This is a genomic window from Bacillus sp. TE8-1, assembly GCF_008368855.1.
In the GTDB taxonomy this organism is placed as follows: Bacteria; Bacillota; Bacilli; order Bacillales; family Bacillaceae_G; genus Bacillus_A; species Bacillus_A cereus.
Map to the genome: position 1 here is coordinate 115,344 of NZ_QPET01000011.1, position 57,671 is coordinate 173,014.

Consider the following 57,671-nt stretch of genomic DNA (forward strand, 5'->3'; position numbering starts at 1 on the left):
AAGTATATCGGTATTGCTTAATAACTCTTATACATAAAAAAGGTTACCATTTGAAAATTTGGTAACCTTTTTTATATTTCATATTCTCTTTTCTTGTCTCTCCTATACTGTAGTGGTACTCTAATAATAAGGGGGAGAAATTATGAACACACTTACAATTGAATTACCAAAAGAAACGGCTGAAAAACTTGATTTATTAAAACAAGCTTATGAAAAGAAAACAGGTGCTTCTATCTCTGAGAGCACTCTCGTTCAAACACTTATCTCAAAAGAATTTATCCAGGCGATAACTCCTTTTGATTTACAACAATTCGTCAACGGAAAAGAACAGCATTAATGCTGTTCTTTTTTTATCTCTATTTAAAATATACAAAGTTTTTTATATATTTTTAGAAAAACTATTGACAATGATAATGATAACCATTATCATTTATTATGAAGCCAACAATTGATGAATCAACCAAACGCTCAGTAACATTGTTACCCCTCTTTTTCATATAGAAAGGCACTGTACATTCCCCCTGTTTGTACAGTGCCTTTCTTGTTTATTATCATTCAAAAAAATTTAATTGCTCCGGCTTCGGCTCACCATATGTAATGTTCATCATTTTCATAAGCTGTTTCGCATTATCTGCTGCATCGCCGCCCGAATTATTGTTAAATAGTACGTATATGTCCTTTGTCTTCTTTTTTAATTGTTCTAGTCTTTCTACCCATTCTTCTAATTCTTTATTGTTGTAGCGATATAAGCAACGCACCGCTCTCCAATTTTCCCCTTTATCAAGCCAGCCATGAACATTCCGGCCATGAAAACGTATTAACACCATCTCTGCATTCGTTACTTCTAATACAAGCGGTACTGAACCCATCCCTGCCTGTGGCTCATCACAAATTGTATGAATCCATTTCTCCAGCTCTAGGAACTGTAACGTCTTATCTCTCATTTTTGGATAAAACCATGTTTGATTTCGAAATTCTATCGCACACGGCAAACCTTCCATTTTTTCTTTTGTATATCGGAGAAAATCTACATTTTTCTTTTTACAATCAAACCATGGTGGATATTGAAATAAAATCGTTTTTAATTTACCAGCTTCAATTAAAGGAAGAATAGATTGTTTATATACATCAAACATCTCATCGAACGTAGAAAAAGGAATTTCACCTTTCATATGTCCTGTCATTCCTTGATATGCTTTTACGATAAAAGAAAAATCTTTCGGTGTTTCCATTGCCCATTTTGTATAGTTTCGTGCAGGTTGCATCGCATAAAATGAGCTATCCACTTCTACTATAGGAAAATACTCGCTGTATGTTCGTAATTTATTTCTATTTTCATAGGGATTTATGTATAAAGAATCATGATCTCCCCATCCTGTCACTCCAATAAACAGCACATATACCCCTCCCTTTTTAACTTCATCTTCTATTCACTTTCCAAACACTTTGCATCATGTAGCCTTTTCTTTAAGAGTATCCTTATAAAAATATGATATACTATATGGAAGAATTTTTAAAATGAGGGGTTATTTATTTATGCTTCCAAACGATGCTACTGTATCTCATGAAAAACGAATTGAAGAACTAGAAAATAAAGTACGTTTTTATGAAGAACTTGTGAATCAATTACCACATCATTTCACATACAAAAATCCACATATTGGTTTACGAATAAAGAAAACTAGAACAACCCATTCCATTCAAGAAATACCAAAAGAGAATAAAGAGGCTCATTTTCAACTTACTTGTGATTCATTATTTTTATTTGAACAACTCGAAAAACACTTTGTACATATTTTTGATGCCTTTTCACATCATGTAACCTTTGTCGATAGTAAAGGGAATATTACTTTATGTAATCAAGTTGCTGCAGATGATTTCGGTGTAATACGAAATGATATTATCGGAAAACCGATTCAACAATTACTAAACTTGCCGGAAGAAAAAATTAAAGCGATTGAAACATTAAAAACGGGAACAGAAATATATAATGAAGAAGTTTTAGACAAAAACTATGGCATTATAAATAACCGAATTATTCGCGATTATAACGGGGAGATTTTTAGGGTTATTAGTGTCTTTCATTATTTAAATACAGAACGTGATGCAGAGAAGTTTTCGTTAGCAGGGCGAATCGCAGCTGGAATTGCACACGAAGTACGAAATCCTCTTACAACAGTACGAGGATACTTACAATTTTTACAAGAAAGCGTTTCTCCATCAAATAAAGAGTTATTTAAAAATTTGCTTATCCCTGAATTAGATCGTGCAAATAATATTATTACAAAATTTTTAGCCATTTCAAAAACACGGGAATTTACAAGAGAACCGTTTCCCATTAATACATTTTTACGTGACTATATTCAACAGTTACTAGTTAGTGAAGTTTCCTTGCATAATATTTCAATTGATTATAACTTCTCTAATGAATTAGATGATATTTTAGTCAATATTGATCGACATGAACTTGTTCAAGTGTTTTTAAATCTATTTCAAAATGCCGTCGATGCTCAAGGCGACAAACCTCTTTCTATTCAAATTACTAGTTATCGCCTTGATAACTTCGTTCGGATTACTTTCACAGATAATGGAATTGGTATTCCTCCAGCTATTCAAGAATATATCTTTGATCCATTCTTCTCAACGAAGGATTCGGGAACAGGACTAGGCTTGTCAGTAACAAAAAAAATCATCCAAAATCATAACGGCACGCTCAAAATGACTAGTGCTTCAAACGGTACAACTTTCACTATTTCTATTCCAATCTTACCTAAAACAACCCTTGAAAAATTAAATCAATGTAAATAAAGGACTAATGCACGAACTACATGCCAATTGTTAAACACTCCCAACAATTAGCATGTAGTTTTTTATGTTGCACTTTTCTTCTTTACATTATATAAACCTTTCTCTATATCTTACTTATTTCTTTCTAGGTGGGCCAATTTCTTATTTTTTTAGAAATGGTAGTTTGTCCATCACGAATTTAGTATAAATTTCATTTTAATATATAGTAATGACTAATGATTCTATGAAAGAAAAGAATGAAAAGATGAACAATAAAAATAAAGGAAAAGTATTTTATGGTAATGATTGTTGCGAAGTAAGAGCATGTAGCCATATTAACATCCCTAAGTCAGAACTCACAGAATTTGTTAGACTTCTTCAAACTCTTGGTCAAGCTATTCTAGTTCAATATGGATCTGGTTGCCTAGGCGGAGGAACTACGGGGACTACTGGTGCTCAAGGGGCTCAACAAGGACCTGCGGGCGATACAACTGCGACACTATCTGTCTTCCGAATTTACTAACCACAATTTCCGAAAATATTTTGGGAGGACTAAGCACATTTATAAGTAATAGATGTGATTTTGATTGACTATTAAATCTCTCTTTTAATAAAAAGGAGCACTTGTTTGGGAGGATAAGTGCTCCTTCTTTACGTTTCTTTACCTCAAATTTACTCTATCTTAATCCTCATTTTGTATGATAAATAATGAAGTCAAAGATATGAAAGAGGGATGAAAAATGAGAGTTATGTCACCGATACGCATTTGGATTGCTCTTATGATATGCATTATTTTATGTGTAGGATTTTTTTTAACTCTAAAATATTCCACTATTTCAAAAGCAGAGAGAAAAACAGTTCCATACACACTTTTGTATACGAAACAAAACAACATCCTTTATTCCAATTCCACAAATAATGAAAAAAAAGTTATAAAAGGAATGCTTATTACGGAAGCTCCTAGTTACGAAACTCTACTTCAAATTGCTGAAACGATTAAAAATCAATATACAAATAAAGGAATTGATGAAATCACGCTGTCTATCCATAATGAAAATAATGGTAGTTATGAAGAAGAATTACTATACGAACCGATTAGTAAAGGAACAATAATCATCACATACGATTCCCAATCCTTTGGCAGTACGAACATTACTCTTAATGAATAGTAGCATTTACCTCACAAATTATGAGCAAACTTTATTTTTCACATGAGAAAGAGGCGAATAACGAAATTCGCCTCTTTTTTTACCATAATGATGGAATCCACTCTTTCACTTTATTAAACCACTCTTGCTGTTCTTTTTTCCTTTGTTGTTCTTCTTCTTGCCTTTTCTTTTCTTCTTCTTTTCTTCGCTTTTCTTCTTCAATTGTTTGCAATTGTTTTTTATAGTCCGCTTCAGATATTAACGACAATTGGAACGCTTTTTGGGCTGGGTTTGCATTTGCTTTTTTCATGATATCCCGGAACATCGTCGTTGTAATTTGACTACCACCTGGAACATAATGCTCGCTATCTGTTTTGTCATATCCTACCCAAATCGCACCTACTAAATCTGGTGTGTATCCTACAAACCACGAGTCCTTTGCCCCTACGCTCGGACCATTTACAAGTTGAGTAGTCCCTGTCTTTCCTGCTGTATCAACATTAGTAACTTTCGCTTTTCCACCTGTTCCCTTTTCTACAACACCTTTTAATAAATACGTCATCTTTTGAGCAATTTTCTCACTCGTCACTCGTGTCTCTTTCTTATACCATTTCCCTATTATTTCTCCTTCAGCATTTTGAACTTCTCTAATTGCATGAGCCTCTACTTGAACCCCATCATTAGCAAATGTACTATATGCTTGGGCCATTACAAATGGTGATGTCCCTACATGCATCCCACCTAAAGCAATTGGATACGTACGGTCTTCTGGTACTAATGGAATACCAAATCGCTCTAAAGATTTCAATCCTTTATCTAATCCTATTTGTTCTAATAGCCACACAGCGGAAACATTATACGACTTTGCTACCGCTTCATACATTGTCACATTACCATGAAAAGCCTGATCACTATTTTTCGGTTCATATTCTTTAATATGAAATGGTTCATCCTTTAATATATCGTATACTTCATACCCTTGTTCTAAAGCGGGTACATATACAGCTAGAGGCTTTAACGTTGAACCTGGTTGTCTTTTTAATTGCGTAGCATGATTAAATTGTAAAAACTGATATGGTCCTCTACCACCAACTAAAGCTGGAACACCGCCTGTTTTGGGATTTATAAGGACTACACCCGTTTGCATAAGTTGATCTGAGCCACTATCTTTGAAATAACTATCATTATTCACAACATCTTCTACAGCTTGTTGTTTTTTCGGGTCAAGCTCTGTATAAATACGATAACCACCCGCTAAAATTTCATTTTGTGTTAATTCGTACTTTTCCATCGCTTCTCTAACAATATAGTCTACATATTGAGAGTATTTTCCCTTGTATTTATCATCAACGCCACGTTTTAACACAAGTCCGCTCTCTTTTTCTTTATTATACTGTTCGTCAGAAATATACCCTTGCTCTTTCATTAAACTTAATACGACATTACGTCTTTCAATTGACTTGTTAAAGTTTTTATAAGGTGAATACGCAGATGGTGCTTTAATCAAGCCCGCAATCGTTGCAGCTTCTGAAATTGTTAAATCTTTTACATCTTTATCAAAATAAGATTTAGCTGCCCTTTTTATACCCCAAGCACCTTCACCAAAATAAATTTGGTTCATATACATTTCAATGATTTCATCTTTCGTATACGTGCGCTCTATTTTTTTCGTTAAAAAATATTCCTTTATTTTTCGGGAGTATGTGCGGTCTTGTGTCAGAAATACATTTTTCGCAAGTTGTTGTGTTATTGTACTTCCCCCTGCTACAACTTCTCCTGCTGTAATATTTTTAAAAACCGCACTTATAATTCCACTATAATAAATACCATGATGGTTAAAAAATTCCTTATCTTCTACTGCAACAATTGCCTGAACCATAATATCAGGAATATCTTTTCTTTTAACGCCTTCTGTTTTCGAAGAAGCTAATTTAGTTGCGACCTCATTATTTGCATCATAAATTAAAGTCGGTTGTGGAACAGCTTGTTTTAATTCAGATATGTCTTGAATGGAAATTATTATATTTACAGCAATAAATAGAGTAACGAATACACTTCCCAATACAATTAATGAATTACGAAGTTTCTTCCTCTTATTGAACCACTCAAGCATTTTTTTAAAATGAGTGTTCTTCAATTTCATTCGTTCACTTCCTTCATTTATTTACACTCTTCTTTTTAAAAGGAAGAATATACCGCCTTTTAAATTTATTATAATAACGTAGTCATTCCTATAGTGTAAAGCTTTTCTTTTGCATTCATACTTTTTGCAAGAAAAGGACATTCTACAAGTAAGATATTCACTATTGGATATTAATATTATTAATAGAACAACGAGAGTTATGTTAAGTTTTTGTAAACTTTTCGATAAAATGTTTTAAAAAACGACAGTTTTTTGTTAGAATTGATTAGCCAATATATTTTACATATATTACTTTTGTGGGGGTAACAATAATGGTCTTTAAATCAAAAAAAGATAAATTTTCTGAAATGCTAATGAATGTTTCCGAAAATTTAAAAGAAGGCGCGCAGTTTTTCGTGGAGTATAAAATTAAAAATGCTAGCGATTTAAAAGAGTTTTCTATGCGCATGAAAGAGTATGAGTCAAAAGGTGACTCATTTATTCACGAAATCATTATGGAGTTAAACAAAGCGTTTATCACTCCGATTGAGCGTGAGGACATCCTACAACTTGCAATGAGTATGGATGATGTATTAGACGGATTAGATCACAGTGCTGGTCTGTTCGAAATGTATTCTATTACAGAAGCTGATGAATACATGATTAAATTCGTAGAAGCAATTAATCAATGTGCGATTGAGATTGCAAACTCTGTTGAATTAATGTCTAACAAAAAATTAGTCGACATTCGTACAAATGCGATTAAAATTAAGGATTATGAATCACAGTGTGATGATATTCGCCGTCATGCGATTAAGAACTTATTCTCTCGTGAAAAAGATCCGATTAAGATTATTCAATTTAAAGAGATTTACGAAGAGCTTGAAGAAGTAGCTGATAGCTGTCAAAGCGTTGCAAACGTATTAGAAACAATTATTATGAAGAACGCGTAAGGAGTTTGATCATGGATACACTCTTGATACTGACCGTTTTAGTAGTCATTTGCGCTTTAGCTTTTGACTTTATCAATGGATTTCACGATACAGCAAACGCTATTGCAACGGCTGTTTCAACGAAAGCTCTAAAGCCTAGACATGCCATTATTATGGCGGCTATTATGAACTTTTTGGGCGCAATGACATTTACAGGTGTAGCAAAAACGATTACAAAAGATATCGTTGATCCATTCGCCTTACAAAATGGTTCTCTTGTAATTTTAGCTGCTTTGCTTGCGGCAATAGCTTGGAACTTAATTACTTGGTACTACGGTATTCCAAGTAGTTCTTCGCATGCAATTATCGGCTCAATCGCAGGTGCAGCAATTGCGGCCGCTGGGATTAGCTCGCTAAATCTTAAAGGATTTATTAAAATTATTGAAGCTTTAATCATTTCACCGATTATCGCTTTCGTTATTGGTTATACCGTATACAGTATTTTTAAAGTAGTATTTAAAAACTTTAACTTAACAAAAACGAATAAGAACTTCCGTATATTCCAGATTTTCACTGCAGCATTACAAGCCTACACACACGGTACGAATGATGCACAAAAAGCAATGGGAATCATTACGATGGCTCTTATGGCTAATAACTATCATACTTCTAGCGATATCCCGTTCTGGGTACAATTATCTTGTGCTATCGCAATGGGGCTTGGTACTTCTGTCGGCGGATGGAAAATTATTAAAACTGTCGGTGGACAAATTATGAAAATTCGTCCTGTAAATGGTGTAGCTGCCGATTTATCATCATCACTTGTTATTTTCGGTGCAACATTCATTCACTTACCGGTTAGTACGACGCACGTTATCTCTTCTTCTATTTTAGGGGTTGGTGCTTCTCACCGTGTGAAAGGGGTAAAATGGGGAACTGCAAAACGCATGTTAATTACATGGGTTATTACACTTCCTATTTCAGCTTCTTTAGCTGCTCTGTTTTACTACCTATTACATTTTGTTTTCTAATCAAAAGTCGTCTTCCTTATTTTTCTAGGAAGACGACTTTTTTGTGAACAAGCCTATTTCTCATTAAAAAGCGTGTATAATAATTGGTGGATAAGTTATTTAGAGGAGTTGGCAATTTTGGAATACATCATGTTACTTTTCATCGGACTAATCGCCGGAACAGTCGGCAGCCTAGTTGGGCTTGGAGGCGGAATTATTATTGTTCCGTTATTAATTGGATTACACAGTTTATCACCACAACTTGCAGTAGGGACTTCTATGGTAACAGTCGTTTTCACAGGACTATCTTCCACCCTTACTTACATGAAGCATAAGCGAGTAGATTATAAAAGTGGACTTATTTTATTTATCGGAAGCGGCCCTGGTGGTATTATCGGATCATGGGCAAATAAATTTTTAAACCAAGACACATTTTCTTTATACTTTGGGATTTTCCTTATATTCGTCTCAATTCTACTTATGCTTCGAGACAAATTAAAACCTCTTTCCCTCTCAAATACGTCTGTAATTAAGCGTTCTTTTACAGATAATGATGGAAATACTGTACACTACCAATTCCCACCGTTTCTTGCTATCTTTATCGCCTTTATAGTTGGGTTTATATCTGGATTATTTGGAATTGGTGGCGGTGCCTTACTTGTTCCAGCAATGATGCTTCTTTTTGCATTCCCAGCACATATTGCAGTAGCAACTTCAATGTTCATCGTATTTCTATCAGCAATTGTAAGTTCTGCAACTCACATCTCACTTGGAAATGTCAGCTGGATTTATGCATTAATCCTGATTCCGGGTGCATGGATTGGCGGAAAAATCGGGGCTTACATTAATACAAAACTAAGTGGTAACGCCGTAATTAATTTATTACGTATTACGTTGATTATTCTTGGAACTAGATTAATCATTATTTCCCTTTTATAACGTATTCTTTTTAGAATGCGTTTTTCTTATACACATGAATATAAAAATCCTCCGAGGAGAACAAATAAAATTAAACAAACACATAATAACATATAATTTGAAATATGTACTTTCTTCAAGTTGACCACTCCTATAACTGCGACTGTTATCTTTATGATAGCGAAAAAATAGTTCACTTGCAGTTACAGAGTGCTAACAATGCAAAATCAATTATTACAAATTTTATCCTTATATTTCATTTCTTTGTATATTCTATCGATTTAATAAAAAAAGATGTCATATTGACATCTTTTTTAATGAAGAAGTGACCACCCCATGAAGTCTTCATGTACTTGGCACGCCCTCTTATCGTTTCGATCATATAATTCAGCATAGCTATCTGTTTCTTCATCATAAGCCATCGTATAAATAATTTGGCCGTCTACTTCAACGGATAAAACGACTCCACCTTTCATCTCTTCTACATGAATGATAGCATTCGCCGGAATTCTCATATCCGTCATTCTCATCGCATCTAACAATATACTAAACCCCCTACAGCGTATTCATTGCTAGTACTATTACACACTAAATAGTATACTACTGTAATAGCATACATTTCGTCAATGAAATTGCTGTTGAAATAGCATATTGTCTATATACATATACGCTAAAATAGAAGAAATAGAAACATATTAATGGGGGGCTAACATTGATTCTACACAAAGGAGATGTACTATTCCGTCAAGGCGAGGACGGTCCTTTATACTTTATAAAAACAGGCTTATTAAAAGTAGTTCGGCTAGAAGAAGACGGAACACCATTTTTATTCAACATTATCGTTCCAGGTGAAACGATACCTCATCATTCTTTAATTTCACCGAAAGAATATCACGGTACAGCTATCGCTTTAATAAAAACAGAAGTGGAACCGATCACTAGTAGTGAATGGTACGAGAGACTTCAAGCAAATCCCGAATCGTATGCTAACATCGCTATGCAATTGCAATCTAAATTAAGAATGATGCAACAACGAATTGATCAATTGACAACCGTCTCTCCGAAAGAACGTCTTCATCGTTTACAAGAATGGTTCACCCTATATTTAGGTGACATTCCTATATATGAAATATTAACACAAACCGAAATTGGTCAACTGATAGGTATACGTCGTGAAACAGTAAACCGTTTATTACGAGAACAAATAAAAAACGAGGTAAAATAAATACCTCGTTTTTTTGCTTATTGTAAGCTTGTTGCTGGGCCGAAAAATTCATAATGAATATGCTCTTGTTTCACACTTAAATCAGTTAGTGCAGCATTTATATGCTTCATAAATGCTACTGGACCACAGAAATAAAACTCTGCTTCAGTTGTCGGAATAATAGTTTTTAACCATTCACTTTCAATGAAACCTTCTTTATCAAAGTTCTTCATTTCTAAATCTTTTTCAGTCGGTGCAGAATAACAAGTATATGCTTTAACTTGTTCATATTCATTTTCTACTGTCTTAACGTGTTCTTTCATTGCATGTGTATTACTATTTATTGCTGCATGAACAAAATATACATTACGTTTTGAATCTTGTTCAATTAACGTATTTAACATACTCATCATCGGTGTAATCCCTACTCCACCACTAATTAGTACAACTGGTAATGTTGAATCCATATTTAACACGAAATCTCCCGCTGGTGCACTTACTGGTAAAACATCTCCTTCTTTTACATGTTCATGTAAGTAATTAGACACTTTACCGTCTGGTGTATCTACACCTTTTTCTTTTTTTACACTAATACGATAATATTCTTTCCCAGGAGCATCGGATAAACTATATTGACGATTATGTGTATATGTCTCACCTTCAATATTGATTTGAATCGTTACATATTGACCTGGGATGAATGAAGAAACTTTCCCTCCATCTTCAGGTTTCAAATAAAATGACGTAATAACATCGCTTTCCTTCACTTTTTTAACAATCACAAAGTTGCGGAAGTCTTTCCATCCACCTTCTTTATGTGCAGCTTCTTTATACATCTCTGCTTCAATGCTAATGAATGCATCAGCAATGACACCATATGCTTCTCCCCATGCATTTAAAACTTCATCAGGTGCACCTGCGATCTCTTTAATGGCACGTAGTAAACATGTACCTACAATCGGGTAATGCTCTGCTTTAATACCTAAACTTCTATGCTTATGACCAATTTGTTTTACAACTGGAATAATAGCTTCTAAATTATCAATGTACGTTGCAGCTGCATAAACAGCATTCGCTAACGCTTGTTGTTGTCTTCCCTTTTTCTGATTTGTATGGTTGAAAATATTCAATAACTCCGGATGTTCCGAAAATAAAATTTCATAAAATCTCGTTGTAATTTCAACGCCTTTTTCTTGTAATAATGGTACTGTTGACTTTACGATTTCAATTGTTTTTGCACTTAACATTGTATCCCACTCCTCTATTTCCTTAACTGTTTTTAGTTTAACTGAATCTTATAATGCAGATTGTGATTTTAATCACTATTAACACGGTGTTTTTGTGAATAATATATGAACATTGCATTTACAAAAGAAAATAAGCTAACTAGAATTCTAGCTAGCTTATTATTTTGTTTGTATAGCTTGTTCGATTACTTTTATATCTTTCCCATCGCCAAACTCCGTATACCCCCAGATATTCGTTTCACCTCTATATTTATTTACGATAATATCCAAGTCATGATATACACGGTGAGCATACACTACATACTCAATATTTTGAAGTTCCACACCTTTTTTTACAATTTCATAGCTTCTATTTACATCGCGTTTTATTTTTTCATTCTTTATTTCCGTATGTATATTTTTTAAAGATTGTTCTTGTTGTTGAAACCATTGCTTAAATTGATTCCAATCCCCATCTGTATAATTCTCTGCTTTACCATAATTTAAGAAATTATTATAGCTTTCATGTGTCATTCGAATAAAATCTAGCACTTTTGTCTCTTCTTGCACATCTTCTATTTGAGCTATTGTATTTACCTCAGCAGGCTTATTTGCATAATGTAACAGCACTTTCATAAGACTATAACTCGCAATGATCATCACGATAATAATACCTAATACATTTAACAATTTCTTCATACACAGAACTCCTTCTCTACTAAAAATATTACAACGTATGACTATACTTGTAACATTCTCTCGTAGAAATATAATTCCTGTATTAATTCTTCCTATCATTTCGACAATATTTTTCTATACATTTCTCGTTGGCAAATGTTCTTGTAAAACAATATATCCTTCATAAGCTGTGTAACCGAGTATAACCATTAATCCGATATAACAAGCAAATACTGTCCATTTCGTTTTCGCATCCACTTTATAATAGTTTTCTTGTTGTTCCTTTTCTGTTTTCCATTCATTTAATTTTCTTTCTGACGCTTCAAATGCTTCCCTTATGTAAATTGTATACTCATCTTTTTCATCTTCATATGGAACATAATCTAACGGTTCGAACTTCGGTAAAAGATACTCTAACACTTCCATTTTTTGAAGTTCACCTATTTGTAACTCTTTTTCCCGTTCTCTTTGTCTTAATGCATTCATCTCATGATGCATCACGTATATAGTCCGATGTACAGCACCCGTTTCTTTTAATTCCTCTTCAAGCCTAGTAACATATTCTTTCATCCCATCAATTTTATGCCCTAATTCCTTAATCGGCTCATCTCTCTTTATTACTCTATATAACTCCATACAACCGATAATAACAATAAATCCTCCCAAAATACTTTTAAAGTAAATTGAATAGCCAAGTAATAAAATAAGGCCTGCTCCCCAAATTTTAGTACTGACAACTGAAATAATTCGCCCACCATCTAGCGGTGAAACGGGAATTAAATTAAAGAAATTAATCATACTTCCAAGCAAAATAACAAGCGCCCAAAATGGCTCTTTCGTCATTATATAAAGCGGTATCGCCGGTAAAAATGACAGAAGTCCGAAAAGCGGACCCATATAGGCAATGTAAGCTTCCTCTTTCGCATTTTTCGGCATCTCTTTCATTCCAATAAGAGCCCCCATAAATGGAATAAAGATTGCTGGCGATGTTGGGATCCCCTTTCTTTTCGCAGCCCATAAATGGCCCATTTCATGAACAAACAACAAATAAATGAGCGCTACTCCAAATTTCCAACCATATAGAACTGCGTATGCGCCAAGCGATAGAAACATACTAAATACCGTTGAAAACTTTGCTAATTTAAAAATTGCAAATACCCACTTTAACTTAGACAGTAAAAATAGACCTATCGCAACAATAATTCCCCATAATCCTTTTTTATTATTTTTCATATTCCTCTCCTTTATCTCTCATTAATGAATCATATCATTCATCAAAGCTTGTTCTTTTCTCTATTATGACATATTTTTTTCTATTGTTAGAAATAATGTTTATATAATCCATTTTCAGCCAAAAATATAAATAAAAGGAGGTGTACACAAATGAATTTACAATCTCTTATAATAGGTGCTCTATCGTTTTTAGCTTCAACTCTTATTTTTTATACCGTTAGTTACGTATTATTATTAGATTTGTTGCCCAATCACGTATTTATTGCCCTTGTCATCCTTTCCGCTCTTATGATTTCTTTTCTTATTACACGAAAATCAATGAATGAGCCATCTACAAAAGCAAAGTAATAGAGAGGGGTGCTTTCCCCTCTCTATTATCATTTCCTAGGAAAGGTCATATAGATTTGACGAGTTTACATTCATTCCAATCCGTAAGGGCTAATTAAAGTCTCACTTTATCTTTGAAAATTCATTTTTTCACCATAATCTTTAACAATCTGAATTATATTTTGAAACACACCTATTTTTTCTTTTTCACTGTTTAATATTTTCAAATCATAATTTTCGTAATATGTTTCTAATGATTTTAATTGTGATTCTGAAGCGCTTTTTATCGGAACAGTAGCATGCAATTCATATTGCTTATACCCTTCCTTTACTTTTTCACCTAAAATTATTTCACTCTCTTTTGCTCCAATTAATTTTTGAACTTTTTCTGGAAAATTGAGTTGCAAATAATATTCTTGCTCCTTCACTAACTTATTGTATAGTGATTGTGAAATCGTATACCGTACCGTATAATTCACGTTTTGATCGCCTGTTTTAATATGAAACGCGGTAATCTGCAAATCTTTTTTTGTTACTTCCGTTAAAGGGCTTACCTGCATCTCATCTTCTTTTTGTTCTGAGACATTTGGAAATATATCCAAAAGCTTTTCCGTATCTTTTTCATTCAACATATACATAGCTTTCTTATATTGCACCCATCCTCGTCTATCTTCTCCCCTTAACCATGCATAATAAGTTTCTTTTTTCCCATCTCTACTAATTTGTATTTCATATTCAGGTTCACCGAAGCTTCCTGTTATTTCTTGTTTCTCAGCTTTATTCAAAATGTCTATTACTAACTTCGCTTCTGATTCCTGCAACTTTTTCTCTTTATGTTTTTTTTGTATAACGGTTACCCCTATTGTTTCTTTCACTTCATTCACCGTCTCTTCTACTTTTTTTGTTTCTTTTTTCGGTTCAACTTGACCACAAGCTGCTAGTAACATAACAAACAACAACACCAATACATATTTCCCTTTCAAATTAATCCTCCTCTTACGATAAGAAATCCTTATAATCTTCATACATAAAACAAAAACGTGACATCCTATTAAATACGCTATACTAATCATTGAAAGGAGGTCTTTATCATGTCCATTAATTTTCATGATGAAAATAATAAGTACACATATGCAACAAGAAACGCTCATATTTCTTGGGCTGAAATGGTAAAAAACATTACAGAAATACAAAACAAGCAAATAATTGATATCGGCTGTGGTGGTGGGATTTATACGAAAGAACTCGCTCTTATGGGAGCCAATAATGTTGTGGGACTTGATTTTTCAAAAGAAATATTACAAGCTGCAAAAGAAAATTGTAACAACTTTTCAAACATTTCATTCATCCACGGTGATGCACATAATATCCCATACCCTAATGAAACATTCGACATAGTTATTTCGCGTGCAGTTATTCATCATTTACAAGACATTCCTACATTTTTACGTGAAGCTTCTCGTATATTAAATAAAAACGGTGTACTTATTTTACAAGATCGAACAATTGAAGATTGTACAATTCCAGGAAGTCCCGAACACATTCGCGGATATTTTTTCTCTCTATTTCCAAAACTTATTGAAATAGAGTCAAAAAGACGTCCAAAAACCAACACTATACAGACAGAATTACAAAAACATTCTCTTCATGTACTTCCCACACAAACACAATGGGAAATACGAAAAATACATGATTCTGTAGAAGCATTATTGCAAGATTTATCTCCTCGAACAGGTCGATCTATTCTATATGAGTTAACAGATGATGAACTTTCTCAACTTCTACAACATATACAGACCGCATTACAAAACGTCTCTCCTATTATTGAAAGAGATCGATGGACAATTTGGAGCGCCATGAAGTTGTAAGGAAGGAAGCCTCACAAAATAATGTGAGGCTTCCTTTCTTTCATAATCTAATTTTGCAACACTCTTGATATCCTCCACTTCTGGCCTGTGCACTTCCACACTTCGGACATACTAAATATCTAGACTGATTTGTCAATAAACTACCTTTTTGAAAGAGTAAAACTTCTGCTTGTTTAAACGAACGCGAATAATATAACCACATAAAACCAATTATAGCAATAATGCCAAATAATACTCCCATCGCAAGCATTTCAGTCACCTCTTTTGGTTTGTTCTTTCCAGCAAGTGGATTGTTGTATTATTCTCTGTAAATTCAAACAATCCCTTCTTTACTCTTATAAATATCAACTTTCTCTATAAATTTTACAATTCTCCGCAAATTTTCACTCCCATTTTACAATTCATCATTTCCTTTACAACAACGAATATCACTTTCGATATTTCCGTATATAAATATATCTTTCAAAAAACATATTGACTTTCTAAAAAAAACATGCAACAATACTGTCAGAATACTTGAATAAAAATTCATTGACGAGAACGAATACGTTATAGAACTGTTCCCCAGAGAGTTGGCGATTTGCTGAAAGCCAACGTTCAGCGCGTAACCGAAAATCATCTCCGAGAAGTAGAACCGAATGTTACAGTAAGTTCTTACCGGCCGTCCCCCGTTACAAGGAACACGTATCATGTTGTACGTTGCAAAGCCGTATACATATAGATTTATTTCTACATGTGTAAATTAGGGTGGTATCGCGGGTAAATATAACTCGTCCCTTTCTTTAGGGACGAGTTTTTTGTGTTCTTACAAATGAATTTTAAAAAGGAGGAAAAACAATGAACACTGTATCAAAAAAACATATTTTTTTCACGGGTCTTATGCTATTTTCTTTATTTTTTGGGGCAGGTAATTTAATTTTCCCTCCCATGCTTGGCCAAAATGCAGGTGAAAACTTTTGGCCAGCAATGATTGGATTTTTACTAACAGGAGTTGGCTTACCACTACTAACTGTTATCGCAATTTCTCTATCTGGAAATGGAATGCAGCAACTTGCAAGTCATGTTCATCCATTATTTGGAATTTTCTTTACAGTAATTGTATACATTGCTATCGGTCCATCTATGGGCATCCCACGTGTTGCAAATGTCGCTTATGAAATGGGTGTTAGTTCTTTCTTACCAGAAACAATCCGCTCTAGCAGCCTAGTGCTATTTGTATATACAATCATCTTCTTTACTATCGTATTTTGGCTCAGTTTGAATCCATCTAAACTTGTTGATCGTATTGGAAATGTATTAACACCTATTTTATTACTCTCTATTTTCTTATTGTTTGTTAAAAGTGTATTTACACCACTTGGGCAATCAGGACCAGCAATGCAAGAGTATCAAACTTCTCCAATCTTCAAAGGCTTTATGGAAGGCTACTTAACAATGGACACTATTTCAGCACTTGCATTCGGAATTATCGTTGTAAATGCAATTCGCTCTAAAGGTGTGAATGATCGTAAGTCCATTGCCATCGCCACAGCAAAAGCAGGGCTTATTGCCGCTACAGGGCTCGTACTTGTATACGGTGCACTCGGCTGGCTTGGGGCAACTAGCGTCTCGCTCGGATATGCAAAAAATGGCGGACAGCTACTTACTGTTATCGTACAACAATTATTCGGTCCATACGGTTTGCTCCTATTATCTCTTATCGTTACACTCGCTTGTTTAACGACATGCGTTGGACTCGTATCTGCGTGCAGCCAATATTTTTCAACATTATTGACTACATTTTCATACAAAACGTTCGCGAGTATCATTTGCGCATTAGGATTACTAGTTGCCAACTTAGGTTTAACGAAAATTATCGCAATCTCTGTTCCAATTCTACTTGTTGTGTATCCAATTGCGATTGTACTCGTACTACTATCATTACTTCATAAATACTTCGGTGGATATCGCTCTGTTTATGTAGGTGCTTTAATTGGAGCAGCTGTAGTGAGCGTATTTGATGGATTAAAACAAGGTGGTATTTCAGTTTCATTTATCACACCATATTTTGAATTTATCCCTTTATATAATGAAGGAATCGGCTGGCTAATACCAGCATTAGTAGGAGGTCTTATTGGTCTTGCAATGGCTAAGTTAAGCGGTACGAAAAAAGTTCCATTAGTAACCGAATCTCACGAAGTAAAAGCCTCCTAAAAAAACTCCCAAAAGGGAGTTTTTTTACATTTGATACGCAGCATGATTAAAACTGCTTATTTTATAAGCCTTCGTATAATATTCAATATTCGTATCAACTGTTTCTACCTTGACAACATCATAGCGCTCTTCTTGCTTTACTAAAAATAAATAGTATTCCTCTGTTGCCTCAATAATCGCAATTTTATCTGTTTCAACATTATATTGTTCACAAAGCGCTTGTAATGCGTTCACATAATCCCCTAATTTTTTAGACTTATCCATTCCGAATATAGTTTGAACTAACATATACATTCTCCCCTTTATATGTACTGTTAACACCTCAATGATAACGCTTACATTATTTGTCGTCAATAAAAACATTCAATTGTTTTAACGCCAAATCTATATTGTATCGAGCCAATAATCAGCGAGGAATTCCCCGCCAATTAAAGTTTTACTTTATCCCGCATTAACTGCCCGTAAAAGTCCGATTGGTGAGGGCTGATAATCAGTGGGAGAGGAACAACCTCCCCACTGATTAAAGTTTCACTTTATCACTTCGTTAATTGATGCCTAAATGCATAAATAACCGCCTGAGTACGGTCACTTACATTCAATTTATTTAATATATTACTCACATGTGTCTTTACCGTTTTCAGTGCAATAAATAACTCGTCCGCAATCTCTTGATTACTTTTTCCCTCTGCAATTAATAACAAAATCTCAAACTCTCTTTCCGTTAAATCATCATGCAAAGGTTGCTCTTTCTTTTGACGCATACGGGACATCATTTTCCCGGTAACTTTCGGCTCTAATACTGTTTCTCCATCATAAGTAGCTCGTACAGCATCAGCAATATCACTTGCTCTTGATGTTTTTAATAAGTAACTGGTCGCCCCAGCCTCAATAACAGGATACAATTTTTCGTCATCTAAAAAGCTTGTTACAACTACAATTTTTGCTTCTGGCCATTCTTGAATAATAGCACGTGTTGCGTCGACACCATCCATCTCATCCATAACAAGGTCCATTAAAATAATATCCGGCCTTAATTGCAATGCTAATTCTGATCCTTTTCTTCCATTCTCAGCTTCCCCTACTACTTCAATATCTGGCTGTGTCGATAAATATGCCGATACACCCATACGAACCATTTCATGATCATCGACAAGCAATACTTTTATCATACTTCTCCCCCTCTCTCAATCATAATCGGTACTTTTACTTCTATTTGTGTACCTTTGGCCGGGAAACTAAGTACCTTAAGTGTCCCACCAATTTCATGAACACGCTCTTGCATCGATCTTAGGCCATATGAACCAGCCTTATTAACCCCTACTTCAAACCCAACGCCGTCATCAATGATTTTTAAAATCGCATATTGATCAATTTTTCGAAGGCGCACTTCTGTTTTCTTTGCCTTCGCGTGTCGCAACGTGTTTGATAGCGCTTCTTGCACAATACGGAATAAATGATCTTCTACACCTTTTTTTAATTCTATTGGCTCAATAAGCCATTCAATTTTCATATGTTGTTTTCGCGATAATTCCGTTAATAATTCCTCTATACCTTCTGTCAGTTTCTTACCTTCCAATTGTACAGGACGTAAATGAAGGAGCAATGCTCTCATTTCTGATTGAGCATTTACAACCATATTTTCAACAAGTTGCAATTGTTTTTTTGTCACATCTGGAAATTCAGTTATTTGTTCATTAATCGCTGACATCATCATCGACATTGCGAAAAGCTGCTGACTTACTGAATCATGCAACTCCCTTGCTAAACGATGCCTTTCTTGAGAAATCGCTTCTTGTCTCATCTCTTCATTCCAATGAGCTCGTTCATTCGTTACTTTTTGAAAGAGTCCAGCTTGCTCCTCTAATCGACGAGCCAGAACGATTACTTTTCGTTCCACTTCATGAAATTCATCATCTGCAGTAAACGAAACATCGCTCGGAAAATTCCCTCGCTCTACTTCAAATAGAAAAGTATTTAATCCTTGTATACGCTGCTCTATATAATAACCGATTGCATATCCTACAATTCCCCCGATAAGTAAACTTGTAGTCATAATAAACAAGCCAATTGGAACAGAAGCGATGGATTCCTTCCATAATAAATCATACACTTGTTGCTCGCTTTTCCATACATATACAATTGTACAAATGAGTGCGATACTAACAGAGGACAACATAGAATAACGAATATACATCCACGAAATATTTTTTTGTTTCTTCATTATACTTTCCTCACTTCCGTGTCGCCTACGACAAGCGAAGAAATAATTTTAATACGTCGAGGAGCCTCTTTATACTGCTCTGTTCTAAATGTAACATTGCGGTTAAACCCTGTCTCTTCATGACCTGGCAAGAGCACACGTCCGACAATAACAGAATGATTTAAAGAAAGTTCAATATCATACGGCACATATAAACGAATATTACCAACGACACCCCGAATAACAATTACCGTTTCCCCTTCTGGAATCATAGCAGTTGTTAAATCTATTTCCACATCACAAGCACCATATTGAACATTAATATCCTCAAGTTCATAAATATGATCCATCATTCGCACATTGCCTACAAACATATTTTTCAAATATGTTTCTGTACGATATATTTGCTTCTCTTCGTCTATAATCCCTTTTTCTTTAATTTCAACCTTCATTGCTTTTTGCTGATGCCCTTGTTGAATCAATTGATAACCAATTAAAGCTAAACAAGCAAATACGACAAGAACAAATGCTGCTGATGAAAATAAGAAAAATAAAAATACGATACCACCAACAAATAAAAATACATTTCCCCGTACATAACGATTCTTTTTACGATAATGCCTTCCAAACATAAGCATAATAAATGCAAAAATGAGACCACCTGGTTCAAAATGTCCAAGTATCATATCAAGAAAAAGACCGAATCCAAATATGATGAGGAGCATCCCCATTAATTGTGTCTTTGAAAAATGTTTCTTCATTTCAGCTCCCCCCTTCTTGTCACATATACATAGAAGAAAAGGCATTGCTTTCCAACACCTTTTCTCCTATCACTATATCATAAGCCTGTTTTATAATATACTACTATTATTTTGTTAACTCTTTCGTTAACGATACATCATTCTTTTCTTTCATTTCACGCTCAAGTTTTGCAATTTTCATATCAAATGTATCACGCTCATGCTCTTCATTCATACGAGTTTCTAAGTCACGAATGTGATCTTCAATTTCTTCAAATCGTAAGAACGGATTATTTTCATCCATTTTATGCATCGCAGTATTCATACGACGATTTGCATGTGCCATATTTTCACGTGCCATTAGTTCCATACGCTTTGCGTGCATTTCTTTTAATTTATTTTTCATTTCAGAAAGACGACGCTCTAACTCATCAATTTGCTCTACAACACCTGCATACATTTCTTCTAATCGAGTTACTTGACCTTCATAATAAGCTACCTCTTCTAACGCACGTTCGTGCAATTGCAATTCGCCTGCTTCTTGAGCAATGATAGCTTGCTTTGATCTTTTATTAACGAAATAACGTGCTTGCTCAAGCTCACGAGCAAAGTTAGATTTTAATGTTTTATGACGCTCAATTAACTTCTCAATTTTTGTTATTTCACGCTCACTATCACGTAAATATTGGTTTAACATCGCAATTGGATTTTTTCTTTCCTTCTCATCTAACACGTTATGAAAATCAGCTAAAATTGCATCGCGTACACGTCCGAATAAAGATTGTTTCATTATAAATCTTCCTCTCTTCTACTTTTTTTATAATTTGATTTATTGTTTTAGTTTTTCATTAATTTGTTCCACTCATCTTCAAAGTTGCTATATGGTTTAGAACTTTCTGGAGCAGATTCAACAACTACATCTTTTTCTTTTTTCCACTCACGGTATCCGTAGTATAAAACCACTAAAGCAGCGATACCGATTAATGCTGGCGAATGAGAAAGTGCAATGGATAAACCGATTAAACCAACAATCCCCCAAGCTAACTTTCCAAAAAATGATTTAGCTCGCACAAATGATTTATAGCTCCAATATACAACTCCTGCTCCGATTGCAAATCCTACAATACCAGCAAGACTACCAAGAGCAATTAAAGCCAAAATACCGGCTGCGATAAACGCTAGAAATTGTTTCATCTTGTGCTTGCCTCCCTTCGATTTGATACTCTTATCTTAACTATTTTTTCATCTTTCCATAACGAGCTTAAGAACCGTTTTTAACTCAGACTTAAGACCGAGTCATATTCAGCCCTTTACGCAAAAAAACGTGCAGAGTCTATCCTCTGCACGTTTTTTAATTACTAACATTCATATTAAATTAAGCTGTTTTATGATACTCTTTTTTCTCAGCTACTTTCGAAAACCTTGGAAACCCAATTAAAATAGAAGCAATCCCACATACTCCAACTAAGATTGGATAAAATGCATATGGCAACAATTCAACCGGAGATAACGCTGCAAATCCTGCTGCCGTTAACATTTGGGCACCGTACGGAATTAATCCTTGCACACAACATGAGAAAAGATCTAATACACTCGCTGATTTACGAGGGTCTATTTCATATTGATCTGCAATATTTTTTGCAAGCGGGCCTGTAAAGATAATTGAAATCGTATTATTCGCTGTACACATATTCGTCATACTCACTAAACCAGCAATACCAAATTCCGCTCCTTTTTTCGAACGAATATTACGTGTTAATACATTCATTAAATATTGAATACCACCATTATATTGGATTAATTCAACCATACCGCCAATTAATATAGCAAGTAATACTAACTCCATCATACCGCCCATTCCAGTCGTTACACTTTTAAAGAAACTTTCTAACGTGTAACTTCCATCTATAAGGCCGATAACACCAGATAGTACAGTTCCACCAGTTAATACAATAAGTACATTCCAGCCAAGTAGCGCTGTAATAAGTACTCCTGCGTACGGTAAAATCTTTATCCAATCAAAGCTATGTGCTTTAATCTGCGTGTCACTTCCTGAAGTAACTATTACTAATAGTACAATTGTAATAATAGCCGCTGGTAACACAATTAAAAAGTTCGTTTTAAACTTATCTTTCATTTCTGTTCCTTGTGAACGAACAGCTGCGATTGTTGTATCTGAAATAAATGATAAATTATCACCAAACATCGCTCCGCCAACAACAGTAGCCATTGCAAGCGCAATTGAGATATCGGTTTGACCACTAATACCTACAGCAATCGGCGCTAATGCTGCAATTGTTCCCATTGAAGTTCCCATCGCTAATGAAATAAATGCACCAATAACAAAGATTCCAGCTACGATAAATCCTGGCGGTAAAATAGTTAATGCTAAATTAACAGTTGAGTCTACTCCGCCCATTCCTTTAGCAGTTTCAGAAAATGCACCTGCAAGCACAAAAATTAATACCATAATCATGATATCCGGATTTCCTGCACCTTTAGCGAACCGCTCTACTTTCACATTAAAACTTTCTTTACGATTCATCACTAAAGCGACTCCTACAGCAATTGAAATCGCTACAAGTATCGGCAATTTATAGAAATCACCTGTAATAATTCCAGAACCAATAAATAGCGCCAAAAATATCCCAAGTGGTAATAAAGCTAAACCATTTCCTCTCGTTTCTTTCAAAGTACCATCTCTCCCTAGTTTCAACCTTTTTCTAATGAATAACAAAAGACCTCTTCCGATGAGAAGAGGTCTTATACATCTATAAGAAACGCTCTTCTCATCTTTCAAGCACATGCTTGCTGGATTTGGCACAGCACTCTGAAATCGAGTCCGCTGCCGAGGCATCGTAGGGCCAGTCCCTCCGCCTCTCTTTATAAGAAGGTTTCATATTTATTTTTTAATAATAATTTCTTCCCTAACTTTACTCGCTTACAAAACAAAAGTCAATTATTTTTTGTATAGATTTTTTTGGTAATTATACAAAAATTCGAATACAACAATCATTTTAACTTTTCGATTTCTTCTTCCAATATTGAAATCCAATAAAATTCACTATTTTTTATTGCTGCTAATATCCATTTCGTAGTGTACCAAGCTAACTCATACTCTTCCTTCGTGACATCGCCACTTTTATAAGCATCCTCTAGCTCTTCTTCATCTAATATATACACCTTACCGCTGGGTAATAATACTACATCTAAATATAAATCATCAAAATACGGTAAACCACGATCGTCTATTTCATATTCTTTCGTCACATCAATATAATATTGCACTAAATTGTGCCTATCATCTAACATAGCTGTAATCGCAAAGTTCTTTCCATTAATGAAATATTGAACCCACGTATACCCATCACTTGCAATACAAATTTCTTTACCATCATATTCTTTACAACTAGGCTCTCTCACCTTTTTTATATCCAGTATTCCGAGCATTCCCTCTTCCACTTGCTTAACCGTATAACTCTTTTCTATTAGTCTCTTCCACGAAGAACCGTCACCATATTTTCGTTTCATTATGTCTGCTCCTCTTCTATATACAGAAAAGCTCCCACATATTATGTGAGAGCTTGTTCATATTATAATTAAGCCGCTTGACCCTTTTCAGAAATCTCTTTTAAATAAGCTTGTCCTTTTTCAGCGTCATATTGACCTTCCCACTTAGACATAACTACAGCTGCTAAAGAGTTTCCTACAACGTTAACTGCTGTACGAGCCATATCTAAAATACGGTCAATACCAGCAATGAACGCTAAGCCTTCAGGTGGAATACCTACTGTACCAAGTGTCGCTAATAATACAACGAATGATACGCCCGGTACACCTGCGATACCTTTTGATGTAACCATTAATACAAGCAACAATGTAATTTGTTGTGTAATAGATAAATCAATACCGTACATTTGCGCTAAGAAAATAGCCGCAATTGCTTGATATAAAGTTGATCCATCTAAGTTAAATGAATAACCTGTCGGAATAACGAAAGATGTAATTGCTTTCGGGCAACCGAATTTCTCCATTTTCTCCATGATTTTTGGTAAAACTGTTTCTGAGCTTGCTGTAGAATACGCTAAGATCAGCTCGTCTTTTAAAATCTTAAAGAATTGGAAAATGTTAATTCCAAATATTTTCGCTGTAAGTCCTAAGACAACTACGACGAAGAAAATCATTGCTCCATATACGACAATTAGTAATTTCCCTAACGGAATTAATGAAGCAAGACCAAATGTAGAAACTGTAACACCAATTAGTGCAAACACACCAAATGGTGCAAATTTCATAACTTGGTTTGTTACGTAAAACATTGCATCAGCTACACCTTGGAAAAATTGAAGAACTGGTCTTCCTCTTTCACCAATCGCTGCTACACCTAAACCAAATAGTACAGAGAAGAAGATAATAGCAAGCATATCTCCGTCAGCTAACGACTTCATAATGTTCGTTGGAACAATATTTACAAATGTATCTGCAAATGAATGACTTTGTACTTGCTCTGTCGTATGTGTATATTTCGAAATATCTGTCTTTGTTAACTGCTCCATATTTACGCCTTTTCCTGGTTGGAAAATATTCGCTATTAATAGACCAACAATAATTGCAATTGTTGTAATAATTTCAAAGTAAAGAATTGTTTTTCCGCCTAGTCGACCTAGTTTTTTAACATCGCCAACACCAGCAACCCCAACAACAATACTTGCTACAACAATCGGTACAACGATCATTTTAATTAATCGGATGAAAATATCACCAATTGGTTGTAAGTACTTCACAACAGCTGGATTATCAAAGAAAATCGCACCAACCGCAATACCAAGCGCAAGTCCTATTAATATTTGCCATGCAAGTCCTATTCTTTTCATATTTGTTGTAACCCCCTCTTCGATGTGTCACTCTATCTCTCATTCTATCTCTATAAAACTAAGAAATTAAGAGTATTACATATTATTCGACAATTCACTACATTTTGTCCCTGTTAAAAATCATAAATCAAAAATTTAAATCTGACAACAAAATAACTTTGCCCGAACACAAATAATTTTCTTGACAAAAAGCAGACCCATGTTAGAAAACCTAACATGAGAACGATTCCTTACTAGTGTTTTATTAGCTTTCAAAGTAATATTTCACCTCATAAAAACGATTACTTTCCTCCTTCATTTCACAGATAAATCCCAAAATTTACCTTTGTTACACATATGAATAAAATGTAAGCACTATGACAATTACAGTTGAAAAATGATAAATTCCGACAAAACTTAGCAATTTTATAAAATTTTCTTTACATTATGATTACAACGATAGACACCCTTCTTCTTATGATATATAACATTCATAGGGAAAGGAGTCAGACAACAATGAAAAAGAAATTTGCAGCGTTTAGCGTTTTAGCAGCAGGAACGATTTTTGCTTCCCCGTTACTTTCACCCGTATACGCTGAAACGAATCAAGATAAATTATCTAACATTCAATCTGAATTAGAAGGCAAACAAAGTGACTTACAAAATAAATCAGTCGAGAAAGAACAAATAGAAAAAGAAATTCAAGAATTACAGAAGAAAATCGATGAATTAACTACTTCCATTAATAAAAATGAGACTGAATTAAACGATACAAAAAAAGAAATTAGCAAAACACAACAAGTAATTACTGACAAAAAGAAACATATAGAACAATTACAAACAAACATAGATACACGTCAGGAAGTTATTAAACAACGATTACAATCTATGCAAGAAAAACCGCGTACAAATATCATTACAGAAGTATTAACAAACTCTACAAACATTGCTGATCTTGTTGATAATATGTACTCCGTAAGTTTAATATTAAACAACGATACAGATATTGTAAAAAAACAAACATCTGATCAAAATGCTGTAACGACAGAAAAAGAGGCTGTTGAGAAAAAAGAACAACAACTGAAAGACTCTGAACAAAAACTAGAACAAAAACAACAAGAATTACAAAATAATCAACAGCAGCAACAAACTCTTATTAACGATCTACATACGAAAGTAGCAAAAGTAGATTCAGAGATTGAAGGATTAGAAGAATCCAAGGGCATTTTAGAAAATCAACGTCAAGCTGTTCAAAAAGCAATTGAAGAAGAAAAACGGGCGGAAGAAGCTCGTAAAGCGGAAGAAGCCCGCCAGGCAGAAGAGGCTCGCAAACAACAAGCTACTAAATCTGCTCAAGCGGCCCCAACACCACATGATACAAATATCGGTGGTTTTATCAAACCAGCAGCTGGATCAAAAACTTCCGGATTTGGTGTACGTTCTTTAGATAACCATAAAGGAATTGACATCGCTGCTTCGGGAACGGTTCCAATTATCGCTGCTGCAGATGGCGTTGTTATTCGCTCAGAATTATCATCTAGTTACGGAAACGTAGTGTATTTATCTCACCGTATAAACGGAAAAACATATACGACAGTATATGCTCATATGAATAGTCGTTCTGTATCGAATGGACAAACTGTAAAACAAGGCGATCAGCTTGGATTTATGGGGAATACGGGCCAATCATACGGACAACATTTACACTTCGAACTTCATCTTGGAGAATGGAATGTCGGCAAGACAAACGCAGTTGACCCATCTCCTTATATCGGATTATAAAAAACCTCGGTGCCTACCGAGGTTTTTCATTTACACTTCACACAATATAGGCGTTCTACATAGACTATAACTAAATGCCTATAGTTGACGAGGTGATCCATATGAATACGCAATTACAACAAAAAATAGAAGAAGCTAGAGGAACGTATATTGGCCGAATATTTACATTTGGCGGCTCAGTTTTATTTTTAATCGGTTCATTCCTCGCAGTCACCACAGCCTATAAAGCGTATAATCGTCTATTACATTCATCAACATAAAAAAAGACGGGAGATCCCCGCCTTTTTTTATGCAAACATTTTAAATACACCTATCGCATTTAAAAATACAATTATTACAGTTACCGGAATAACATAACGAAGTAAGAAGAACCAAATGTTAAATAACGTTTTCCCTTTCGTTTCCGTCACTTCTAATTCTTTCATCAACAATTCTTTACTCATTTTATTTGGTACAAATAATGAAATAGCTAGTACTCCTAACGGTAGCAATACGTTACTTACCGAAAAGTCGACTAAATCAAAGAACGTTTTCCCAAATATTTTCACGTCACTCATAATCCCAAATGATAACGCTGATGGAATACCGACTGCAAAAATAAGAATACCAATTAATAATGATGCTGACGGACGCTTCTTCTCATTACCTTTCGCAACAGATGCTACTACAATTTCAAGCATTGAAATTGCTGATGTTAAAGTCGCAAAGAAGAATAAAATTAAAAACATAATAAAGAAAAATTGACCAAATGGTATTTTTGCAAATACTGCTGGAAGGACGATAAACAGTAATCCTGGTCCTTCAGTTGGTTTTACTCCTAATGCGAAAATCGCTGGGAAAATTGCTAATCCTGCAAGTACTGTAACAAAAACAGTTAAACTTACAATAGATGTTGCTGATTTCGCTAAATGTTCCTCTTTCTTTAAATACGAACTATACGTGACCATTACTGAGGCACCTACTGTTAGTGAGAAGAAAGATTGTCCCATCGCGTATAAAATCGTATCTGCTGTAAGCTTTGAAAAATCTGGCTTTAAGAAGAACTCTACTCCAGCAAAAGCACCATCGAGTGTTAACGCACGAACAATAATCGCAATAAATAAAATAAATAATAGCGGCATCATGTACTTACTTGCCTTTTCTATACCTTTCTCTACACCTTTACTTACGACAAAAATTGTACAAAGCATAAAGATAAATTGTGCTCCAATCGCACTTAACGGATTTGAAATCGTTTCACCGAACAATTGTCCATAATCAGCTGCTCCATTCCAGAAACTTCCTGTCACACTATAATATAAATAAAGTAAAATCCATCCACCTACAACACTATAAAAAGATAGTACACTAAAACAAGTAACAACTCCCATACGACCAATCCAAGGATATACTTTGCTATTTGGCACTAGTACTTTATAAGCTGTAACGGCCTCTTTTTGCGTGCTACGTCCAATAACAAACTCCGCTATTAAAAGAGGCATACCTATAAATAAAGTTAATAGTAAAAATACAAGGAAGAATGCGCCTCCCCCGCCATTACCTGCAACATATGGAAATTTCCATATCGCACCAAGACCTACTGCGGCTCCGGCTGCTGCGAGTACAAAGCCTATTTTCGACGTCCATTGCTGTGTTTCTTTCATCATAATTTCTCCTTTTCTGAATATTTAAACTTTTGTTAATTATACACTTTCATTTCATACTCGCACACCTCCTTTAGAAAATAAAAAAGTCCCCTACACGCAAATATGCATGTAGAGGACGATATATGTAATGTAAATACCGTGGTACCACCTCAATTGGATTGATAAATCCCACTTGTTCAAGTACAGGAATAATTCCGATACTCTATCCTTTTAACGGCGGAACCCGGGTTGCCTACTACAATGTTCAACATACCTCTCGCAAGCCCATTCTGTATATTTTATCGTACCGGGCTCCCACCTAACCCCAGCTCTCTGAACGCATCAAATATACGTACTCTTCTTGCTCATCGATTTCATCTATTGAAGTTACTTGTGATTATAAATTATATTTTTATATTTGTAAAGCGCACTTTATCTTTTATTATTTTAAAACCTTTTCCTCTAACTCACGTAAAAAACTTTCTCTTTTCCCCTCATTTTGCACATATACTGATTTCAACACTTCTTGGAGCAATATATTTCGTTCCCTCTTTTCTAACTGTAAATCTTTTAACTTCAACCTTACTTCATATAAAAAATCTAAATACGATTCATATGTCTCATCATATTTATTTGCAATATCATCTCGAATTTTTTTTGCGAGCTTCGGGCTCGCTCCCCCAGTAGAAACTGCTATATTAAGTAAACCACGATGAATCGCTGCCGGAAAATGAACATTACCACTTTCCGGATTTGTAATAATATTTACTAATTGATTCTCAGCGGCATCTTCAGCAACTTGTTCATTTAATATTGAATCACTACTCGCTGCAACAACTAAAAAAGCACTTTTAATATCACTTTTTTCATATTCTCTTTGATACCAACGAATTTTCTTTTCTTCCACAAGTTTTACTAAATTCGCATCTAATTCTGGACTTATCACAACTATATCCGCACCCTGTTTGAGTAAAGGAATAATTTTAAATCCTGCAACTTTTCCCCCGCCAATAACAACAACGCGTTTCTCATTAACTCGCACTGTAAGTGGATACATACTGATCTCCTTTCAATAACTCCGTCGTTTTCTGAATTAACATATCTTGAAACGCTTCATTCTTCCCTAAATATGGACTGATTTTTATCTCTTCCACTTCATATTGGCGCACTTCTTTCTCAATATGTTTCATAAGTAAACCTGTAAATAACAAGTAAGGCAGTACAACGATGTTCTTTTCTTTTCGTTCTACAACTTCCTTTAACTTCTCCTCAAATTTTGGCTCTGCAGCCGCTAAATAACAAACTTCTACTTTTTTAACCTTCTCTTTTGTTTGAAATAAAGAAGCAATCCAGTTTATATCTCTTAATACTTCAGGATCACTGCTCCCTCTTGCAACAAGAAGTAACGTCACTTCATTTTTATCTTCCTGTTCGATGCCACTTCCGCTATACACCGATTTAACAAGTGTTTCTGATACACCAAACGGATTACCATAGGTCACTTTAACATCCGAAAATTGATTAGTTAACTTTTCCAATTCAAAAGGGATATCTTTTTTTACATGACCTGCCGCTAATAAAAAAACAGGGATAGCAATAATCTCAGTGGCCCCACGCTTCACACATGTACGAAAACCATCTTCAATAGAAGGATTCGCTAACTCTAAAAAACAAACTTCTTGAATAGTCGCTTCTATACGGCTCATGCATGATGTAATAAATTGAATCGCCTCTTCTTTCGCTGTCTTCAAACGACTTCCATGACATATATATAAGACGGCTTTCATTTTACAACACTCCACTTACTTGATAAGCATTTTCTGTCTGCTTCTCAAACCAATGAATTTTTTCTCTAAAACGGACAACCTCTCCAATTACAATCATACTCGGATTTTGAATTTGCTCTTTTTTCGCAACATCTACAATTGTCCCTAACGTTCCAACAACTGTGCGTTGCATAGACGTCGTCCCCTGCTCAATAATAGCAGCTAGCGTACTTTTATCTTTTCCATGCTTCATAAGTTGCTCACATATGTAGGGCAAATTACTAACCCCCATATATACCGCTAAAGTCTCTACACCTTTCGCTAAACTTTCCCATTTCACTTCTTCTTCAGCACCTTCTTTCCTATGCCCAGTCACAATAGCAAAACTTGCACTTGCATCACGGTGCGTCACTGGAATGCCCGCATAAGCAGGAGCAGCTATTCCAGCTGAAATACCAGGAATGATTTCAAATGGTACACCTTGCTTTGCTAATGCTTCAGCTTCTTCTCCCCCTCTACCAAACACAAATGGATCGCCGCCCTTAAGCCTCGTTACAACTTTTCCTTTTTTCGCATACTTAATAAGAAACGTGTTAATTGTCTCTTGCTTCATCGTGTGATAATTCGGGAGTTTTCCGCAATAAATTAAATCCGCGTCAGGCTTTGCGTATGAAAGCAGCTCTTTATTCACAAGTCGGTCGTATAAAATAACATCTGCCTTCTCAATACATTTCAACCCTTTAACAGTAATTAAATCTGGATCGCCAGGACCCGCTCCAACAATATAAACCTTTCCCATCATCTCTCCTCATTTCTTCTATTAAAATGAAACTTCCATTCGTATATAAGAATGGAAGTTTTTATTTTTTCGTATTACTGATCTCTACTCATGGATAACAAATGCCCCACCTTTTCGAATCTTCTTTTTTTCAAACAAAGAAATCTCTTTTACCTCTGGCAACGGTAAAAAATGCTTTTCAAGCTCAATCTCCGCAAGCTTAAATGCCTGTTCTTCACTTTGAGCAACAACAACAATCGGAACAATACTATTTACTAACACAGCTTCAAATCGATATAAATCCATATCGTCCCTCCTAAGACGCTATTACTTCTTCTAGCACGTTATTTAACGCTATTTGTAATGTATCTACACCAACACGACCTACAAAATCATAAAATGTTTCGGCTGGTAATTTATTCTCTTTGAAATAACTTATAAATGATGCGAGTACATCAGGTAGATCCTCGCCATCTATTTTTCCTTTTAACTTTTGATTGTAGGCACCGCCATCTAACAATGTTCCACCTACGTATATTTCAAACGCTTCAACAATACCTTTTTCCTTCGTTTTCATTTTCACCCCTTGTAACCCAATGTCAGCAATTTGACGTTGACCACATGAATTCGGGCAGCCTACCATATGAATTCGAACTGGAACATCGAGTGCAATTTGTGTATCTAAGTATTCTGCAATTTTTCGTAATCTTTCTTTCGTTTCTACTAGTGCAAGATTACAATATTCAATACCGGTACATGAAACCGCATGACCAATAAATGATTTCGGGCTAGCAGATATCGCTTCAAACAGCGGTTCACTAAGTAATCCTTTTACATTTTCTGGAGGAACGTTCGGAATAATGAAGTTTTGCGAGTTACATGTACGAATTTGTCCATTTCCATATTGCTTTGCGATTCTTGCAATCTCAAACATTTCTTCTGCATGTAAACGACCTACCGGTACATTAAAACCTACATATTTTAATCCCTTTTGTTTTTGGTCTTGAACACCATAAAAATAGCCTGCATTCCATCCTTTGAGTGCACTTTCCCCTTTACTTTGTAAAGGCCCTGTATACTCTATTAGTTTCTCTTTAAATTTCTCTGCTCCCCAGTCCGCAACAAGAAATTTCAACCGAGCTAAATGACGTTTTTCACGATATCCAAAATCACGGAATATAGTAGCAATCGCAATCGCCACCGCCTTCACTTCTTCTGGTAAAACGAATACATCTAATTCATCAGCTAAATACGGTCGAGCTGATAATCCTCCACCTACTTTTATATGAAAACCAACTTTTTTCTCACCATCTATTTCTTTCGTTGCAGGCGTAAATGCAACACAGTTAATTTCTGCGTTTGCTGAATTATAAATATTAGAACTAATAGACATTTTAAATTTACGTGGCAAGTTAGAAAACTCTTCATTATGTTGGAAATAATCATATACTTCTTTTACAATATGCGTTGTATCGAATAGTTCATTTGCATCAATACCAGCAAGCGGATTACCTGTAATATTCCGCGTTATATCACCACAAGCCCCCGCTGAAGATAACCCAACTCTTGCTAATCTTTTAAAAATATCTGGAATTTGCTGAATTTCTAACCAGTGAAACTGAATCGCCTGTCTCGTCGTAATATCTATTACATTACGTCCATAATCTTCAGCGATAGAAGCAAGTACTTCTGCCTGTGCATTTGTAATAATCCCTGACGGAACATTTACCCGCATCATAAAATAACCAGCTTCTTTCGGTCTTTGTAAATACAAGCCTGCCCATTTAAAGGCATCCCACTCTTCTTTCGGAATAGATTCGAAACCATTTTCCGCATAGTAAGGAATATCATTAAAAATTTCTAAGCCATCTTTTTCTAATTTATTTTTCTCGGTCTGATTTAATTTTTCATTGTTAGCCCATACTTTTTCATAACTCATTGTTTATCCCCCTATATAAAACTACGCTCTTGTAAGTACTTCACGATTTGTTCTGCACATTCTTCAATAGAATATTTGTGCGTTTCTACAATTAATTCCGCTTGCTCTGGCTCTTCATAAGGCGAATCAATACCTGTGAAATCCTTAATATCACCTTTTCTTGCCTTTTTATAAAGTCCTTTCGGATCACGTTTCTCACACTCTTCAATCGGACACTTCACAAAAATTTCAATAAATTCATCTGCCGCTAATAAATCTCTTACTTGTTTGCGGTCTACTCGAAATGGTGAAATAAATGCTGTAAGGACAACTGCTCCTTGGTCTACAAATAACTTTGCCACTTCGCCAATACGTCTTATATTTTCCATGCGATCACTTTCAGAAAATCCTAAGTCTTTATTTAAACCGTGGCGAATGTTATCCCCATCCAGCACATAATTTCCAATATTCTTTTCAAACAGTTTACGAGCGACCGCATTCGCTACTGTAGATTTACCCGAAGCTGATAAACCAGTAAACCAAATTACAAAACTATGATGTCCATTCTTCACTCTTCTCTCATCTTTTGAAACCGAAGCTGTATGCCAAGTAATATTCGTATCCATCTCGTTCTCTCCCTATTCTGTTACTACTTCTTTTTTCAAGCCTTTAATTAGCACTTCCACTACTTCTTTACGACTAAATGTACTTGGCGGAATCTCACCGTTTCTTAATAATTCTCTTACTTTCGTACCCGATAAAATAACATGATCTTCTTTTCCGTGCGGACATGTTTTCGTTGAAGCCATCGCTTCACATTTCGTGCAGTAAAAACTATGCTCAAAGAATAGTGGTGTAATTCCTAACTCTTCTATCGTAAAATTTGTGAAGATTTCTTGCGCTTCATACGTTCCGTAATAATCTCCTACTCCAGCATGATCACGCCCTACTATAAAGTGGGTACATCCAAAATTCTTTCTTACTAACGCATGAAATATCGCTTCCCTTGGTCCTGCGTAACGCATGGCAGCAGGAAATACACTTAAAAAGACACGATTTTTCGGATAATAGTTTTGAAGAAGTACTTCATAGCTTTCCATTCTTACATCAGCAGGAATATCATCCGATTTCGTTTCTCCAACGAGCGGATTTAAAAAGAGACCATCTACAATTTCAAGAGCAGATTTTTGAATATACTCATGGGCACGATGTACCGGGTTTCTCGTTTGAAATCCGACCACTGTTTTCCACCCACGTTTTTTAAATGCTTCCCTCGTTTCAATTGGGTCTAAATGATAAGAAGGAAATTGATTATTTTCAAAGCGTTTTGTTAGAATAATAGTTCCTCCAACGTAAACGTTTGGTCGTTCATATAATTTTTTCACTCCTGGATGAGCCTCATCCGTTGTTTTATATACAAGTAACGCTTCTTTTTCTTTATCTGGTACAAAAATATCTTCTATTTGAATGACACCGTATATATTTCCATTGTTGACAAGCTTTACTTCCTCTCCAGCCTTCAGGCTTTCTGCGACTTTTTCTGTTACCGGTAATGTAATCGGTATACTCCACACACTACCATTTGCTAAACGAAGCGTTTCTACAACAGAATCATAATCTTCCTTCCCTAAAAAACCAGTAAGGGGGCTATATCCACCTGTCGCCAATAGTTCTAAATCACTTAACGCAATATTGTCTAATTTAATTTCTTTTTCAATTTGTGATACGTCATATGTCTCATCTATACGGTTTACTAATTCGTTTACTATGCTCATTTTTCTATATCCTCTCTTCGCTTTATTTCAAGATTCATCTTATTGGTAATGAAGACCACATTCAGTTTTCACTTTTCCAGCCCATCTACCATCTCTTGAATCGCCACCATCCCCTACAGGTAACGTACATTTCTCACACCCAATACTTGGATAGCCAACATCATGCAACGGGTTATACGGCAAGCTATGTTTGTATACATATCGCCAAACTTCTTTCCACGTCCAATGAATGAGTGGACAAACTTTAATAGATTGAAAACGATGATCTTGATTTATAAACTTTGTATGCTTACGTGTTTCTGATTGTTCCCTTCTTAAGCCCGATATCCATGCTTTTTCCACGACTAATGATTTTTCTAAAGGTAAAATTTTTCTAATCTTACAACAAAGATTCGGATTGCTCTCCCACAGTTTTTCACCATGCAACTTCGCCTGTTCATCAAGTGTAAGTTCTGGCTGTTTTTCTATAATATTCAATGAAGGAAATCGTTCCCGCACTTTTTGAATTAATTCATACGTTTCTTGAAAATGAACATTTGTATCCAAAAATACAACTTTAGCAGATGGATTTACTTGGTTTATAATGTGCAGCAATACCATACCTTCCACCCCAAAGCTACATGCGTAGACAACCTCATCTTTATATTCTTTATAAGCCCAATTTAATACTGATAACGCACCTTTTGTTTCATCTTCTTCCGAAAACGAAACAACATTTTCTTCCCACGTTTCATACGTCAACATGTTTTTTCCCCCTGTAAAAGCAAAAAGACGGTTTTAACCTAATGAAAATAGGTTAAAACCGCCTCTAGTTTTTCTAGTCAGCGCTTTTCACTTTAAACGTACTTTTTCACTTTTCTCTAACTGAATTACTTTTCCATCTTGCACAACAATTGTAATTGAACCATATTTCATATCAGCAAGCATCGCTTCAATCTTCTCGGATACTTCATCAAAATGTTCCCGTACACTCACGCGAACAGCCCCCCTTTTTATTCATAAAAAAAATCTTTCCCATTTCGAAAAGACTGTTCGGTAATATATTTTACCTTATCTTTCAAAATGGATCCCATTTTGCTGGATTTAGCACCTTGCTTTCTATAAGCAGGTTGCCGAGCTTCTTCGGGCCAGTTCCCTCCGCTTCTCTTGATAAGCTTTGTATTTGTATTTTATCACAATTCTGATTTTTTTCAATCCTAGTTTTCCGATATATTTTAATTATTTTATTTTATAAAAAAGGAATTGTCCATTCGAACAACTCCTTTTCCTATTTAGACAAGCTCTTTAATACGTATGCGATCGTTCCCAATAATATTTTCATATGTTTCGCGTTCCACAACTACTTGCGATGTTCCGCCTTTTGCAAAGACAACGGCTGGTCTTCGAATCCGATTGTAATTATTCGCCATCGAGTACCCGTATGCTCCTGTACAGGAAACTGCTAGTAAATCAGAAGCAGCGACTTTCGGTAAATGAATATCCCAAATCAACATGTCTCCACTCTCACAGCATTTCCCAGCAATCGAAACGAGTTCCTCATTCTCATCATTCCCTCGATTCGCTAACATCGCTTCATAACGCGCACTATATAAAGCAGGTCTTAAATTATCTGTCATTCCACCATCGACTGATACATATTTCCGAATACCAGGAATATCTTTCACAGATCCAACTGTATAAATTGTTGTCCCAGCATCACCTACAATGCTACGGCCTGGCTCAATCCATATTTCTGGCAATGGATATTCACATACAGTAAATTGTTCTCTCACTGCACTTGTTACAGCTCGCACATATGTCTCAAGAGTTAATGGTGTATCTGACTCTGTGTAACGTATTCCAAATCCCCCGCCTACATTTAACACTTTTACTACATAGTTTGTTTGCTCTCTCACTTCTTCTAAAAATTGGCGAAGAACTTCAATTGCTCGAACAAAACCAGCTGTTTCAAATATTTGCGACCCAATATGTGAATGGATCCCTAGCACATTATAATTTGATTTTTGTAAAGCAAATCCAATTGCCTGCATCGCTTGACCGTTTGAAACACCAAATCCAAATTTCGAATCATCTTGACCTGTTGTAATATATTCATGTGTGTGCGCCTCTACTCCAGGCGTTACACGAATTAATATGTTCACAAATTTCCCATGTTGCATCGCTAAATCGTGTAAAACTTCTAATTCAAAGAAATTATCTACGACAAAACAACCGATATTCGCCTGAAGAGCCATCACTATTTCTTCTTCTGTTTTATTATTTCCATGAAAATGAATACGTGATGCCGGAAATCCTGCTTGGAGCGCAGTATATAATTCTCCCCCAGAAACAACGTCTAATGACATACTCTCTTCACGAGCTACTCGGCACATCTCCATGCACAAGAACGCCTTGCTTGCATATGCTACTTGATAAGAGAAACCACTTTCTTTAAAAGCACGATGAAATGCTCGGCATTTTCCTCGAATAGACTCTTCATCGTATACATAAAGTGGTGTTCCGTATTGCTTTGCTAGCTGCGTCGTATCGCACCCTCCAATTTCTAAGTGTCCTTGCCCATTAATTCGGCTTGTGCCGTGTAAATACATTTAAATTCCTCCCTTATTTCCTCTAAAACTCATAACCCCAATCTTCTATTCATTGCAGCACGCTTTTAGATAGACAAAAAACGCGCGGAACAATGTTCACACGCGTTTCTTATTAGGAAAAATATATATTGAAAAAATAAACGAGTTGTTATCTCCTCAAAATAAGAAACCGCATCAACATCTCCAAATAGCTCTCCATAAAATAAATCTTATGACAGTACTACATTTATTCAATGCAGTCCCAATATATGAATAAGATGGTTATTCTTATATTTCGGCAATAGTCCCTTTCAACCTATGATCACAGATTCCATTAAATCTCCCATAGCTTACTCTTTCCTATCGCGGCCTCTACCTTTGAGAGTAGATGAGGTAAGTCTATTTAATTTTCAAACATCTAATTGTTGCTATTAACAATACCAAAGGACCATTTTATTTGTCAAACAATTTTTTATATTGTTTTTTTACAGTTTAGTTTCGTATCATTTGGTAAGCGCTTTACTGAAATCTTTGTCACTTCCCATTCGCCTTCTTCGTTATTAAATGTAATCGTTACCTTCTCAAATGGTGGAGCAATTTTCCCAGCAACACGTTCATACTTTGTCACTTCAATACTTGCTTGAAATAAATATGTACCGCTATACACTTTTTTTAAACTAATAATTTTAGGACATTGATAAGGTTTCAAACTTCCATATTGTTTTTCAATTGCTTTATTTATTTTTGGAAATAAAACAGAATAAAGTGCATCTTCCATAAGAGGTGCATCATATTGGGCTACCGACACACTCGGTGAAGTAAAAAGTATAACACTACTGCATGCTATAAAATATAATAATTTTCGCATTATAACCTCCGTATTATCACGCGATTCTTTCTGCGTACGATAATTATCATACATAGAAATTCTGTTTTATTGTCTCCCACCACTCTTTTTCTACTCGATTATTATAAAAAAGCCCACAACCTTCTTTTATTTTCGTATAATGATACTCATAGTATAATAATCATAATAACAAAGGACTGTTCGTATATATAAAATGAGTCGTTAAGCAAACTGACTCACAAGAACTGTCATGCTTTTTAGGAGAGGAGTATATTATGCTACAACATCTGTTTCCAAAACTGCGATTTGCACTCGTTGCAGTCGTTTTACTATGGATTAAAACATATATTGTGTACAAGCTAGCATTTGATATTAAAATTGATAATTTCTTTGAAGAATTCATGCTTTTTATCAATCCACTAGCTGCGTTACTTTTATTTTTCGGCTTAGCTTTACTTGCATCTAAGCACCGAAACCGAATTATAATTGGAATCAGTTTTATACTGTCATTTATTTTATTTGGAAACGCAATGTTTTATGGGTTCTATAACGATTTCGTTACTTTCCCGGTTTTATTCCAAACAAACAATATGGCTGATTTAGGGACAAGTATAAAAGAACTCTTTACGTACAAAACATTACTTTTATTTGCAGATGCAATTATTTTAATGTTTATTTCACGTAAATTCCCATCATTTGGCGACAAAACACCACTTTCCCGCTCAGAGAAGCGAACTTTCTTTAGCGGTGTAACAGCTTTATTAGCACTACAAATTGTTGTATCAGTTATTTATAAACCACAAATGTTCTCGCGCTCATTTGACCGTCAAACTGTCGTGAAGAATTTAGGTTTATACACATACCATCTATTTGATATTACGCTTCAATCCAAGTCTTCAGCTGAGCGTGTATTTGCAAGTGGGGATGGGTTTTCTGAAATTAAAAACTATACAGACTCAAAAGACAAACAATTTGATAAAAACTTATTTGGAGCTGCAAAAGGTAAAAATGTAATTTTAATTTCAATGGAATCTACACAAAACTTTGTTATTAATAAAAAAATAAATGGAAAAGAAATTACACCATTTTTAAATGAATTTATTAAGGATAGTTTCTATTTCGATAACTTCTATCATCAAACTGGACAAGGCAAAACTTCTGATGCTGAATTTATCGTTGAAAACTCACTTTATCCGCTAGATCGTGGTTCTGTATTCTTTACTCATGCAACAAATGAATACACAGCGACACCAGAACAATTAAAGAAATACGGATATTCTTCTGCCGTCTTCCATTCAAACGATAAAACGTTTTGGAATCGGGATGTAATGTATCCTGCGCTTGGATATGATCGTTATTTTAATTTAAATGATTACGCAGGAACGGAGCAAATGTCTGTCGGTTGGGGATTAAAAGATAAAGAGTTCTTTGAACAATCTATTCCAAAGTTAAAATCTTTACCGCAACCGTTCTATACAAAATTTATTACATTAACAAATCATTTTCCGTTTCTTCTAAATCCGGAAGATCAATATGTTGATGAATTCAACTCGGAAAGTGGTGTTGTAAACCGCTACTTCCCAACTGTTCGTTACACAGATGAAGCTCTTAAATTATTTATTCAACAATTAAAAGAAGAAGGATTATATGATAATTCCGTTATTGTCATTTATGGTGATCATTACGGTATTTCCGAAAACCATAACACAGCTATGGCACAGTTCCTAGGAAAAGATACTATTACACCATTCGATTCTATGCAATTACAACGAGTCCCTCTTATTATTCATGTGCCTGGCCAAGAAGGAAAAGTTGTTTCTAAAGTATCCGGTCAAATTGATATTAAGCCAACGCTCCTTCATTTACTTGGTATTAAAACAAATAAATCCGTTGAATTTGGAACTGACTTATTTATTAAAGAGAAAGACCCGCTTATGGTAATGCGTGATGGTAGCTTTGTTTCTGAAGAGTATGTTTATACAAAAAATATGTGCTACAAAAGAAGTACGGGTGAAGAAGCTGACATGACGCTATGTCAGCCGTATATTGAAAAAGCAAAAACAGAATTAAAATTCTCCGACAAATTAATTTATGGAGATTTATTACGCTTCGATCCTAATAATCGATATAAAACTGGAACGATGACAACGAAATTTGAATAGTAAAGGAAGCAACTTTATACAAGTTGCTTCCTCTTTTTATTTTCACTTAATTTTCAAACCATCCTTCTATGAAATCTTTCACAAATTGGTAATTTCTTTCGTATGAGGAATAAATTTATGGTATGATAAAATAAGTAAACTTTCATACACTAATTAAGAATTTATTACAGAAAGCAAGGGATCAGATTTTGTATAGAGCAGCTATTCCAAACTTATTTACGCTCGGAAATTTATATAGCGGATTTTTATCAATCGGCTATGCATCTTTAGGATATTATAAATCAGCTGCTATTTTAGTACTTATCGGGATGATGTTAGATAGTCTTGATGGTCGTGTTGCTCGTTTATTACGTGTTGATTCACAAATGGGAAAAGAGCTCGACTCGCTTGCAGATGTCGTAACATTTGGTGCAGCACCAGCTGTTTTAATGTATTACACATCTTTCTCAAACTACGGAATCATCGGATTATACATAGCGGGATTATTCCCTCTTTTCGGAGCATATCGTTTAGCACGATTTAATGTAACACCATCTTCTACTTCAATGAAATATTTCACTGGAGTACCGATTACAGCAGCGGGAGGGCTTGTTGCTTTCTTAACATTATTTTCACATACCATTCCAAAAATCGTTCTTATTACCGTATTTGTAACGTTCGCATTTTTAATGGTGAGCCGCATTCGTATCCCAAGTTTAAAAGATGTACCAATTCCACGATATAGCATCATTATTACACTATTTTTAGTTGGAATCATTATTACAATGTATCAAACAGGATTTGGAAATTTTTCTGTTTTCTTATTCATTGCCATTCCACTATATATTTTGTACATGTTATCTCAATTCATTAGACAAAGACCGTCTAAAAAAGCGAATAAAGAAAAATAAGAAAACCTTCCAAGTCCGGAAGGTTTCTTTTTATTTTGTAACTAATACCTTTTGATTTACAGGTGTTACTGGCTCTTCGCCGTTTAATACAGCTAAAATATTTCTGACAGCCATTTCAGCCATCGCATCACGAGTTTCAAATGTTGCATTCCCTACATGTGGAGCAAGTACTACATTCTTTAATTCTTTTAGCTCTTCTGTAATTTTCGGTTCAAATTCAAACACGTCAAGAGCTGCTCCTTCAATTTCATTTGTTTTTAATGCATGAGCAAGTGCTGCTTCATTCATAATTGGTCCACGTGAAGCATTTACAATATACGCTGTTTTCTTCATCATTTTAAACTGCTCTTCATCAATCATATGATGTAATTTTGGATTATAAGCACAGTTAATTGTAATAAAGTCTGCTGTTTGTAATAATTCTTCCAACGTCACATACGTTGCTCCCAGTTCACTTTCAGCTTCAAGCTTACGATTTGGCCCTGTATATAAAACATCCATTCCAAATGCTTTCGCACGTTTTGCAACAGCCTTCCCAATTTCTCCAAGACCTATAATTCCGATTGTCTTACCATGAACTTCTCGTCCTAAGAAAAATAACGGTGCCCATCCGTTAAATCCAGTCGTACGACATAACGTATCCCCTTCAGGAATTCTACGCGCCGCTGCTAAAAGAAGTGCAAATGTTAATTCTGCAGTCGCTTCCGTTGATACTTTCGGTGTATTCGTAACTGCAATTCCTTTTTCGCCCGCATACGTGTAATCAATATTGTCGTAACCAGCACCATAGTTTGCAACAATCTTTAAATGAGGCGCTGCATCAATAACTTCTTTTGGCACCTTTGTCGAAAGTAAACTTAACAATGCATCTTTATCTTTTACACGCTCTGTTAATTCATCTATAGAAATTAACTCCTCTTTATTGTACATTTCTACATTATGATCTTTTAATAGTTCTAATCCAATTTCCGGAATTTTTCCCGCTACTAATATTTTTGCCACTACTAACACCTCTTCTATAGAAAATAAGACATCTCTTATATTTCATTGTAAGAAATCCACATATAAAAACCAAGGAATTTGATTATAGTTTTGAAAATCGACACTTTTCCATGAAAAAAGAGGAGATGCAACTCTCCCCTTTTCTTACGCTTTTTCCTGCGATTCTTTTCCGAGCTTCACATCAATAGTTCCTTCTGCAACCGTATCGCTAATTTGCTCCTCAATAACCGATTGAGATGCAGCATTCGTTTCAGAAGTATAAGCTTGTTGCTGTGCACCTTGTACATTTTGTTTATTTTGTTGTTTCGCCATTTCTTACCCTCCTTTTCATTCTTTCTTATTTTGAACAAAAAGGACCGTTTTCATCAAAAAATTGCGTTTCATTTTGAATTTGTTACTTCTTCTTCAAGCGACCTCATTACTCTTGCTCGCTTCGTAAATGTTGCAACCTGAGTAACACCGTGAGCTCGTAATGTTTGTACATTTTCTTGTACATAATTCCCTAAATCATTTGGGTAATGGGCATCCGAAGAAATCGTAATTGGAACACCATACTTAGCTAATACTTGTAAATATAGTGGACTTGGGCACATTTCACGAACAGGATAACGATAGTATAATCCTGCATTTATTTCTGTTGCCGTATTCGTTTCTACTAACGCACAGGCAATTTCCTCATAATAAGAAAGCTGTTCATTCTCATCCAATCGATAATTAAATACCTTTATATTATCAAGATGAGCGATAATATCAAATAACTCGGTACGAATCGCACTCTCAACTGTTTTAAAAAACATATCATATAATGCGCGTAGGTCATGCACCTCAAAATATTCTTTCGTATCTGGATTATCAAATCCCCAGCCATTTAGAAAATGAACGGAACCAATTACATAATCAAAGTCTCCTAGCGCTAATAATTCTTTTAACTCTCCTTCACAACCAATAAAATAATCCGCTTCAATTCCAAGTTTAAGTGTGACACCTCTTTTCCCCCATCGTTCTTTCGCCTCTTCAATTGCCTTTGTAAAATCATACAGTGAAACTACCCTTACTTGATCCAACCATTCTTTCTGTATACGACCGAGCTTAGAATCACTAATATCTACATATTTTTCATAATATCCTTTTGCTTCATGAAAACGATATAGATGATCAACAATTCCCACTTCTTTTATTCCTTTTCGTACAGCTTCTTCTAAATATAGATCTATCCATTCTGTTGTAAATGGCCCTTCCTTCACACGCTTTTGCAAACGCTCTTGTGTTTTCATAAGCCAATCAATAGAATGTCTTTCTTGAAGCGGTTCATAACATTCCAACGCTTCATTTATTTTAGCAAGCCATCCTATTGAATACGGTCCTTCTTCTAAGTGAAGATGATAATCTACTTTCATATACATTCCCCCTTATAATGTATCTATTTCCCTTCTATCCCCAACTCTCGAAAGCTTTCCATTTCGTTCTTTCACCTCTCGCATGACATCTTCCAATGCAATATTTTTTTCAGCTAATAAAACGAAACAGTGATAAAATACATCAACCATTTCTTTCACTACTTCTTCTTTATCATTATTTTTACATGCGATAATTACTTCAGCACACTCTTCACCAATCTTCTTTAAAATTTTATCTTCTCCTTTTGAAAATAAATAATTTGTATACGATTCAGGAAGTGGGCTTCCCTTTCGTTCTTCAATTGTTTTATACAGCAACTTAAAGGCATTTTCCATATGTATCCCCCTATATAATTTGATAGTGAAAACATGTCTTCTCTCCCGTATGACAAGCAGGTCCTACTTGTTTCACATTCACAACAATTGAATCTTGATCACAATCTAAATATAAAGATTGCACATATTGAACATTCCCTGATGTTTCCCCCTTATTCCATAACGACTGCCTCGAACGAGAATAAAACCATGTTCTTTTCGTCTCTAACGTTTTTTCATATGCTTCTTCATTCATATAAGCTAGCATTAAAACGTCTTTCGTACCTTCTTCGATGACAATTGCCGGTATTAATCCTTTTGAAAAATTAGGTTTCATAACCGCACCTCAATATTTGCATCTCTTAATTTTCGCTTTACACTATGCACTGTCGCCTCACCATAATGAAAGATGGATGCCGCTAACGCTGCATCAACTGTTGTCTTTTGAAAAACTTCTATAATATGATCCGTATGACCACAGCCCCCTGATGCGATGACTGGAATAGAAACACTTTTTGAAATTTCTTCTGTTAAACGAAGGTCATATCCGCTTTTCGTTCCATCTGCATCCATACTCGTTAACAAAATTTCACCTGCCCCAAGTTTAACAACACGATTCGCCCATTCTATGGCATCCATTCCTGTGTCAACTCTTCCGCCGTTGACGTATACGTTCCATTTATCTTCTGCTACTTTTCTAGCGTCAATTGCCACGACAATACATTGTGATCCAAAGTGTTCTGCGCCCTCTTCTATTAGCTTCGGGTTTCGCACTGCCGCTGAGTTTATTGAAACTTTGTCTGCTCCAGCTCTTAGTAAATTGTACATATCTTTCACACTTGAAATCCCCCCGCCAACCGTAAGAGGAATAAATACTTTAGCTGCTGTTTTTTCTACAACATCTATAATCGTTTTTCTTCCTTCATGAGTCGCTGTAATATCTAAAAATACGATTTCATCTGCCCCTGCCACGTTATATGCTTCAGCTATTTCAACCGGATCACCGACATCTTGTAATCCTATAAAATTTACACCCTTTACGACTCGCCCTTCTTTCACATCTAGACATGGAATAATTCGTTTCGCTAACATAACTTCGTTACCTGTAACACTTCTTCTAAATCAATCGTTTTCTCGTAAAGCGCCTTTCCAATTATGACACCATATATATTCATATCATTTAACTTTTTCACATCTTGAATAGATGCCACTCCTCCAGAGGCAATGAGACGAATGCCCACACTTTTTTGAAGTAACGCCAATTGTTCAAAATTTGGCCCTGCAAGCGTCCCGTCTTTCGAAATGTCTGTAAACACAATCGTTTGAACACCTAAACTTTCCATTTGTTTCGCTAAACTAATATAAGAAATTTCAGACAGATCAAGCCAACCTCTCGTTGCTACGAAACCATTTTTCGCATCAATTCCAACAATGATTTTCTCTTTATATAGACGAACTGCTTCCTCTAAAAATGACTTATCATAAAGAGCTGCTGTTCCTAAAATCACTTTTTCTACACCTACTGACAATAACTTCTCCACCGCTACAAGTGAACGAATTCCTCCTCCCACTTGCACAGGAATACGTACCGCCTTGCAGATTTTTTCAATGACGGGCAAATTTAACGACTCGCCAGCAATTGCACCGTCTAAATCAACAATGTGTAGTATTTCCGCTCCAAGCTTTTCAAATATGATTGCCTGCGCTACCGGATCTTCATTCATCACCGTTTCTTTACTAAACTCTCCTTGATAAAGTCTAACGCATCGTCCTTCTTTTAAATCGATAGCTGGGAAGATTTCCATGCTTCTACCACCCCTTGAAAATTTTTTAATATTTGCATGCCAATTTCACCACTTTTTTCTGGATGAAACTGTGCACCAAATACATTTCCTTTCGCTACAAACCCTGGTACTTGCATTCCATAATCACTTACTCCGCATACAATTTCATCTGGACAATCCGCGTAATATGAGTGAACATAATACACGAAAGAACCATCCACTAATCCATTCCAAAGCGGAAATTCTCTTTCCTTCCTTAATTCATTCCATCCCATATGAGGAATTTTATACGAAACTTTTAACTTACGAATTTCCCCTGGTAGTAAACCTAACCCGCTACAATCTTTTAGTTCCTCACTTCGTTCAAATAAAAGCTGCATGCCCAAACATATACCGAGGAGTGGTTTTCCTATATCACAAACCTCTTTTAGTACACACACTAAATCTCTTTCTTCTAATACGTCCATCGCTTTCGGAAATGCACCTACTCCCGGTAAAATCACGCCATCGCTTCTCAATATCTCTTTTTTATTACTCGTTACAATGTACTCTGCGCCAATATATTTTAATGCTTGCTCTACACTGCGAATATTCCCCATTCCATAATCTATAATGGCAATCAATTACAACATCCCTTTCGTTGAATTTACACCAGTAATGTTGGCATTTTTTTCGACCGCTTCTCTAAGCGCTCTACCAAAAGCTTTAAATAATGCTTCAATTTTGTGATGCGTATTACTTCCGTATAGAACGCGCGCATGTAATGTAATATTGGCAGCATGTGCAACTGCTCTAAAAAATTCTTCCGTCAATTCTGTATCAAAATCCCCAAGCTTCGGATTTGTTAATTCCCCTTGAAATACACAATATGAGCGTCCACTTATATCAATTGCGACAAATCCTAAAGATTCATCCATCGGTACATACGCAGAACCGTAACGATTAATTCCCTCTTTGTTTTGCAATGCTTCTTTCAAGCAATTTCCGAGTACAATTCCAACATCTTCAACGGTGTGATGTGCATCGACAAATACATCACCTTCTGCTTCAACTTGCAATCCAAATCTTCCATGTCTAGCAAATAAAGTAAGCATATGATCGAAAAAACCAACCCTCGTTTGAATAGATACATTTGTACTTTCATCAAGCTGCAAACTTAATTTAATTTTTGTTTCTGTCGTCTCACGTACTTGACTGGACTGACGCATTATTGTTCCTCCTCAAACCTTATTTGGATTGCTCTCGCATGTGCATGTAACCCTTCTTTATTTGCAAGCTCTACAATATGATGCTGTACATTTTTTAATGCTTCCTCCGTATAAGAAATAAAACTTGATTTTTTCACGAAATCATCGACTGATAACGGAGAAAAAAATCTTGCCGTTCCGCTCGTTGGTAATACATGATTCGGTCCCGCTAAATAATCCCCGAGCGGTTCAGGTGCATATGACCCAAGGAAAATAGAACCTGCATGTTTCACATAATCTAGAGCATTCATCGGTTCTTTTATATGTAACTCTAAATGTTCTGGAGCAATTTCATTTGATAACTTTAGCGCCTCCTCTAAAGAAGGAACGATAAAGATGGCTCCATTTCTATTTATTGATTCACGTGCAATTTCACTTCTTGGTAACGTTTCTAACTGTCTTTCTACCTCTTTTTCTACTTCTTTAGCTAGTTCTATATTCGTTGTAATACAAATCGCCGTTGCTCTCTCATCATGCTCTGCTTGCGATAATAAATCCGCTGCGATATATTTTGCATTACCTGTTTCATCCGCGACAACTACAATTTCTGATGGACCAGCAATCATATCGATATTTACTATTCCGTATACTTCTCGTTTCGCTAGAGCGACGTACAAATTTCCCGGTCCAACTATTTTATCCACTTTCGGAATCGATTCCGTCCCGTATGCTAAAGCAGCAATTGCTTGTGCGCCACCTATCGTATAAATTTCATCTACTCCCGCAAGATCTGCAGCAGCTAATATATGCGGATCAATTCCTCCTTTCCTCGGCGGTGTTACCATTACAATCTTTTTCACACCTGCGAGTTTCGCCGGCAATACATTCATTAATACTGAAGAAGGATATGAGGCTGTCCCACCCGGTACATATACACCTACATTTTCTAACGGCCGAATGAGTTGCCCTCTAATTACGCCTTTACTTTCACAATCGAATATTGAGTGCTTCTTTTGCTTTTCGTGATACGAAACAATGTTTTTCTTCGCCTCTTTTAAAGCTTCTAAAAATGAATTCGTTACAAACATACTCGCTTGCTGTATTTCTTCTTCACTTACACGAAAATCTTTCATCTCTACACCATCAAACTTTTTTGTATAGAAAGATAAAGCTTCACCTTTCCCTTCCCTTACATTTCTAATGATTTCTCTTACACTTCTTTGAACAGTTTCTTCTATTATATTAGCGTTTTCTCTTAGCACTTTTACTTTAGATAATGCCTCCTTAAAGTCTTCATAAATGATTTTCATTTTAAGTCCTCCTATTTCCTTGATAAGATTTCTTGCTCCATCATATTTACAATACTGAATATTTCGTCTTTTTTAGTTTTTAAGGCTGCCTTATTTACAATCATCCGAGCCGATATAGAGTGCATTTCCTCAAATACAATAAGTCCATTCTCTTGTAATGTTTTTCCTGTTTCAACAATATCTACAATCGCATCTGCCAATCCAAGAAGAGGAGCGATTTCTACAGAACCTTCTATTTTAATAATTTCTACATCCTCTCCCTTATCATGAAAATAAGTAGAAGTAATATGCGGGTATTTCGTAGCAATTCTTTTCTTCCGGTAACTCTTCGGATTATACGTAGGAATAGAAGCAACACAAAACTTACAAATCCCCACTCCTAAATCCAGCATTTCATAAATATCTTTCTCGTTTTCCATTAAAATATCTTTTCCAACGATGCCAATATCAGCTACCCCATGTTCTACATAAGTAGCAACATCAACCGCTTTTACTAAAATAAATGAAACATTTGTATTTTTACTTTGAAATACAAGCTTCCGACCTTTATTTTTGAGCTCGGAACAATCAATTCCAATCTGCTCAAAAAGTGGAATGACATGTTTTTCTAATCTTCCTTTCGTTAACGCAATTTGAATGTTACGCATGAAGCCTCTCCTTCTTTCTGGACTACCCATTTCTCATTCCATACATATTCCACTAAGTATTCATTCTTTGCCTCAACGACCGTTCCTATTTTATTTTTTCTTGCAAATTGAAAGGTATCGCTTAAATTAGAGAATAGAGATAACCAAGCATTTTCCCCATCCTTTCGAAGTAAATTTCGTAGCCTTTCTGCTTCCGCTAATCTATTTAACTCATAATGAATCACAATATCAATTTGATTTCGTTCATATGGTTCTTGCTGCTCTTGCAGCGCCTTCACAATTTGATTTACTTGTACCGCGAGTCCAACAGCTGGCAGCATTTCTCCAAAATTCCCAATTAGCTCATCGTACCTTCCGCCACTAACGATTTCTTCTCCAATTTCATATATATATCCTTTGAAAATAACACCCGTATAGTAATCTAAGTGTTGAATCATGCCCAAATCAATTGATATGTAAGAACCATATCCTAACATTTCAATTGTTTCATACATTTCTTTTACTCTTGCAATTGCCATTTTCATTTCATTACTTGAAGCAAGCTTTTCTGCTTCCTCAATAACTTCTAAATTTCCAAATAGCCTTGGCAATTTCTCAAGTAATCTTACTGTCTCATCGCATCGATCTAATTTCTTTTCTCCGATAAAATTTGAGAGGGCTGCATAATTTTTACTTTCTATATACGTTCTAAGTACCCTTTCTTCTTCATCCTGGATGGAGAGTTTTTTTACAATACATTTATATAACTGTACTTGCCCAATCTCAATTGTAAAAGATTGCACCTTCAACTTTTGAAGTGCTTGAATGACACTTATTACACATTCAATTTCAGCTCTTACATTATCAATCCCGATAACTTCAATACCACTTTGTACGATTTCATTATATTTTCCAGAATGGGATTCATTCGCTCGAAATACATTCCCGCTATACGTCACTTTAAGTGGCGTATCCCATCTCTGTGTTCCAATAACTCTCGCTAAAGGAATTGTCATATCTGGACGTAAAACGATAATCCTTCCCTTTTCATCAAAAAATTTATACATCTTCTCTTCATCTATCGGTCTATTTTGAAATGCAAAAACATCATAAAATTCAATTGTAGGTGTTCTTATTTCCTCATAACCTCTCTCTAAAAAAGTAAGCCTTAATTTTTGTTCTACTTCTTCAATTAACGTACATTCTTCGAATAAATAATCTCTCGTTCCATTCGGGTTTGCTCGTTTCCATTTTGTCATCTAAATTTTCACACCTTTCCCCTTCTAATGTATGCCTATTTCATTCCCCTAAGCCGAAAATAAAAAGAGCCTTGTAGACAAAATACCTACAAGGCTCTTCAGTAGAGTGTAGGTACAACGGGAATAACCCTTGTACCTACACGTTTTCACGCTAGGTTCAAGGGTTTCATGTATGATGATGTAGTTGTGTAAGCATTGTAATAGATTGCACGATATTCATAATACTTACTCCCTTTCTCCTCTGATTTTCACATAGTATATAACAGTTAATTTTGAATGTAAATACATTTTTAATATTCCGTCATTTTTTTTAATGTAAAGCCACTTTTCTTTCATACTCTTTTATTTCTTGTTCATATTGCATTGTAATACTAATTTCATCTAAACCATTTAATAACTTCTCTTTCCACATTTTCTCGATCGTAAAATGGAATCTATGCGTATTCGTTGTCATTATTTCATTTTCTAAATCAACTGTAATTTGTTCCCTCGCATCTGTTTTAGCAAGTTGTTCACGCATATCTTTATCCATTACAATCGGTAACATGCCATTCTTCATACAATTCATATAAAAGATATCGGCAAATCCTCCAGCGATAATAACGCGGAAACCATAATCAGCAAGTGCCCATGGAGCATGTTCTCTTGACGAGCCACATCCAAAATTATCACCTGTGATTAATATGCTGGCTCCTTTTCTTTCTTGTGCATTAAGCGGGAAATTAGGGTTTTCTTGGCGATTATTATCATATCGCCACTCATCAAATAAAAACTTCCCAAACCCAGTTCTTTCAATTCTCTTTAAATATTGCTTCGGAATAATTTGATCTGTATCAATGTTATCATTCATCAGTACTGCGGCAGTACCTTTATGAATACGAAATGGCTCCATCATAACTCTCCTTTCTAATATCAACAAAATGACCATATAACGCAGCCGCTGCCGCCATTGCCGGGCTAACTAAATGCGTTCGTGCTCCCTTTCCTTGTCTTCCTTCAAAATTGCGATTGGACGTAGAGGCACAATGTTCTCCTTCAGGCACTTGATCTGGATTCATACCTAGACACATTGAGCATCCGGGCTCTCTCCATTCAAATCCAGCTTCTTCAAATATGCGATGTAATCCTTTATGCATCGCTGCTTCTCTTACCCTTTGAGATCCAGGTACAACAAGTGCTCGCACACCTTCTTTTACTTTTTTACCTTTCACGACAGATGCAGCAATTTCTAAGTCAGAAAGCCTGGAATTTGTACAAGATCCAATGAAAACATGTTGAACTGGAATGTCATACGTACTTTGTCCGGGACTCAATCCCATATAAGAAAACGCTCTTTCATCATTTGCATCATGCTTTTCTGGCAATTTCTCATCGATCCGAACACCCATACTAGGATTTGTTCCCCACGTAACGTACGGCGCTAAATCCGTAACATCTACTAGAATATGTAAATCATAAACTGCATCTAAATCTGTATAAAGTTCTGACCATTTTTTCTTAATAGATTCATAGTCTTTCGGTGCATATTTACGCCCTTTTACGTAAGCAAACGTTTTTTCATCTGGTGCAATAATGCCAGCCTTTGCTCCCCCTTCAATTGCCATATTGCAAAGCGTCATCCTCTCTTCCATATCCATAGCATGAATGGCCTCTCCATAAAATTCCATTACGTAACCTGTTCCAACTGCTACTCCGTACTTTGAAAGAAGGTGTAAAATAATATCTTTCGCATAGACACCTTGCGGTAACTTCCCTTTTAACTCAATGCCCATCGCTTTCGGCTTTCGTTGCCATAACGTTTGCGTTGCCAATACATGTTCCACTTCACTCGTACCAATACCAAACGCTAGTGCGCCAAAAGCACCGTGTGTTGCTGTATGACTATCACCACAAACAATCGTTTTTCCTGGCTGTGTGAGTCCAAGTTCTGGTCCTATTACATGAACGATCCCTTGCTCTTCATCTCCGATATCCGCTAATGGCACCTGAAATTGTTTACAGTTTTGCCGAAGTGTATCTAGTTGCTGCTTCGCAATGCGGTCGGTAATATTCCAAACATCTTTCGTTGGAATATTATGATCCATCGTTGCAAATGTTAAATCTGGTCTGCGGACTGTTCGATTTGTAAGCCGCAAGCCTTCAAAGGCTTGCGGTGACGTTACTTCATGAACAAGATGTAGATCGATATATAATAAATCCAATCCATTTTCATTAGTCGCAACTACATGTCTTTCCCAAAGCTTATCTAGTAACCTTTTTCCCATTATCTCCCTCTCCCTACTAACGCTTGCTCTTCCATTTCTTGAATAACTGCCTTTGTAAATGAAGTTGTCGTTTCAGTCCCCCCGATATCTGCTGTACATTTCCCTGATTTAAGGACTGCAGAAACTGCTTCTTCAATTGCATATCCTTCTCTCGTTAATCCGAACGATTGCCCAAGCATCATTGCAACAGAACGCATCATCGCAATTGGATTCGCCTTATTTTTCCCCGCAATATCCGGTGCTGATCCGTGAATAGGCTCGTATAATGAAGGTCCCTTTTCAGCGTGACTTGCTGATGGAAGCATTCCTAATGATCCAGCTAATACTGAAGCCTCATCACTTAAAATATCACCAAATAAATTTTCCGTTACAATAACGTCAAATCTTCCTGGATTCCGAATTAATTCCATAGCTGCTGCATCTACTAAAATGTGTTCTACTTCCACATTTGGGTAGCGAAGTGCTACTTCTTCTGTCACAGTTCTCCATAATTTACTAGACTCTAAAACATTCGCTTTATCAATAGATGTTACTTTTTTCTTCCGCTTATTTGCTAATTGAAAAGCATACGAAACGATACGTTCAATTTCATGGCGATGATACGTAAGTGTATCTGTCGCCACTTCTTCCGTTCGCTCTTTCGGATAAGAAAAATAAATTCCGCCTGTTAATTCACGAACGACAACGAAATCAATTTCATCAGCGTTTTTTAATGGTGATAAATGTGCAGTTGCACTTTCTACCGTTACAGGGCGAACATTCGCAAATACACCGAGTCCTTTTCTTAATGCTAATAATCCTTTCTCAGGCCTTTCTTTCGCACTATCCCACCTTGGTCCACCTACTGCTCCAAGTAAAACCGCATCACTCGCTAAACAGGCGGCAAGTGTTCGCTGTGGTAATGGTTGCCCAGTTAAATCGATAGCAACACCACCAAAGTACTCATCTTGCAAATGAAAATGATGTCCATATAGCCTTTCTACCATATGCAATACTTCCTTCGCACTCTCCATTACTTCTGGACCGACACCATCACCAGCTAAACAAACGATACGTTTTTCCATTTTTAACACTCCTTTTAACCGAATTTTCAGAACTTTAATTTGATAGGTGAGGAAAGCTTCTCTCACCTATCAATTATTTATTTCACAAGCGCTATAAGAGATTTTAATTTCCCTGCTGCATGGACATAAGCTCTCGCCGACGCTTCCAATACGTCTTGCGCAACTCCGAAACCTGATATTTGGTGACTACCTTCTTTTAATTCAACATGAACGTGAGCAAGTGCATCTTGACCTTGTGTAATAGATTGTATGCGATAATCTGCCAATTCACATTCTAATCCTAAAATTCTTTGAATCGCATTGTATATCGCTTCAATACTACCAGAACCAGTGGCTGCATCTTCATATACATTTCCTTCCTCATCCTTCAACACAACTGTTGCGCATTGTGTACTATTTGATACGAAATGCACTTGTAATTGCGTAATGTTATATTGCTGAGCTGCAAATGCTGCTTCACCAAGCATAAGTGCGCGTAAATCTTCTTCAGTAATTTCCTTTTTACGATCAGCCAATTTTTTAAATGCTTCGAATGCCGCATCTCGCTCTTCATTTGTAAATTCATAACCAAGCTCTTTCATTTTTTCCGTAAACGCATGACGGCCAGAGTGTTTCCCAAGTACAAAGAGATTTTGAGATTCTCCTATAAGCGCTGGTTCGATAATTTCATAAGTTGTTACTTCTTTTAAAACCCCGTCTTGGTGGATGCCCGATTCATGAGCAAATGCATTCGCTCCAACGATTGCTTTATTTTTCGGTACAACCATACCCGTTAACCTGCTTACTAATATACTCGTCGCCTTAATTTCTTTTAAAGTCATCGAAGGCTCTGCTTTATAAAAATCTTTTCTAATATGAAGAGCTACCGCAACTTCTTCTAACGCTGCATTCCCTGCTCTTTCTCCAATGCCATTAATCGTTCCTTCTACTTGCAATGCTCCCCCTTCAACCGCAGCTAACGAATTTGCTACTGCCATACCAAGATCATCGTGACAATGACAAGAAAAAATCGCTTTTTCATATGATGGAACGGATTCTTGTAAGTATTTAAAAAGAGAATAATACTCTTCCGGATTTGTATATCCAACTGTATCCGGAATATTAATTACATTCGCTCCTGCTCGAATCGCAATTTCTACTGCTTCAGCTAAAAATGCTCTCGATGTTCTTGTCGCATCTTCTGCAGAAAATTGTACTGTCGGAAATAATGATTTTCCGAGCGTAACCGAGCGATGAATACTATTTAACACATCTTCTTTTGACATACAAAGTTTATATTTCATATGAATATCACTCGTAGCTAGAAATACGTGTAGACGAGGAGATACAGCGCCTTTCACAGCTTCATATGCTCTTCGAATGTCACTTTCTTTCGCTCTAGCTAAACTCATAACCGTAGCATTTTGAATTGTATTCGCAATACGTTTTACCGATTGGAAGTCGCCTTCGGAAGCTGCCGCGAATCCAGCTTCCATTACATGAATACCAAGCCTCTCTAATTGCCTAGCAATTTGTAATTTCTCTTGTTCATTTAAATTTACTCCTGGTGATTGTTCGCCATCACGAAGTGTTGTATCCATGAACAAAACCTGCTTCATATTATTTAACCCCTACCTTTACTCGCGGCTGTACGAAAGGCATCATTTCACGTAATTTACGTCCAACTACTTCGATTTCATGTTTATTCTCTTTCTCATTTGTCGCATGGAAATTTGGTCTTCCTGCTTTATGTTCTGCAATCCACCCTCTTGCAAATGTACCATCTTGAATTTCTGCTAATACTGCCCCCATCGCTTTCTTCGTATCTTCAGTCACAACGCGTGGTCCTGATACGAAGTCTCCCCACTGCGCTGTATCTGAAACTGAATATCTCATATTTTCAAGTCCACCTTCGTACATAAGGTCAACGATTAGCTTCAATTCATGTAAACATTCAAAATATGCAAGTTCAGGCTGATATCCCGCATCAACTAACGTTTCAAACCCTGCTTTTACAAGTGCAGTCACTCCGCCGCAAAGTACAGCTTGCTCTCCAAACAAATCTGTTTCTGTTTCTTCTTTAAACGTCGTTTCTAGTACACCAGCTCTCGTTGCTCCAATTCCGTCAGCATAAGAAAGTGCTTTTTCAGTCGCAACTCCTGTTGCATCTTGATATACTGCAAATAATGCAGGAACAGCCCCGCCCTCGGCGAACGTACGGCGTACGAGATGCCCTGGTCCTTTTGGCGCTACTAGAAATACATCTACATTAGCTGGTGGTTTTACTTGATCAAAGTGAACATTAAATCCATGTGCGAACACGAGAGAGTTTCCAGCCTGTAAATTTGGTGCAATTTCAGCTTCATATACTTCTGGTTGTAATTCATCAGGCAATAGAATCATTACTACATCAGCTTTTTCCGCAGCTTCTGCTACTGTATATACAGAAAACCCATCTTCATTCGCTTTATCCCAAGACTTACCTTTTCTTAAACCTACTACTACATCAAATCCGTTATCACGTAAATTTTGCGCATGCGCATGACCTTGCGAGCCATATCCGATGATTGCTACTTTCTTTTCCTTTAATACATTTACTGTTACATCTTTCTCATAATAAACTTTTGCCATTTTCATTTCCCCCTATATTTAAATGATTATTGAATTAACATAACTTGCTTATCTTGTTTTTTCATACTACGTGTAAATGCTGTTACACCTGTTCTAGCAATTTCTTTCAAACCGTATGGACGAAGTAATTCAATTAACGCTTCTACTTTATCTTGCGTACCTGTTACTTGCACAACTATGGAATCCTTCCCAACATCTATTACAGCGGCTCGAAACGGTTCAATTAAACTATATAATTCTGCCCTCGCTACAGAAGTTGCTACTTTAATAAGAGCAAGCTCTCTAGCAATCATCGCTTCTTCTGTAATATCTGATACTTTCAGAACATCAATTTGCTTATGCAGTTGTTTAATTAACTGCTCCACTTGCTGTTCACTTTCAACGTGTACAACAATCGTCATTCGCGATATATCTGATGATTCTGTATGACCTACTGAAATACTTTCAATATTAAAATGTCTTCGTGTCATAACCCCTGTAATTCGGTTTAACACACCACTTTGATTTCGAACTGTCGCTGTAACAATTCTCTTCACCCTTTTTCCACTCCCTCCATTTGGTGAACACCTTTTCCTGGCGCAACCATCGGCATAACCTTCTCTGATTGAAGTACACGACAATCAATTACGACTGGCTCTTGTAATTCGATCGCATGCTGGATTTGCTTCTTTGCAAGAAGTGGATCGTCAATACGAACACCTTTTATGCCATATGCATTTGCAAGAGCGACGAAATCTGGTTGGCATGGTAATAAAGAATGTGAATATCTTTGATTGTAAAATTCATCTTGCCATTGTCTTACCATTCCTAAAGCTTCATTATTTAAAATAAATACTTTAACGGGTAAAGCGTGTTCTTTTAATACACTTAATTCTTGCAGAGTCATTTGAAACCCAGCATCACCAACAATTGCAATAACTAATTCTTCAGGCTTTGCAATTTGCGCACCGATTGCTGCTGGAAATCCGAACCCCATCGTTCCTAATCCACCAGAAGTTACCCATTTATCTGGATTTTTCAGTGGATAATATTGCGCTGCCCACATTTGGTGTTGCCCAACGTCTGTTGTTACAATCGCTTCTCCCTTCGTAATTTCATATAGCATATCAATCGCATATTGAGGTTTAATACTTTCAGAATTTCTTTTATAAGAGAATGGATATTTTTCTTTTCTATTCTTTAATAAAAAGAGCCATTCATGATGATTTTCTTTCTTTCCTTCTGATTGAAGCAATACTTCTAACGCCTGCTTAGCACTTGCAACAATAGGAATCTCTGTTGGCACATTTTTCCCGATTTCTGCT

64 protein-coding genes, 3 riboswitches and 2 other annotated features (2 of these 69 cut by a window edge) are annotated in these 57,671 nt (G+C 35.8%); of the genes, 16 read left to right on the plus strand and 48 right to left on the minus strand.

Translation table 11 applies throughout. The features are described 5' to 3' along the window. Positions 1-21, plus strand: partial view of a tyrosine-type recombinase/integrase gene (locus tag DN404_RS08860; RefSeq protein ID WP_000806236.1) — the 3' portion only. It extends 510 nt beyond the left edge of the window; only the last 21 of its 531 coding nucleotides appear in the window; its start codon lies off the left edge, out of view; its stop codon occupies positions 19-21. A 121-nt stretch (positions 22-142) separates the two neighbouring features. Continuing rightward, positions 143-337, plus strand: a complete 195-nt coding sequence (locus tag DN404_RS08865; RefSeq protein ID WP_001094860.1) for a DUF3924 domain-containing protein — start codon at positions 143-145, stop codon at positions 335-337. A 214-nt stretch (positions 338-551) separates the two neighbouring features. Here DN404_RS08865 and DN404_RS08870 read toward each other — a convergent pair whose 3' ends face one another. Continuing rightward, positions 552-1,397, minus strand: coding sequence for a DUF72 domain-containing protein (locus DN404_RS08870; RefSeq protein ID WP_006924471.1), 846 nt, complete (start codon positions 1,395-1,397; stop codon positions 552-554). A gap of 139 nt (positions 1,398-1,536) precedes the next feature. On the opposite strand from DN404_RS08870, the gene DN404_RS08875 reads away from it, so the two are divergent. The 3 genes from DN404_RS08875 (at position 1,537) to DN404_RS08885 (ending at position 3,956) form a co-directional block, all read left to right on the plus strand. After that, a complete protein-coding gene (locus tag DN404_RS08875; RefSeq protein ID WP_000937247.1) occupies positions 1,537-2,808 on the plus strand; it encodes an ATP-binding protein in 1,272 nt (423 codons plus the stop codon). Between the two features lie 223 nt (positions 2,809-3,031). Then, positions 3,032-3,310 carry a hypothetical protein gene (locus DN404_RS08880; RefSeq protein ID WP_002023636.1) on the plus strand — a complete coding sequence of 93 codons (279 nt, stop codon included), beginning with the start codon at positions 3,032-3,034 and terminating at the stop codon, positions 3,308-3,310. Between the two features lie 217 nt (positions 3,311-3,527). Then, positions 3,528-3,956: a hypothetical protein gene (locus DN404_RS08885; RefSeq protein WP_006915455.1), complete on the plus strand. Its 429-nt coding sequence runs from the start codon at positions 3,528-3,530 to the stop codon at positions 3,954-3,956. 79 nt (positions 3,957-4,035) lie between these two features. On the opposite strand, the gene DN404_RS08890 is transcribed toward DN404_RS08885, so the two are convergent. Further along, the gene (locus DN404_RS08890; protein ID WP_006915465.1) at positions 4,036-6,078 is read right to left on the minus strand and encodes a transglycosylase domain-containing protein; all 2,043 of its coding nucleotides are present in this window, start codon (positions 6,076-6,078) and stop codon (positions 4,036-4,038) included. A gap of 311 nt (positions 6,079-6,389) precedes the next feature. On the opposite strand from DN404_RS08890, the gene DN404_RS08895 reads away from it, so the two are divergent. The 3 genes from DN404_RS08895 to DN404_RS08905 all read left to right on the plus strand — a co-directional run bounded on the left by DN404_RS08895 (position 6,390) and on the right by DN404_RS08905 (position 8,938). Continuing rightward, positions 6,390-7,010, plus strand: a complete 621-nt coding sequence (locus DN404_RS08895) for a DUF47 domain-containing protein (protein WP_000231449.1) — start codon at positions 6,390-6,392, stop codon at positions 7,008-7,010. 11 nt (positions 7,011-7,021) lie between these two features. Next, entirely contained in the window at positions 7,022-8,020 is a 999-nt protein-coding gene (locus DN404_RS08900; protein WP_000380273.1) for an inorganic phosphate transporter, read from the plus strand. Positions 8,021-8,137: 117 nt separating this feature from the next. Next, entirely contained in the window at positions 8,138-8,938 is an 801-nt protein-coding gene (locus tag DN404_RS08905; protein WP_000455762.1) for a sulfite exporter TauE/SafE family protein, read from the plus strand. Positions 8,939-9,231: 293 nt separating this feature from the next. Here DN404_RS08905 and DN404_RS08910 read toward each other — a convergent pair whose 3' ends face one another. Then, the gene (locus DN404_RS08910) at positions 9,232-9,459 is read right to left on the minus strand and encodes a hypothetical protein (protein WP_000883009.1); all 228 of its coding nucleotides are present in this window, start codon (positions 9,457-9,459) and stop codon (positions 9,232-9,234) included. Positions 9,460-9,629: 170 nt separating this feature from the next. Here DN404_RS08910 and DN404_RS08915 point away from each other — a divergent pair, with 170 nt between their 5' ends. Then, positions 9,630-10,142: a Crp/Fnr family transcriptional regulator gene (locus DN404_RS08915; RefSeq protein WP_000600585.1), complete on the plus strand. Its 513-nt coding sequence runs from the start codon at positions 9,630-9,632 to the stop codon at positions 10,140-10,142. A gap of 17 nt (positions 10,143-10,159) precedes the next feature. Here the strand turns inward: DN404_RS08915 and hmpA are convergent, their stop codons facing one another. The 3 genes from hmpA to DN404_RS08930 all read right to left on the minus strand — a co-directional run bounded on the left by hmpA (position 10,160) and on the right by DN404_RS08930 (position 13,258). After that, positions 10,160-11,368, minus strand: a complete 1,209-nt coding sequence (gene hmpA, locus DN404_RS08920; RefSeq protein ID WP_149214979.1) for an NO-inducible flavohemoprotein — start codon at positions 11,366-11,368, stop codon at positions 10,160-10,162. A gap of 159 nt (positions 11,369-11,527) precedes the next feature. Continuing rightward, a complete protein-coding gene (locus DN404_RS08925) occupies positions 11,528-12,046 on the minus strand; it encodes a hypothetical protein (protein WP_000735227.1) in 519 nt (172 codons plus the stop codon). Positions 12,047-12,160: 114 nt separating this feature from the next. Further along, a complete protein-coding gene (locus DN404_RS08930; protein ID WP_000794498.1) occupies positions 12,161-13,258 on the minus strand; it encodes a site-2 protease family protein in 1,098 nt (365 codons plus the stop codon). Positions 13,259-13,408: 150 nt separating this feature from the next. Between DN404_RS08930 and DN404_RS08935 the strand changes: the two genes are divergently transcribed. Beyond that, positions 13,409-13,606, plus strand: a complete 198-nt coding sequence (locus DN404_RS08935) for a hypothetical protein (RefSeq protein WP_001053357.1) — start codon at positions 13,409-13,411, stop codon at positions 13,604-13,606. Positions 13,607-13,713: 107 nt separating this feature from the next. On the opposite strand, the gene DN404_RS08940 is transcribed toward DN404_RS08935, so the two are convergent. After that, the gene (locus DN404_RS08940; protein WP_000677062.1) at positions 13,714-14,568 is read right to left on the minus strand and encodes a YhfM domain-containing protein; all 855 of its coding nucleotides are present in this window, start codon (positions 14,566-14,568) and stop codon (positions 13,714-13,716) included. Between the two features lie 108 nt (positions 14,569-14,676). Here DN404_RS08940 and DN404_RS08945 point away from each other — a divergent pair, with 108 nt between their 5' ends. Then, on the plus strand, positions 14,677-15,453 hold the full coding sequence (locus tag DN404_RS08945; RefSeq protein WP_000026285.1) for a class I SAM-dependent methyltransferase: 777 nt from the start codon (positions 14,677-14,679) through the stop codon (positions 15,451-15,453). A gap of 40 nt (positions 15,454-15,493) precedes the next feature. Here DN404_RS08945 and DN404_RS08950 read toward each other — a convergent pair whose 3' ends face one another. Continuing rightward, positions 15,494-15,703, minus strand: coding sequence for a hypothetical protein (locus tag DN404_RS08950; protein ID WP_000880630.1), 210 nt, complete (start codon positions 15,701-15,703; stop codon positions 15,494-15,496). A gap of 272 nt (positions 15,704-15,975) precedes the next feature. After that, positions 15,976-16,234, plus strand: a binding site (T-box leader). 56 nt (positions 16,235-16,290) lie between these two features. Here DN404_RS08950 and brnQ3 point away from each other — a divergent pair. Next, positions 16,291-17,646 (plus strand): branched-chain amino acid transport system II carrier protein BrnQ3, encoded by a 1,356-nt coding sequence (brnQ3, locus tag DN404_RS08955; protein ID WP_016122166.1) that lies wholly within the window; start codon positions 16,291-16,293, stop codon positions 17,644-17,646. Between the two features lie 24 nt (positions 17,647-17,670). On the opposite strand, the gene DN404_RS08960 is transcribed toward brnQ3, so the two are convergent. From DN404_RS08960 to gltP, 9 genes are all read right to left on the minus strand, one after another. Continuing rightward, complete coding sequence (locus DN404_RS08960) at positions 17,671-18,009, minus strand: DUF3922 domain-containing protein (RefSeq protein WP_002025529.1); 339 nt, start codon at positions 18,007-18,009, stop codon at positions 17,671-17,673. 173 nt (positions 18,010-18,182) lie between these two features. Continuing rightward, positions 18,183-18,815 carry a response regulator gene (locus DN404_RS08965; RefSeq protein WP_149214980.1) on the minus strand — a complete coding sequence of 211 codons (633 nt, stop codon included), beginning with the start codon at positions 18,813-18,815 and terminating at the stop codon, positions 18,183-18,185. Continuing rightward, positions 18,812-19,867 carry a sensor histidine kinase gene (locus DN404_RS08970; RefSeq protein WP_000744326.1) on the minus strand — a complete coding sequence of 352 codons (1,056 nt, stop codon included), beginning with the start codon at positions 19,865-19,867 and terminating at the stop codon, positions 18,812-18,814. The genes DN404_RS08965 and DN404_RS08970 overlap by 4 nt, the downstream gene beginning before the upstream one ends. Further along, complete coding sequence (gene liaF, locus DN404_RS08975) at positions 19,867-20,607, minus strand: cell wall-active antibiotics response protein LiaF (RefSeq protein ID WP_000716095.1); 741 nt, start codon at positions 20,605-20,607, stop codon at positions 19,867-19,869. The genes DN404_RS08970 and liaF overlap by 1 nt, the downstream gene beginning before the upstream one ends. A 106-nt stretch (positions 20,608-20,713) precedes the next feature. Continuing rightward, the gene (locus tag DN404_RS08980; protein WP_000814127.1) at positions 20,714-21,376 is read right to left on the minus strand and encodes a PspA/IM30 family protein; all 663 of its coding nucleotides are present in this window, start codon (positions 21,374-21,376) and stop codon (positions 20,714-20,716) included. A gap of 47 nt (positions 21,377-21,423) precedes the next feature. Next, a complete protein-coding gene (locus tag DN404_RS08985) occupies positions 21,424-21,780 on the minus strand; it encodes a lmo0954 family membrane protein (RefSeq protein ID WP_000808640.1) in 357 nt (118 codons plus the stop codon). Between the two features lie 181 nt (positions 21,781-21,961). After that, positions 21,962-23,278, minus strand: a complete 1,317-nt coding sequence (locus DN404_RS08990; protein WP_000665494.1) for a Na+/H+ antiporter NhaC family protein — start codon at positions 23,276-23,278, stop codon at positions 21,962-21,964. A 94-nt stretch (positions 23,279-23,372) separates the two neighbouring features. Continuing rightward, positions 23,373-23,478, minus strand: a riboswitch (SAM riboswitch). Positions 23,479-23,598: 120 nt separating this feature from the next. Beyond that, the gene (locus DN404_RS08995; protein ID WP_000824668.1) at positions 23,599-24,117 is read right to left on the minus strand and encodes a ribonuclease FAU-1 family protein; all 519 of its coding nucleotides are present in this window, start codon (positions 24,115-24,117) and stop codon (positions 23,599-23,601) included. Between the two features lie 68 nt (positions 24,118-24,185). Further along, a complete protein-coding gene (gltP, locus tag DN404_RS09000; protein ID WP_000821130.1) occupies positions 24,186-25,460 on the minus strand; it encodes a glutamate/aspartate:proton symporter GltP in 1,275 nt (424 codons plus the stop codon). Positions 25,461-25,955: 495 nt separating this feature from the next. Between gltP and DN404_RS09005 the strand changes: the two genes are divergently transcribed. Further along, positions 25,956-27,221 (plus strand): murein hydrolase activator EnvC family protein, encoded by a 1,266-nt coding sequence (locus tag DN404_RS09005; RefSeq protein WP_000726086.1) that lies wholly within the window; start codon positions 25,956-25,958, stop codon positions 27,219-27,221. Between the two features lie 101 nt (positions 27,222-27,322). Beyond that, positions 27,323-27,481: a hypothetical protein gene (locus tag DN404_RS30455; RefSeq protein WP_001096006.1), complete on the plus strand. Its 159-nt coding sequence runs from the start codon at positions 27,323-27,325 to the stop codon at positions 27,479-27,481. Positions 27,482-27,508: 27 nt separating this feature from the next. Here the strand turns inward: DN404_RS30455 and DN404_RS09010 are convergent, their stop codons facing one another. The 12 genes from DN404_RS09010 to DN404_RS09065 all read right to left on the minus strand — a co-directional run bounded on the left by DN404_RS09010 (position 27,509) and on the right by DN404_RS09065 (position 38,518). Further along, positions 27,509-28,864: a sodium-dependent transporter gene (locus DN404_RS09010; RefSeq protein ID WP_000665440.1), complete on the minus strand. Its 1,356-nt coding sequence runs from the start codon at positions 28,862-28,864 to the stop codon at positions 27,509-27,511. Between the two features lie 111 nt (positions 28,865-28,975). Next, positions 28,976-29,224: a binding site (T-box leader), on the minus strand. Between the two features lie 64 nt (positions 29,225-29,288). Then, complete coding sequence (locus DN404_RS09015; protein ID WP_000283353.1) at positions 29,289-29,903, minus strand: NAD(P)-binding protein; 615 nt, start codon at positions 29,901-29,903, stop codon at positions 29,289-29,291. Beyond that, a complete protein-coding gene (locus DN404_RS09020) occupies positions 29,878-30,633 on the minus strand; it encodes a sirohydrochlorin chelatase (RefSeq protein ID WP_000648887.1) in 756 nt (251 codons plus the stop codon). The genes DN404_RS09015 and DN404_RS09020 overlap by 26 nt, the downstream gene beginning before the upstream one ends. 1 nt (position 30,634) lies before the next feature. Further along, positions 30,635-31,411: a uroporphyrinogen-III C-methyltransferase gene (gene cobA, locus DN404_RS09025; RefSeq protein WP_000521261.1), complete on the minus strand. Its 777-nt coding sequence runs from the start codon at positions 31,409-31,411 to the stop codon at positions 30,635-30,637. 84 nt (positions 31,412-31,495) lie between these two features. After that, positions 31,496-31,696: a DUF3906 family protein gene (locus DN404_RS09030; protein ID WP_000366914.1), complete on the minus strand. Its 201-nt coding sequence runs from the start codon at positions 31,694-31,696 to the stop codon at positions 31,496-31,498. 10 nt (positions 31,697-31,706) lie between these two features. Next, complete coding sequence (locus DN404_RS09035; RefSeq protein ID WP_016122164.1) at positions 31,707-33,329, minus strand: nitrite/sulfite reductase; 1,623 nt, start codon at positions 33,327-33,329, stop codon at positions 31,707-31,709. Between the two features lie 11 nt (positions 33,330-33,340). Further along, the gene (cysC, locus tag DN404_RS09040; protein ID WP_000380499.1) at positions 33,341-33,934 is read right to left on the minus strand and encodes an adenylyl-sulfate kinase; all 594 of its coding nucleotides are present in this window, start codon (positions 33,932-33,934) and stop codon (positions 33,341-33,343) included. Between the two features lie 12 nt (positions 33,935-33,946). Further along, positions 33,947-35,083, minus strand: coding sequence for a sulfate adenylyltransferase (sat, locus tag DN404_RS09045; protein ID WP_000029491.1), 1,137 nt, complete (start codon positions 35,081-35,083; stop codon positions 33,947-33,949). A gap of 39 nt (positions 35,084-35,122) precedes the next feature. Further along, positions 35,123-35,827 carry a phosphoadenylyl-sulfate reductase gene (locus DN404_RS09050; protein WP_000959020.1) on the minus strand — a complete coding sequence of 235 codons (705 nt, stop codon included), beginning with the start codon at positions 35,825-35,827 and terminating at the stop codon, positions 35,123-35,125. Positions 35,828-35,914: 87 nt separating this feature from the next. After that, entirely contained in the window at positions 35,915-36,058 is a 144-nt protein-coding gene (locus DN404_RS09055; protein ID WP_000116158.1) for a YezD family protein, read from the minus strand. A gap of 72 nt (positions 36,059-36,130) precedes the next feature. Next, positions 36,131-36,239: riboswitch (SAM riboswitch) on the minus strand. Positions 36,240-36,354: 115 nt separating this feature from the next. Next, positions 36,355-37,671, minus strand: coding sequence for a diaminopimelate decarboxylase (gene lysA / locus DN404_RS09060; RefSeq protein ID WP_000280676.1), 1,317 nt, complete (start codon positions 37,669-37,671; stop codon positions 36,355-36,357). Positions 37,672-37,851: 180 nt separating this feature from the next. Further along, positions 37,852-38,033, minus strand: a riboswitch (Lysine riboswitch). Positions 38,034-38,122: 89 nt separating this feature from the next. After that, on the minus strand, positions 38,123-38,518 hold the full coding sequence (locus DN404_RS09065) for a DUF3888 domain-containing protein (protein ID WP_001228823.1): 396 nt from the start codon (positions 38,516-38,518) through the stop codon (positions 38,123-38,125). A gap of 254 nt (positions 38,519-38,772) precedes the next feature. On the opposite strand from DN404_RS09065, the gene DN404_RS09070 reads away from it, so the two are divergent. Both DN404_RS09070 and pssA read left to right on the plus strand, forming a co-directional pair. Next, the gene (locus tag DN404_RS09070; protein WP_149214981.1) at positions 38,773-40,659 is read left to right on the plus strand and encodes an LTA synthase family protein; all 1,887 of its coding nucleotides are present in this window, start codon (positions 38,773-38,775) and stop codon (positions 40,657-40,659) included. A 188-nt stretch (positions 40,660-40,847) separates the two neighbouring features. Continuing rightward, on the plus strand, positions 40,848-41,549 hold the full coding sequence (gene pssA, locus DN404_RS09075; RefSeq protein WP_000285417.1) for a CDP-diacylglycerol--serine O-phosphatidyltransferase: 702 nt from the start codon (positions 40,848-40,850) through the stop codon (positions 41,547-41,549). 30 nt (positions 41,550-41,579) lie between these two features. Here the strand turns inward: pssA and DN404_RS09080 are convergent, their stop codons facing one another. The 19 genes from DN404_RS09080 to ilvB form a co-directional block, all read right to left on the minus strand. Further along, positions 41,580-42,551: an NAD(P)-dependent oxidoreductase gene (locus DN404_RS09080; protein WP_001062858.1), complete on the minus strand. Its 972-nt coding sequence runs from the start codon at positions 42,549-42,551 to the stop codon at positions 41,580-41,582. Between the two features lie 144 nt (positions 42,552-42,695). Next, the gene (locus tag DN404_RS09085) at positions 42,696-42,863 is read right to left on the minus strand and encodes a YozQ family protein (RefSeq protein WP_001118878.1); all 168 of its coding nucleotides are present in this window, start codon (positions 42,861-42,863) and stop codon (positions 42,696-42,698) included. Positions 42,864-42,931: 68 nt separating this feature from the next. Further along, on the minus strand, positions 42,932-43,948 hold the full coding sequence (locus DN404_RS09090) for a histidinol phosphate phosphatase domain-containing protein (protein ID WP_000861838.1): 1,017 nt from the start codon (positions 43,946-43,948) through the stop codon (positions 42,932-42,934). A 12-nt stretch (positions 43,949-43,960) separates the two neighbouring features. Continuing rightward, positions 43,961-44,284, minus strand: coding sequence for a phosphoribosyl-ATP diphosphatase (gene hisE, locus DN404_RS09095; protein ID WP_000426358.1), 324 nt, complete (start codon positions 44,282-44,284; stop codon positions 43,961-43,963). A gap of 10 nt (positions 44,285-44,294) precedes the next feature. Next, a complete protein-coding gene (hisI, locus tag DN404_RS09100; protein ID WP_000803955.1) occupies positions 44,295-44,600 on the minus strand; it encodes a phosphoribosyl-AMP cyclohydrolase in 306 nt (101 codons plus the stop codon). Then, positions 44,597-45,355, minus strand: a complete 759-nt coding sequence (hisF, locus tag DN404_RS09105; protein WP_000880112.1) for an imidazole glycerol phosphate synthase subunit HisF — start codon at positions 45,353-45,355, stop codon at positions 44,597-44,599. Before hisF ends, hisI begins: the two co-directional genes overlap by 4 nt. Then, entirely contained in the window at positions 45,349-46,068 is a 720-nt protein-coding gene (hisA, locus tag DN404_RS09110) for a 1-(5-phosphoribosyl)-5-[(5-phosphoribosylamino)methylideneamino]imidazole-4-carboxamide isomerase (protein ID WP_000402296.1), read from the minus strand. The genes hisF and hisA overlap by 7 nt, the downstream gene beginning before the upstream one ends. After that, complete coding sequence (hisH, locus tag DN404_RS09115) at positions 46,041-46,670, minus strand: imidazole glycerol phosphate synthase subunit HisH (RefSeq protein ID WP_000560361.1); 630 nt, start codon at positions 46,668-46,670, stop codon at positions 46,041-46,043. Before hisH ends, hisA begins: the two co-directional genes overlap by 28 nt. Beyond that, on the minus strand, positions 46,671-47,255 hold the full coding sequence (hisB, locus tag DN404_RS09120; RefSeq protein WP_001249960.1) for an imidazoleglycerol-phosphate dehydratase HisB: 585 nt from the start codon (positions 47,253-47,255) through the stop codon (positions 46,671-46,673). Further along, the gene (gene hisD, locus DN404_RS09125) at positions 47,255-48,544 is read right to left on the minus strand and encodes a histidinol dehydrogenase (protein ID WP_149214982.1); all 1,290 of its coding nucleotides are present in this window, start codon (positions 48,542-48,544) and stop codon (positions 47,255-47,257) included. Before hisD ends, hisB begins: the two co-directional genes overlap by 1 nt. 11 nt (positions 48,545-48,555) lie before the next feature. Then, positions 48,556-49,191 carry an ATP phosphoribosyltransferase gene (hisG, locus tag DN404_RS09130; RefSeq protein WP_086389299.1) on the minus strand — a complete coding sequence of 212 codons (636 nt, stop codon included), beginning with the start codon at positions 49,189-49,191 and terminating at the stop codon, positions 48,556-48,558. Continuing rightward, positions 49,167-50,429 carry an ATP phosphoribosyltransferase regulatory subunit gene (locus tag DN404_RS09135; protein WP_086389298.1) on the minus strand — a complete coding sequence of 421 codons (1,263 nt, stop codon included), beginning with the start codon at positions 50,427-50,429 and terminating at the stop codon, positions 49,167-49,169. The genes hisG and DN404_RS09135 overlap by 25 nt, the downstream gene beginning before the upstream one ends. Before the next feature lie 310 nt (positions 50,430-50,739). Then, entirely contained in the window at positions 50,740-51,321 is a 582-nt protein-coding gene (gene leuD, locus DN404_RS09140) for a 3-isopropylmalate dehydratase small subunit (RefSeq protein ID WP_000433189.1), read from the minus strand. Then, on the minus strand, positions 51,299-52,693 hold the full coding sequence (leuC, locus tag DN404_RS09145) for a 3-isopropylmalate dehydratase large subunit (protein WP_000518111.1): 1,395 nt from the start codon (positions 52,691-52,693) through the stop codon (positions 51,299-51,301). Before leuC ends, leuD begins: the two co-directional genes overlap by 23 nt. Next, the gene (leuB, locus tag DN404_RS09150) at positions 52,693-53,757 is read right to left on the minus strand and encodes a 3-isopropylmalate dehydrogenase (RefSeq protein WP_000415384.1); all 1,065 of its coding nucleotides are present in this window, start codon (positions 53,755-53,757) and stop codon (positions 52,693-52,695) included. Before leuB ends, leuC begins: the two co-directional genes overlap by 1 nt. Before the next feature lie 77 nt (positions 53,758-53,834). Then, positions 53,835-55,355: a 2-isopropylmalate synthase gene (leuA, locus tag DN404_RS09155; protein ID WP_000815753.1), complete on the minus strand. Its 1,521-nt coding sequence runs from the start codon at positions 55,353-55,355 to the stop codon at positions 53,835-53,837. Between the two features lies 1 nt (position 55,356). Continuing rightward, on the minus strand, positions 55,357-56,367 hold the full coding sequence (ilvC, locus tag DN404_RS09160) for a ketol-acid reductoisomerase (RefSeq protein WP_001151741.1): 1,011 nt from the start codon (positions 56,365-56,367) through the stop codon (positions 55,357-55,359). Positions 56,368-56,393: 26 nt separating this feature from the next. Next, a complete protein-coding gene (gene ilvN / locus DN404_RS09165) occupies positions 56,394-56,903 on the minus strand; it encodes an acetolactate synthase small subunit (protein ID WP_000822952.1) in 510 nt (169 codons plus the stop codon). Beyond that, positions 56,900-57,671: the final stretch of an acetolactate synthase large subunit gene (gene ilvB, locus DN404_RS09170; protein WP_000095876.1), read on the minus strand. 929 nt of this gene lie beyond the right edge of the window; 772 of the gene's 1,701 nt are visible here — the last part of the coding sequence; the start codon falls outside the window, past its right edge; it ends in the stop codon at positions 56,900-56,902. Before ilvB ends, ilvN begins: the two co-directional genes overlap by 4 nt.

What these genes read in the sequence shown, in the direction of transcription:
- DN404_RS08865 (WP_001094860.1), top strand. Translation starts at nt 143, where the DNA reads ATGAACACACTTACAATTGAATTACCAAAAGAAACGGCTGAAAAACTT.
- DN404_RS08875 (WP_000937247.1), top strand. Translation starts at nt 1,537, where the DNA reads ATGCTTCCAAACGATGCTACTGTATCTCATGAAAAACGAATTGAAGAA.
- DN404_RS08880 (WP_002023636.1), top strand. Translation starts at nt 3,032, where the DNA reads ATGAAAGAAAAGAATGAAAAGATGAACAATAAAAATAAAGGAAAAGTA.
- DN404_RS08885 (WP_006915455.1), top strand. Translation starts at nt 3,528, where the DNA reads ATGAGAGTTATGTCACCGATACGCATTTGGATTGCTCTTATGATATGC.
- DN404_RS08890 (WP_006915465.1), bottom strand. Translation starts at nt 6,078, where the DNA reads ATGAAATTGAAGAACACTCATTTTAAAAAAATGCTTGAGTGGTTCAAT.
- DN404_RS08895 (WP_000231449.1), top strand. Translation starts at nt 6,390, where the DNA reads ATGGTCTTTAAATCAAAAAAAGATAAATTTTCTGAAATGCTAATGAAT.
- DN404_RS08900 (WP_000380273.1), top strand. Translation starts at nt 7,022, where the DNA reads ATGGATACACTCTTGATACTGACCGTTTTAGTAGTCATTTGCGCTTTA.
- hmpA (WP_149214979.1), bottom strand. Translation starts at nt 11,368, where the DNA reads ATGTTAAGTGCAAAAACAATTGAAATCGTAAAGTCAACAGTACCATTA.
- DN404_RS08925 (WP_000735227.1), bottom strand. Translation starts at nt 12,046, where the DNA reads ATGAAGAAATTGTTAAATGTATTAGGTATTATTATCGTGATGATCATT.
- DN404_RS08930 (WP_000794498.1), bottom strand. Translation starts at nt 13,258, where the DNA reads ATGAAAAATAATAAAAAAGGATTATGGGGAATTATTGTTGCGATAGGT.
- DN404_RS08935 (WP_001053357.1), top strand. Translation starts at nt 13,409, where the DNA reads ATGAATTTACAATCTCTTATAATAGGTGCTCTATCGTTTTTAGCTTCA.
- DN404_RS08945 (WP_000026285.1), top strand. Translation starts at nt 14,677, where the DNA reads ATGTCCATTAATTTTCATGATGAAAATAATAAGTACACATATGCAACA.
- DN404_RS08950 (WP_000880630.1), bottom strand. Translation starts at nt 15,703, where the DNA reads ATGCTTGCGATGGGAGTATTATTTGGCATTATTGCTATAATTGGTTTT.
- brnQ3 (WP_016122166.1), top strand. Translation starts at nt 16,291, where the DNA reads ATGAACACTGTATCAAAAAAACATATTTTTTTCACGGGTCTTATGCTA.
- DN404_RS08960 (WP_002025529.1), bottom strand. Translation starts at nt 18,009, where the DNA reads ATGTTTTTATTGACGACAAATAATGTAAGCGTTATCATTGAGGTGTTA.
- DN404_RS08965 (WP_149214980.1), bottom strand. Translation starts at nt 18,815, where the DNA reads ATGATAAAAGTATTGCTTGTCGATGATCATGAAATGGTTCGTATGGGT.
- DN404_RS08970 (WP_000744326.1), bottom strand. Translation starts at nt 19,867, where the DNA reads ATGAAGAAACAAAAAAATATTTCGTGGATGTATATTCGTTATTCTATG.
- liaF (WP_000716095.1), bottom strand. Translation starts at nt 20,607, where the DNA reads ATGAAGAAACATTTTTCAAAGACACAATTAATGGGGATGCTCCTCATC.
- DN404_RS08980 (WP_000814127.1), bottom strand. Translation starts at nt 21,376, where the DNA reads ATGAAACAATCTTTATTCGGACGTGTACGCGATGCAATTTTAGCTGAT.
- DN404_RS08985 (WP_000808640.1), bottom strand. Translation starts at nt 21,780, where the DNA reads ATGAAACAATTTCTAGCGTTTATCGCAGCCGGTATTTTGGCTTTAATT.
- DN404_RS08995 (WP_000824668.1), bottom strand. Translation starts at nt 24,117, where the DNA reads ATGAAACGAAAATATGGTGACGGTTCTTCGTGGAAGAGACTAATAGAA.
- gltP (WP_000821130.1), bottom strand. Translation starts at nt 25,460, where the DNA reads ATGAAAAGAATAGGACTTGCATGGCAAATATTAATAGGACTTGCGCTT.
- DN404_RS09005 (WP_000726086.1), top strand. Translation starts at nt 25,956, where the DNA reads ATGAAAAAGAAATTTGCAGCGTTTAGCGTTTTAGCAGCAGGAACGATT.
- DN404_RS30455 (WP_001096006.1), top strand. Translation starts at nt 27,323, where the DNA reads ATGAATACGCAATTACAACAAAAAATAGAAGAAGCTAGAGGAACGTAT.
- DN404_RS09010 (WP_000665440.1), bottom strand. Translation starts at nt 28,864, where the DNA reads ATGAAAGAAACACAGCAATGGACGTCGAAAATAGGCTTTGTACTCGCA.
- DN404_RS09015 (WP_000283353.1), bottom strand. Translation starts at nt 29,903, where the DNA reads ATGTATCCACTTACAGTGCGAGTTAATGAGAAACGCGTTGTTGTTATT.
- DN404_RS09020 (WP_000648887.1), bottom strand. Translation starts at nt 30,633, where the DNA reads ATGAAAGCCGTCTTATATATATGTCATGGAAGTCGTTTGAAGACAGCG.
- cobA (WP_000521261.1), bottom strand. Translation starts at nt 31,411, where the DNA reads ATGGGAAAGGTTTATATTGTTGGAGCGGGTCCTGGCGATCCAGATTTA.
- DN404_RS09030 (WP_000366914.1), bottom strand. Translation starts at nt 31,696, where the DNA reads ATGGATTTATATCGATTTGAAGCTGTGTTAGTAAATAGTATTGTTCCG.
- DN404_RS09035 (WP_016122164.1), bottom strand. Translation starts at nt 33,329, where the DNA reads ATGAGTTATGAAAAAGTATGGGCTAACAATGAAAAATTAAATCAGACC.
- cysC (WP_000380499.1), bottom strand. Translation starts at nt 33,934, where the DNA reads ATGGATACGAATATTACTTGGCATACAGCTTCGGTTTCAAAAGATGAG.
- sat (WP_000029491.1), bottom strand. Translation starts at nt 35,083, where the DNA reads ATGAGCATAGTAAACGAATTAGTAAACCGTATAGATGAGACATATGAC.
- DN404_RS09050 (WP_000959020.1), bottom strand. Translation starts at nt 35,827, where the DNA reads ATGTTGACGTATGAAACGTGGGAAGAAAATGTTGTTTCGTTTTCGGAA.
- lysA (WP_000280676.1), bottom strand. Translation starts at nt 37,671, where the DNA reads ATGTATTTACACGGCACAAGCCGAATTAATGGGCAAGGACACTTAGAA.
- DN404_RS09065 (WP_001228823.1), bottom strand. Translation starts at nt 38,518, where the DNA reads ATGCGAAAATTATTATATTTTATAGCATGCAGTAGTGTTATACTTTTT.
- DN404_RS09070 (WP_149214981.1), top strand. Translation starts at nt 38,773, where the DNA reads ATGCTACAACATCTGTTTCCAAAACTGCGATTTGCACTCGTTGCAGTC.
- DN404_RS09085 (WP_001118878.1), bottom strand. Translation starts at nt 42,863, where the DNA reads ATGGCGAAACAACAAAATAAACAAAATGTACAAGGTGCACAGCAACAA.
- DN404_RS09090 (WP_000861838.1), bottom strand. Translation starts at nt 43,948, where the DNA reads ATGAAAGTAGATTATCATCTTCACTTAGAAGAAGGACCGTATTCAATA.
- hisE (WP_000426358.1), bottom strand. Translation starts at nt 44,284, where the DNA reads ATGGAAAATGCCTTTAAGTTGCTGTATAAAACAATTGAAGAACGAAAG.
- hisI (WP_000803955.1), bottom strand. Translation starts at nt 44,600, where the DNA reads ATGAAACCTAATTTTTCAAAAGGATTAATACCGGCAATTGTCATCGAA.
- hisF (WP_000880112.1), bottom strand. Translation starts at nt 45,355, where the DNA reads ATGTTAGCGAAACGAATTATTCCATGTCTAGATGTGAAAGAAGGGCGA.
- hisA (WP_000402296.1), bottom strand. Translation starts at nt 46,068, where the DNA reads ATGGAAATCTTCCCAGCTATCGATTTAAAAGAAGGACGATGCGTTAGA.
- hisB (WP_001249960.1), bottom strand. Translation starts at nt 47,255, where the DNA reads ATGCGTCAGTCCAGTCAAGTACGTGAGACGACAGAAACAAAAATTAAA.
- hisD (WP_149214982.1), bottom strand. Translation starts at nt 48,544, where the DNA reads ATGAAAATCATTTATGAAGACTTTAAGGAGGCATTATCTAAAGTAAAA.
- hisG (WP_086389299.1), bottom strand. Translation starts at nt 49,191, where the DNA reads ATGCGTAACATTCAAATTGCGTTAACGAAAGGAAGATTAGAAAAACAT.
- DN404_RS09135 (WP_086389298.1), bottom strand. Translation starts at nt 50,429, where the DNA reads ATGACAAAATGGAAACGAGCAAACCCGAATGGAACGAGAGATTATTTA.
- leuD (WP_000433189.1), bottom strand. Translation starts at nt 51,321, where the DNA reads ATGGAGCCATTTCGTATTCATAAAGGTACTGCCGCAGTACTGATGAAT.
- leuC (WP_000518111.1), bottom strand. Translation starts at nt 52,693, where the DNA reads ATGGGAAAAAGGTTACTAGATAAGCTTTGGGAAAGACATGTAGTTGCG.
- leuB (WP_000415384.1), bottom strand. Translation starts at nt 53,757, where the DNA reads ATGGAAAAACGTATCGTTTGTTTAGCTGGTGATGGTGTCGGTCCAGAA.
- leuA (WP_000815753.1), bottom strand. Translation starts at nt 55,355, where the DNA reads ATGAAGCAGGTTTTGTTCATGGATACAACACTTCGTGATGGCGAACAA.
- ilvC (WP_001151741.1), bottom strand. Translation starts at nt 56,367, where the DNA reads ATGGCAAAAGTTTATTATGAGAAAGATGTAACAGTAAATGTATTAAAG.